General features: G+C 57.3%; 46 protein-coding genes (1 of these 46 only partly in view). 30 read left to right on the top strand and 16 right to left on the bottom strand.

Annotated elements, in window-relative coordinates:
* On the top strand, window positions 1–2,241 hold the 3' portion of the coding sequence (locus N909_RS0103455; RefSeq protein ID WP_084167412.1) for a glycogen/starch/alpha-glucan phosphorylase. It extends 318 nt beyond the left edge of the window; the window shows 2,241 of its 2,559 coding nt (coding positions 319–2,559); the start codon falls outside the window, past its left edge; it ends in the stop codon at window positions 2,239–2,241.
* A 21-nt stretch (window positions 2,242–2,262) separates the two neighbouring features.
* On the opposite strand, the gene N909_RS24350 is transcribed toward N909_RS0103455, so the two are convergent.
* Window positions 2,263–3,969, bottom strand: a complete 1,707-nt coding sequence (locus N909_RS24350; RefSeq protein WP_029911450.1) for a diguanylate cyclase — start codon at window positions 3,967–3,969, stop codon at window positions 2,263–2,265.
* Between the two features lie 460 nt (window positions 3,970–4,429).
* Here N909_RS24350 and N909_RS0103445 point away from each other — a divergent pair, with 460 nt between their 5' ends.
* A complete protein-coding gene (locus N909_RS0103445) occupies window positions 4,430–5,683 on the top strand; it encodes an HDOD domain-containing protein (RefSeq protein WP_029911447.1) in 1,254 nt (417 codons plus the stop codon).
* Between the two features lie 12 nt (window positions 5,684–5,695).
* Here N909_RS0103445 and N909_RS0103440 read toward each other — a convergent pair whose 3' ends face one another.
* On the bottom strand, window positions 5,696–7,216 hold the full coding sequence (locus N909_RS0103440) for an SDR family oxidoreductase (RefSeq protein WP_029911444.1): 1,521 nt from the start codon (window positions 7,214–7,216) through the stop codon (window positions 5,696–5,698).
* Window positions 7,217–7,449: 233 nt separating this feature from the next.
* Between N909_RS0103440 and N909_RS0103435 the strand changes: the two genes are divergently transcribed.
* The 5 genes from N909_RS0103435 (at window position 7,450) to N909_RS25165 (ending at window position 10,565) form a co-directional block, all read left to right on the top strand.
* The gene (locus tag N909_RS0103435) at window positions 7,450–8,403 is read left to right on the top strand and encodes a YbgA family protein (RefSeq protein ID WP_029911441.1); all 954 of its coding nucleotides are present in this window, start codon (window positions 7,450–7,452) and stop codon (window positions 8,401–8,403) included.
* Window positions 8,404–8,644: 241 nt separating this feature from the next.
* Entirely contained in the window at window positions 8,645–9,019 is a 375-nt protein-coding gene (locus tag N909_RS0103425) for a ferritin family protein (protein WP_029911436.1), read from the top strand.
* Between the two features lie 22 nt (window positions 9,020–9,041).
* A complete protein-coding gene (locus N909_RS0103420) occupies window positions 9,042–9,842 on the top strand; it encodes a family 1 encapsulin nanocompartment shell protein (protein WP_029911433.1) in 801 nt (266 codons plus the stop codon).
* A gap of 238 nt (window positions 9,843–10,080) precedes the next feature.
* Entirely contained in the window at window positions 10,081–10,362 is a 282-nt protein-coding gene (locus tag N909_RS25985) for a hypothetical protein (protein ID WP_051689491.1), read from the top strand.
* Window positions 10,363–10,400: 38 nt separating this feature from the next.
* On the top strand, window positions 10,401–10,565 hold the full coding sequence (locus N909_RS25165; protein ID WP_029911427.1) for a DUF1328 domain-containing protein: 165 nt from the start codon (window positions 10,401–10,403) through the stop codon (window positions 10,563–10,565).
* 85 nt (window positions 10,566–10,650) lie between these two features.
* Here N909_RS25165 and N909_RS0103400 read toward each other — a convergent pair whose 3' ends face one another.
* Complete coding sequence (locus N909_RS0103400) at window positions 10,651–10,872, bottom strand: GSU3473 family protein (RefSeq protein WP_029911424.1); 222 nt, start codon at window positions 10,870–10,872, stop codon at window positions 10,651–10,653.
* 486 nt (window positions 10,873–11,358) lie between these two features.
* Between N909_RS0103400 and N909_RS23585 the strand changes: the two genes are divergently transcribed.
* Both N909_RS23585 and N909_RS0103390 read left to right on the top strand, forming a co-directional pair.
* The gene (locus N909_RS23585) at window positions 11,359–13,341 is read left to right on the top strand and encodes a methyl-accepting chemotaxis protein (protein ID WP_051689490.1); all 1,983 of its coding nucleotides are present in this window, start codon (window positions 11,359–11,361) and stop codon (window positions 13,339–13,341) included.
* Between the two features lie 356 nt (window positions 13,342–13,697).
* Complete coding sequence (locus N909_RS0103390; protein WP_029911417.1) at window positions 13,698–15,851, top strand: EAL domain-containing protein; 2,154 nt, start codon at window positions 13,698–13,700, stop codon at window positions 15,849–15,851.
* Between the two features lie 33 nt (window positions 15,852–15,884).
* Here the strand turns inward: N909_RS0103390 and N909_RS0103385 are convergent, their stop codons facing one another.
* From N909_RS0103385 to N909_RS0103370, 4 genes are all read right to left on the bottom strand, one after another.
* The gene (locus N909_RS0103385; RefSeq protein WP_029911413.1) at window positions 15,885–17,690 is read right to left on the bottom strand and encodes an IlvD/Edd family dehydratase; all 1,806 of its coding nucleotides are present in this window, start codon (window positions 17,688–17,690) and stop codon (window positions 15,885–15,887) included.
* Between the two features lie 340 nt (window positions 17,691–18,030).
* Entirely contained in the window at window positions 18,031–18,285 is a 255-nt protein-coding gene (locus N909_RS0103380; protein WP_029911410.1) for a hypothetical protein, read from the bottom strand.
* 825 nt (window positions 18,286–19,110) lie between these two features.
* On the bottom strand, window positions 19,111–19,503 hold the full coding sequence (locus N909_RS0103375) for an OsmC family protein (RefSeq protein ID WP_029911407.1): 393 nt from the start codon (window positions 19,501–19,503) through the stop codon (window positions 19,111–19,113).
* A 108-nt stretch (window positions 19,504–19,611) separates the two neighbouring features.
* Entirely contained in the window at window positions 19,612–21,651 is a 2,040-nt protein-coding gene (locus N909_RS0103370; protein ID WP_029911403.1) for an ATP-dependent helicase, read from the bottom strand.
* 593 nt (window positions 21,652–22,244) lie between these two features.
* On the opposite strand from N909_RS0103370, the gene N909_RS0103365 reads away from it, so the two are divergent.
* Entirely contained in the window at window positions 22,245–22,649 is a 405-nt protein-coding gene (locus N909_RS0103365; protein WP_051689489.1) for a carboxymuconolactone decarboxylase family protein, read from the top strand.
* A gap of 62 nt (window positions 22,650–22,711) precedes the next feature.
* Here the strand turns inward: N909_RS0103365 and mnmL are convergent, their stop codons facing one another.
* A complete protein-coding gene (mnmL, locus tag N909_RS0103360; protein WP_036682844.1) occupies window positions 22,712–23,656 on the bottom strand; it encodes a tRNA modification radical SAM protein MnmL/YtqA in 945 nt (314 codons plus the stop codon).
* A 236-nt stretch (window positions 23,657–23,892) separates the two neighbouring features.
* On the opposite strand from mnmL, the gene N909_RS0103355 reads away from it, so the two are divergent.
* From N909_RS0103355 to N909_RS0103295, 13 genes are all read left to right on the top strand, one after another.
* Window positions 23,893–26,034, top strand: coding sequence for a glycoside hydrolase family 57 protein (locus tag N909_RS0103355; RefSeq protein WP_051689488.1), 2,142 nt, complete (start codon window positions 23,893–23,895; stop codon window positions 26,032–26,034).
* Window positions 26,035–26,059: 25 nt separating this feature from the next.
* Window positions 26,060–27,097: a galactose-1-phosphate uridylyltransferase gene (locus N909_RS0103350; RefSeq protein WP_029911390.1), complete on the top strand. Its 1,038-nt coding sequence runs from the start codon at window positions 26,060–26,062 to the stop codon at window positions 27,095–27,097.
* A gap of 5 nt (window positions 27,098–27,102) precedes the next feature.
* Window positions 27,103–31,725, top strand: coding sequence for a glycogen synthase GlgA (glgA, locus tag N909_RS24345; RefSeq protein ID WP_051689487.1), 4,623 nt, complete (start codon window positions 27,103–27,105; stop codon window positions 31,723–31,725).
* A gap of 24 nt (window positions 31,726–31,749) precedes the next feature.
* Complete coding sequence (locus N909_RS0103340) at window positions 31,750–33,285, top strand: FAD-dependent monooxygenase (protein WP_051689486.1); 1,536 nt, start codon at window positions 31,750–31,752, stop codon at window positions 33,283–33,285.
* A 15-nt stretch (window positions 33,286–33,300) separates the two neighbouring features.
* Window positions 33,301–34,575, top strand: coding sequence for a sensor histidine kinase (locus tag N909_RS24340; protein WP_051689485.1), 1,275 nt, complete (start codon window positions 33,301–33,303; stop codon window positions 34,573–34,575).
* 126 nt (window positions 34,576–34,701) lie between these two features.
* Window positions 34,702–36,072 carry a sigma-54-dependent transcriptional regulator gene (locus N909_RS0103330; RefSeq protein ID WP_029911379.1) on the top strand — a complete coding sequence of 457 codons (1,371 nt, stop codon included), beginning with the start codon at window positions 34,702–34,704 and terminating at the stop codon, window positions 36,070–36,072.
* 215 nt (window positions 36,073–36,287) lie between these two features.
* Entirely contained in the window at window positions 36,288–36,713 is a 426-nt protein-coding gene (locus N909_RS0103325; RefSeq protein WP_029911376.1) for a response regulator, read from the top strand.
* Between the two features lie 18 nt (window positions 36,714–36,731).
* On the top strand, window positions 36,732–37,343 hold the full coding sequence (locus tag N909_RS0103320) for a YceI family protein (protein ID WP_029911373.1): 612 nt from the start codon (window positions 36,732–36,734) through the stop codon (window positions 37,341–37,343).
* 55 nt (window positions 37,344–37,398) lie between these two features.
* Window positions 37,399–38,559, top strand: a complete 1,161-nt coding sequence (locus N909_RS0103315; protein WP_051689484.1) for a type III polyketide synthase — start codon at window positions 37,399–37,401, stop codon at window positions 38,557–38,559.
* A gap of 21 nt (window positions 38,560–38,580) precedes the next feature.
* A complete protein-coding gene (locus tag N909_RS23570; RefSeq protein WP_051689483.1) occupies window positions 38,581–40,869 on the top strand; it encodes an efflux RND transporter permease subunit in 2,289 nt (762 codons plus the stop codon).
* Window positions 40,866–41,471: a hypothetical protein gene (locus N909_RS0103305; protein ID WP_029911367.1), complete on the top strand. Its 606-nt coding sequence runs from the start codon at window positions 40,866–40,868 to the stop codon at window positions 41,469–41,471. Before N909_RS23570 ends, N909_RS0103305 begins: the two co-directional genes overlap by 4 nt.
* Window positions 41,472–41,479: 8 nt before the next feature.
* Complete coding sequence (locus N909_RS0103300; protein WP_155005853.1) at window positions 41,480–42,244, top strand: ubiquinone/menaquinone biosynthesis methyltransferase; 765 nt, start codon at window positions 41,480–41,482, stop codon at window positions 42,242–42,244.
* Between the two features lie 31 nt (window positions 42,245–42,275).
* Window positions 42,276–43,016, top strand: a complete 741-nt coding sequence (locus N909_RS0103295; protein ID WP_029911358.1) for a methyltransferase family protein — start codon at window positions 42,276–42,278, stop codon at window positions 43,014–43,016.
* Window positions 43,017–43,040: 24 nt separating this feature from the next.
* Here the strand turns inward: N909_RS0103295 and N909_RS0103290 are convergent, their stop codons facing one another.
* Window positions 43,041–43,895, bottom strand: coding sequence for a hypothetical protein (locus tag N909_RS0103290; RefSeq protein WP_029911349.1), 855 nt, complete (start codon window positions 43,893–43,895; stop codon window positions 43,041–43,043).
* A 436-nt stretch (window positions 43,896–44,331) separates the two neighbouring features.
* Between N909_RS0103290 and N909_RS24335 the strand changes: the two genes are divergently transcribed.
* The 4 genes from N909_RS24335 (at window position 44,332) to amrS (ending at window position 47,651) form a co-directional block, all read left to right on the top strand.
* Window positions 44,332–44,856, top strand: a complete 525-nt coding sequence (locus N909_RS24335) for a peptidoglycan-binding domain-containing protein (RefSeq protein ID WP_029911346.1) — start codon at window positions 44,332–44,334, stop codon at window positions 44,854–44,856.
* 174 nt (window positions 44,857–45,030) lie between these two features.
* A complete protein-coding gene (locus tag N909_RS0103280; protein ID WP_155005852.1) occupies window positions 45,031–45,354 on the top strand; it encodes a hypothetical protein in 324 nt (107 codons plus the stop codon).
* Between the two features lie 226 nt (window positions 45,355–45,580).
* The gene (locus N909_RS0103275) at window positions 45,581–46,615 is read left to right on the top strand and encodes a zinc-dependent alcohol dehydrogenase family protein (protein WP_029911335.1); all 1,035 of its coding nucleotides are present in this window, start codon (window positions 45,581–45,583) and stop codon (window positions 46,613–46,615) included.
* 13 nt (window positions 46,616–46,628) lie between these two features.
* Entirely contained in the window at window positions 46,629–47,651 is a 1,023-nt protein-coding gene (gene amrS / locus N909_RS0103270; RefSeq protein WP_029911328.1) for an AmmeMemoRadiSam system radical SAM enzyme, read from the top strand.
* A 49-nt stretch (window positions 47,652–47,700) separates the two neighbouring features.
* On the opposite strand, the gene N909_RS0103265 is transcribed toward amrS, so the two are convergent.
* Window positions 47,701–48,000: an HNH endonuclease gene (locus N909_RS0103265; RefSeq protein WP_029911326.1), complete on the bottom strand. Its 300-nt coding sequence runs from the start codon at window positions 47,998–48,000 to the stop codon at window positions 47,701–47,703.
* A 117-nt stretch (window positions 48,001–48,117) separates the two neighbouring features.
* Between N909_RS0103265 and trkA the strand changes: the two genes are divergently transcribed.
* A complete protein-coding gene (trkA, locus tag N909_RS0103260) occupies window positions 48,118–49,470 on the top strand; it encodes a Trk system potassium transporter TrkA (protein ID WP_029911321.1) in 1,353 nt (450 codons plus the stop codon).
* Entirely contained in the window at window positions 49,471–50,916 is a 1,446-nt protein-coding gene (locus N909_RS0103255) for a TrkH family potassium uptake protein (protein ID WP_029911298.1), read from the top strand.
* A gap of 634 nt (window positions 50,917–51,550) precedes the next feature.
* Here N909_RS0103255 and pgeF read toward each other — a convergent pair.
* From pgeF to N909_RS0103240, 3 genes are read right to left on the bottom strand one after another with little or no spacing between them, the layout of a single operon-like run.
* The gene (gene pgeF, locus N909_RS0103250) at window positions 51,551–52,351 is read right to left on the bottom strand and encodes a peptidoglycan editing factor PgeF (protein ID WP_029911296.1); all 801 of its coding nucleotides are present in this window, start codon (window positions 52,349–52,351) and stop codon (window positions 51,551–51,553) included.
* 40 nt (window positions 52,352–52,391) lie between these two features.
* The gene (locus N909_RS0103245; RefSeq protein ID WP_029911292.1) at window positions 52,392–53,360 is read right to left on the bottom strand and encodes an RluA family pseudouridine synthase; all 969 of its coding nucleotides are present in this window, start codon (window positions 53,358–53,360) and stop codon (window positions 52,392–52,394) included.
* Entirely contained in the window at window positions 53,361–53,630 is a 270-nt protein-coding gene (locus N909_RS0103240; protein WP_029911289.1) for a hypothetical protein, read from the bottom strand.
* A 256-nt stretch (window positions 53,631–53,886) separates the two neighbouring features.
* Between N909_RS0103240 and N909_RS0103235 the strand changes: the two genes are divergently transcribed.
* On the top strand, window positions 53,887–54,258 hold the full coding sequence (locus tag N909_RS0103235) for a response regulator (protein WP_029911286.1): 372 nt from the start codon (window positions 53,887–53,889) through the stop codon (window positions 54,256–54,258).
* A gap of 71 nt (window positions 54,259–54,329) precedes the next feature.
* Here the strand turns inward: N909_RS0103235 and N909_RS0103230 are convergent, their stop codons facing one another.
* The 3 genes from N909_RS0103230 to speE form a co-directional block, all read right to left on the bottom strand.
* Window positions 54,330–54,647, bottom strand: coding sequence for a cytochrome b5 domain-containing protein (locus tag N909_RS0103230; RefSeq protein WP_063336383.1), 318 nt, complete (start codon window positions 54,645–54,647; stop codon window positions 54,330–54,332).
* 105 nt (window positions 54,648–54,752) lie between these two features.
* The gene (speA, locus tag N909_RS0103225) at window positions 54,753–56,666 is read right to left on the bottom strand and encodes a biosynthetic arginine decarboxylase (protein WP_029911280.1); all 1,914 of its coding nucleotides are present in this window, start codon (window positions 56,664–56,666) and stop codon (window positions 54,753–54,755) included.
* Complete coding sequence (gene speE / locus N909_RS0103220; protein ID WP_029911277.1) at window positions 56,663–57,508, bottom strand: polyamine aminopropyltransferase; 846 nt, start codon at window positions 57,506–57,508, stop codon at window positions 56,663–56,665. Before speE ends, speA begins: the two co-directional genes overlap by 4 nt.
* Window positions 57,509–57,671: the final 163 nt, after the last annotated feature.

Raw genomic sequence — 57,671 nt, 5'->3', positions numbered from 1 at the left:
AAAGAGGTCGCTGACGCCTTGCACGAGGTCTATCTCGACATGGAGGAACTGGCGGATATCGAGCCGGACGCCGGGCTCGGTAACGGCGGCCTCGGCCGGCTGGCCGCATGCTTCCTCGATAGCTGCGCAACCCTGCAATTACCGGTGATGGGCTACGGCATCCGCTATGAATACGGCATGTTCCGCCAGCATATCAAAAACGGCTACCAGATCGAGGAGCCGGATCACTGGCTCGCCTCGTCCAACTGCTGGGAACTGGAACGCCCCGAATATCGGCAACGGATCAAATTCGGCGGGCGCAGCGAGTTCTACAACGATGCCTCGGGCAAGCTGCGGGTCCGCTGGGTCGACACCCGTGATGTTCTGGCCATGCCCTACGATGTGCCGATTCCCGGCTATCGCAATGAAACGGTCAATACCCTGCGGCTGTGGAAGGCCGTGGCCACCGAAGAATTCGACCTGGATGAATTTAACTCCGGCGATTATGCCGGCTCGGTCGCAGCCAAAAACGAGGCGGAAAAAATCACCATGGTCCTCTATCCCAACGATGCCAGCGAGAACGGCAAGGATCTGCGCCTGCGCCAGCAGTATTTTCTCGCTTCCGCCAGTTTGCAGGACGTTTTCGAACGCTGGGCCGGGGTGAAGGGGAAACATCTCAAGGAATTCGCCGAAAAGAACTGTTTTCAGCTCAACGACACCCATCCCAGTATTGCCGTCGCCGAACTGATGCGGCTGTTGCTGGACCGGCACGGGCTGGAGTGGAAGGACGCCTGGGATATCACCCAGCAGACCATGGCCTATACCAACCATACCCTGTTACCCGAAGCTTTGGAAAAGTGGCCGGTGCGCCTGTTTCAGACGGTGCTGCCCCGGCTGCTCGACATCATTTATGAAATCAACGCCCGCTTCTTAAGTCAGGTGGCGCAACGCTGGCCCGGCGATCAGGAGCGTCAGCGGCGCATGTCCCTGATCGAAGAAGGACCGGAACCGCAGGTGCGGATGGCCTATCTGGCGATTGTCGGCAGTTTTTCCGTGAACGGGGTTGCCGAACTCCATTCGCAGCTTTTGCGCGAAGGGCTGTTCCGTGATTTTTACGAGCTCTGGCCGGAGAAGTTCAACAACAAGACCAACGGGGTAACCCAGCGGCGCTGGCTGGCCTATGCTAATCCCGGCTTGAATCAGCTGATCAGCAGTAAGATCGGCAATGGCTGGGTGACCGAGCTCGACCAGCTCAGCCGGTTGAAGCCTTTAGCGGAGAACCCTGAGTTCAGGGACGAGTGGCAGCGGGTCAAGTACAACAACAAGCAGCGCCTGGCGCAACTGGTCAAGGACGAGTGTAAGGTGACCTTCAACCCTGAAGCGCTGTTTGATGTCCAGGTGAAGAGGATTCACGAATACAAGCGGCAGTTGCTCAATGTGCTGCACGTGATCCACCTGTATGACCGGATCAAACGGGATGATGTCGCAGACTGGACCCCGCGCTGCGTGCTGATCGGCGGCAAAGCAGCCCCTGGCTATCAGATGGCCAAGCTGATCATCAAGCTGATCAGTAATGTCTCGATCATGGTCAACAACGATCCCCAGGTCGGGGATTTGCTCAAGGTGGCCTTCTTCCCCAATTACCGGGTTTCGGCCATGGAGGTTATCGCTCCGGGCGCCGATCTGTCCGAGCAGATATCGACCGCCGGCAAAGAGGCTTCCGGGACCGGCAACATGAAATTCATGCTCAACGGCGCGCTGACCATCGGCACCCTGGACGGCGCCAATATCGAAATCCGCGAGGAGGTCGGAGCCGACAACTTTTTCCTCTTCGGGCTGACTGCTGCGGAAGTCGAGGCCCTGCGTCCGCACTATGATCCCAGCGGCATTATTGCGGGGAACGAGGACCTCCAGCGGGTCATGAACCTGCTCAAGCATGGCCATTTCAACCAGTTTGAAGCGGGGATTTTCGATCCGTTGATTGCGGCCATTGAAAGTCCTTACGACCCCTGGCTGACGGCGGCGGATTTTGCCTCCTATGTTACGGCGCAGCAACAGGTCGCCTCGGCCTATCGGGATCGGGCCGGCTGGACGCGGATGAGTATTCTCAACACGGCCAGCGGCGGCAAGTTTTCGACTGATCGGACCATGCGTGAGTATAATCGGGAGATCTGGCGTTTGCCGAAAATCGCCAACGGGGTCGATGCCGAGTTGGACAGGAAGTTCCATCCCGAATCGATCCTCGATGCGCCGGTTTCCTGATCAGCACCTCTCGGCAACCGGTCAGAGCAGCACGACCCGGTTGCGTCCGGCCTCTTTGGCCTGATACAGGGCATCATCCGCTCGTTTCAGGAGCGGATCGATGCTGATGTCTTCTGCGCTGCGCATGGTCAGGCCGATGCTGACGGTGACGTTGAAGGTTTGGTCCGCGGTGTTGATCTTCAATTTGGAGATCTGCTGCAGCAACCGGGTACAGGTTTCCAGCGCGGTGGTGCGGTCGGTTTCGATGAGCACGGCGGCAAACTCCTCGCCGCCGAAGCGGCCGAAAATATCCGTCGCGCGCAACTCCTGCAGACAGCAGTCGACCAGTTTTTTCAGAACTTCATCGCCGGTGGCGTGGCCGTAGCGATCGTTGATCTTTTTGAAATAGTCGATATCGAGCATGACCACCGCCAGCTGCGAGCCATAGCGGGAGCTGCGTTTCAGTTCCTGCTCCGCACATTGGATAAAATGCCTGCGATTGCCGGCCCCGGTCAGCGGGTCGGTGGCGGCCAGCCGTTGCAGTTTTTCCTCCATCTTCTTCCGCGTGGTGATGTCGCGCACCGCCGAATAGATCTTCTGCTGCTCCGAGTCCGGATAGGAACTCCAGGCCAGCCACTTCAATGAACCGTCTTTGCAGCGATAGCGGTTTTCAAAGCCGACGAGACTTTCGCCCCGGGCCAGCTTCTCCCCGGCGGCAAGGCTGGTGGCAAAGTCGTCAGGGTCGATGAAATCCAGCCAGGAGCGGCCCTGCAGCTCTTCTTCCGACCAGCCCAGGTTCTTCGTCCAGGCCGGGTTGAGTTCCCTGAAACGACCGTCGAAATCGCTGATGCAGAGCATGTCGAGGGACACTTCAAAGATCCTCCGGCGATTGTCTTCGGCCTGCTTCAGGTCGGTGATATCATGAACACTGACTACCACAAATTCAGGGGCCTGCGGCGGGTCCTGCAGCGGGTGGTAGGTGATGGCCATGAAGCGATGGCCATGGGCGGGGAGATCCATCCATGATTGAAACTGACAGGGTTCTCCGGCAAATGCTTTACGCAGGTTCGGCTCGGTGTATTCCTGATAATGGGCCGCGCTGATCAATTCGTTGATGTGGGTCCCGATCAGCTCGGAACGGTTTTTATTGAACGCGCGCAGATAAGCGTCGTTGGCCAGATGAAAGCGGGCGTCCCGATCGAGGACCGCGATCAGCGTGGGGGTGGAGGCGATAACCTGGCCGTAGCGGCGCAGCTCTTCTTCCAGGTGCCGGGTCTGGGTGACGTCGCGCGCGAAGGTCGACGCCCCGGTGATCTGGTGTCCATCTCTGACCGGCTGAATTGTCGCCGAGAAAATTCGCCCACCGGGGGTTTTGAATTCCGTCTGCTCGGTCTGGCCTTGCAGGACCCGTTCGAAAATGGTGTTGAAACGTTCTGCTTCTTGACCAGGGAACATCGCCGGGACCGGCTGCCCCGGACTGACCTCGGCTGCTCCAAAAGTCTGCAGCGCGGCGAGAGCGGTGCCGTTGGCCTGAACCAGTTTTTTATCACAATCCATCAGCCAGATCAGGTCCGCACTGCTGTCAATCAAGGCGTTGAGTTTGGAGAGATCCTGGCGACAGAGTTGGTACGGGGTCTGGTCCGGATTCTGGCGTTGTGCCTCGAGTTCAGTTTCCAGTTCAGAAATCCTGCGGATGGCTTGGAGCAGATCCGGGGATTGCTCAGGTGGGGGGGCTGCAGGTTTAATCATAGTGTGCCTCTTTGACAGGCTGCCGGTCAGACAGCTGGTGGCTGACATGATGATTTTTCAAACCGGTTTAAAGTCGATGCCGGGATGAACTTTTTCTCCACCTTGTGAGAAATATCCCTATAATAACACGGGCCTGGCTCAGGAAAGAACCAGTATGAGCAGAAAATTTCAGAATATTTCGTTGCCGGGTGTTTTTGTCTTATTGATATGACTTTGTCCTGATATCCAGGGGCAGGTTGGGACAGTCCAATAAGAATCTGTTCTTAATGTTCAGAATATTCTATGATTGAGTCAGCTTCTTTCCACCGCTGGCGTGTGCTAGGGGAAGCGGATTGCGTATCTCTTTAGCTGCTTTGCTGTGCAGCGCTTGCAATAGCAGGCGCTTGACTGCCGCTGGTAGGGGCCTTGTCCCGACCGGCCATCTGCGCGGCTGAACAGAAAATAGTGACAGGGTATTATTTTGGCACTTGTTTATGTTGATGATCTGACCGAAGGAATGGTTTTGGCTGCGGACCTGTTGACCCCGACAGGCCGGTTTGTGCTCGCGGCAGGTGCCTGCTTGCAGGCCGCCCATCTGCCGTTGTTGAAGGGCTGGGGGATTATTGAAGCCGATATCGCCGCGGACAGCCTGGATGAGAGCTACACCGAGCAGCAGGAGGCCAGCGTCGAGTTTCAGGAGCGTGCCGAAGCCTACCTCTGGCGGCGCTTCGTGCTGAATGATCTGGACCAGGAGCCCATCGCGACCCTCTACCGGCATGTCACCCATCGTGCGGCACTGAGCCTGCAAAGCGGCTGGGACCCGATCTCCTTCCGCAGCGACTCCCTGGTTGTCGATCCTGAGCAAGTACCGCCGCCGCTCAGCATCCCGCAGTTGTTGCGCGGAGATATCGAGCTGTTTTCCCTGCCGACGGTGTATGCGCATATCATCGAACTGCTGAAACAACCCGACGTCTCTTCCTACCGGATCGCCAATGCCATCGATAAGGATCCCAGCCTGACGGTGCGCCTGTTGCGCCTGGTCAACAGTCCTTTTTATGGGTTTGCCGGGAAAATCGATTCGGTCTCCAGGGCGGTTTCCCTGCTCGGCACCAACGAGTTGACCAACCTGACCCTGGGGATTACGGTGGTCAAACAGTTCGGCCAGGTTCCTTCCGACGTTCTCAACATGGACTCGTTCTGGCGGCATTCCATCCGCTGTGGACTCTTTGCCAGTTATTTTGCCGAAGCCCTCGGTGAAAAGGAACCGCAAGCCTATTTTACCGGCGGGCTCCTGCATGATATCGGCCGGCTGGTGATGCTGGAACGGATGCCGCAGCAGTATGCCGCCGCCGTGGTCAAGGCCAGGCAGGAACATCTGCCGATGTGCCGGGCGGAACAGGAATGCCTGAAAATGGATCACAGCTTGATCGGCAAATTTTTGGCGGAAAAATGGCGCTTGTCATCGGCCCTCACGCGGATGATCGGCGGTCATCATTCCCCCCGCCTGGCCCACTATTCCCGTGAGGCCTGCCTGGTGCATCTGGCCGATATCTTTGCTCATGCCTCCGGGCACCAGGCCCTGCTGGTCAACGAGATACCCGAACTGCAGCAGCGGGCCTGGACGGAAACCGGCTTGACTCCGGAAATGATTGCGCCGGCCCTGGTTAAGGTTGATCAGGAGTTCAAACAGATCGTGCGGGTCTTTTTTGCGGGTCCGGACGGCGCAGAGGGTTGAATCGAAGCAGCTTCAGCCCTGGTCGGCCGCGGGCTGCTTTTGCGCCGCGGCGAGAAGCTGCTTGCCCGAAGCCCGGGCAATCCCATTGAGCATACCGTTGAAGACAAAATGATGAAACGGCAGCACCGCATACCAGTAGAGCAGGCCCAGTAAGCCGCGCGGCAGGAAGCGGGCGATCTGTTGCAACTCCGTGCTGGTGGCGGACAGCGGCCTGAGCCTGAACAGCAGCACCGCCTTGCCCGGGACTTTCATCTCCGCGGATAGCATCAGGAACTCGGGCCTGGCAACGGCCACCACCCGCCAGAAATCGATAGCGTCTCCCGGGTACAGCTCTTTGGAGCTGCGGCGGCCGCGGCGCAGCCCGACCCCACCACAGAGTCGATCGATCGCACCGCGCAACCGCCACAGCCAATCGGCATAATAGTAGCCGACCTCACCGCCGATGGAACTGACCGCCGGCCAGATCTCCTCCGCGCTGCCGGCCAGAATAACCTTGCGGGCGTCTTCGAACAGGTTACCACCGGCCCAGCCCGGATCGCCGGGGATGCTCCACTCGGCCGGGGGAATGCGTCCGGAATCGGTCCAGGCGGTTTCCACCTGTTGTTGCCTGATCCGATCCAGAGCCAGGCGGATGGCTTTGCGGGCGTCGAACAGCTCCTGGGGGAGCAGTTCGATAACCCGTCGGTCACGGCAGACGACCGGGCTGCTCAACCCTTCCGCCAATGGTCGGGCAATGGCCGCGGGGACCGGCGTGACCAGATGGATCCAGTAGGAACTCAACCGGGGGGTGAGCACCGGAACGGGAATAATCCAGCGCTTCGCCAGCCCGGCTTCTTCTGCATAGATTTTCATTAATGCGCGATAGCTGGTGATCTCGGGCTGGCCGATATCAAAGGTGCCGCCGCGTAAAGCCGGGACTTGCAGGCAACCGACCAGGTAATGCAGTACGTTGCGGATACCGATGGGCTGGCAGGGGGTGTCGACCCAGCGCGGCGTGATCATGACCGGCAGGTGCTCGACCAGGTAGCGGAGGATTTCGAAGGAGGCACTGCCCGAGCCGATGATCATGGCCGCCCGCAAAATAGTCACTGGGACCGGCCCCTGGCGGAGCAGTTCGCCGACTTCGGTACGTGAGGCCAAGTGATGACTGAGCTGGCCGCTGGTCTCGCCGAGGCCGCCCAGATAGATGATTTGTTCCAGCCCAGCAGCGGCGGCTGCCTGCGCCATGTTGACGGCAGCCTGTCGGTCGGTGCGGGCGAAATCCCCGACCGCCGGGTTCATGGAGTGGACCAGGTAATAAGCGCTCTGGCAGCCGGCCAACGCCTGCTTAAGGGTTTCGCCATCAAGGACATCGCCTTTGACGATCTCCATGAGCTCATGCTCCCCCCAGGGACGGCTCTGCAGTTTTTCCGGGGCGCGGACCAGGGCACGCACCCGGTAGCCCGCATCGAGCAGGCGCGGCACCAGCCGGCCGCCGATATACCCGGTGGCGCCGGCGACAAAAACGGGCCGGCCGGTTTTTTCTGTCGTCATCAGCTAGCTCCCTGTTTTATGATCGGGTTATTGAACAAGTCCGTTGCGGGACTTTCTCAATCAGGCCGGGGCCATTGCCCTTTTGCCGACCTGACAAAAACAATACGTTCAGCATCTGACATTGCGTTTGAATGCCCATCCATGGGCCCAGTAGACTGTTTGCAGGCCGTCTGCAATGGAGTGTGGTTCGTTTCGCGTGGTTTTTTCCACAACCTGTTCAAGGAGACTATAGCATGGATGAAAAAATTCGCCTCGGCGTCAGCAGCTGTCTGCTCGGCGCTCAGGTCAGGTATGATGGCGGCCACAAGCTGGATCGTTATCTGCGCGATGTGCTGGGTGCCTATGTCGACTTTGTCCCGGTCTGTCCGGAAGTGGAGGTCGGTCTGCCGGTACCGCGCGATACCTTGCGGCTGGTTCGCCATGAGGGGGACGCGGTGCGGCTGGTCTTCGCCCGCAGTGGTGAAGACATCACCGAGCGGATGGAACATTGGGCGCGGCGGCGGGTCCATGAACTGGAAAAAGAACAGCTGGACGGCTTTGTTTTTAAATCGAAATCCCCCAGCAGCGGCATGGAGCGGGTCAAACTTTACGCCGCCGGCGGGGTCCCGAAAAAGGTCGGGGTCGGGGTTTTTGCGCGGATTTTCATGGAACATTTTCCGCTCCTGCCGGTTGAGGAAGAGGGGCGCCTGAACGATCCTAAGCTGAGGGAAAATTTTATTACCGCCATATTTACCCTGAAGCGTTGGCGGTTGCTGATGGGGAGTTCTCCGGACCTGGGCGCCCTGGTTGATTTCCATACCCGGCATAAACTGTTGATCTTTGCCCATAGCGAAACGATCTATCGCCAATTGGGGCGGCTGGTCGCCACCGGCAAACAGCAACCGCTGACCGATCTGCTGGCTGAATACCTGGTGCTGCTGAAGGAAGCGTTGCGGCTGCAAACCACCGTCAAAAAGCATATCAATGTGCTTTATCATATCCTCGGTTATTTTAAACGCCACCTCGAGCCTGACGAGAAACAGGAATTGATCGAGCTGATCGAAGATTATCGCAACGGCCTGCTGCCCTTGATTGTCCCGATCACCATGATCAATCATTTTGTGCGCAAATATGACCAGCCCTACCTGGCCGCCCAGATCTATCTCAAACCGCATCCCAAAGAGCTGAAATTGCTCAACCTGGTCTGACCACGATCCGGCTGTGGCCGGTTTTCGTCCAGCCCCTTTCCCGCCGTTGATGTTCCTGGACGACGAGGCCATATGTCCCGGCGGAGGCGTGGCTGGCGGTTTTTGCCTCTTGACTGAGGCCTGCCGGCGAACCATGAATTGTCCGGGCACGGCTGGACTCATCCGGATCATCGGCTATACTGATACACCGAAAAGAACACATGATCGTTCTGAAATCTTTCAGTCTACCAAGGAGGAAACAATGCCGGAATTTGGTCACCCTTTCAGTGTCCTGAAGCATGATCGTCAATTGACCCATCAAGAACTGGTCAGGGCCATCCGTTTTATGGTCGCCGCGGAATATGAAGCCATCCAGCTCTATCAGCAGCTCGCCGAATCGACGGACAATGTCCTGGCCCAGCAGGTGCTGATCGATATTGCTGATGAGGAAAAGGTTCATGCCGGGGAGTTTTTACGGTTACTCAAAGAACTTGATCCGGAAGAGGAAAAATTCTATCAGGAAGGTGCGCGGGAAGTCGAAGATGAGTTCCTGGGCGGAGCGGGCCAGGCCGAGGAAGCCCCGACGGCAAATGCTGGGTCCGGGGCGGGCCTGGGAATAGGAAGTTTGAAAAAATAATATCTCAAAAACAGGAGTCATTATGGATTTATTACGTCGAGAACTTGCTCCAATCAGCCCGGTCGGCTGGAGTGAAATTGATGCCATGGCCAAGGAAACCCTGGTTGCTAATCTATCAGGGCGGAAATTTGTCGATATCGACGGCCCCCATGGTATCGGCCATGCGTGCGTGACCCTGGGGCGGTTGGCCATGCCGGAAAAAAACAAGAACGGCGCGGTCGGCTACGGAATTCATCAGGTCCAGCCCCTGGTTGAGGCACGGGTTAATTTCAGTCTGCAGACCTGGGAGTTGGATAATGCCGAGCGCGGCGCCAAAGACATTCAACTTGATGCCTTGGTTGAAGCCTGCCGGGAAATCGCCCTGTTTGAAGAAAAAGCGATCTATGAAGGATTCAAGCCTGGCTCGGTGAAAGGCCTGATCGAGCATGTCAAAGGAGAACAGTTAGGGGTTACCCTGGACATGGATTCCATTGTTGATGCCGTTTCCGAAGGGCAGGCACGGATGTTAAAGGAAGGGGTCGAAGGACCCGCCAATTTCGTGGTTTCGCCGGGGATCTGGAAGTTCCTGGCGCGGAGCACCCCGGGGGGGACATTGCGGTCGATTCTGGAGCGCCAGATCGAAGGCAAGGTCATTTACTCGGAACTGGTCAAAGATGCCCTGCTGGTCTCCAGCCGTGGCGGTGACCTCGAACTCACGGTCGGCCAGGATTTTTCCATCGGCTATCACAGCCACACCGCAACTGAGATCAATCTGTTTGCCACCGAGTCCTTTACCTTCAGGGTTGTGGCCCCGGAGGCGCTGGTCGGGTTCAAGTTGAAATAACCGGCCTGCCGTAGAATTGGATCGACAAGCCCCGCGCTGGAGCAAGTGCGGGGCTTTTTTTGTCTGTTGCTGCGGCCTATATCTGTTTGAATATTTCCTTTTATATCATCTGGTTAGGGGATGATAGCAAAATGGCTATCGACCCGCAGCTTGAATATTACCAAAAAGGTGATATATTTAAAAATAAGGCCAGTAAGCAGATTGCTTACCGGCATTTTGCTTTTTAAGGAGTTGCTTTATGGTGAGATTGTCCAAGAAATTATTCTTTGTCGTTTTTTGCCTGGTTGCGTTGTTGGCGGTCGGTTGTGAATCCAACGACGGCGCAGCGGAAAAGGCCGGTGAAAAGCTCGATCAGTCTGCGGAAAAAGTCAAAGAGGACCTTTCCACGGCCGGTGAAAAAATCAAGGATGCCGCAGATAACGTGGGTGACAAGCTTGATAACGATGGCGTTGCCGAAAAAGCCGGTGAAAAAATCGATGAGGCTGTGGAAAAGGTCAAGAAAGCGACCAAGACTGAGTAACTTTAGTCCCTTTTCCAGCGAAAGGAGTTGATAATATTATGCTGTCCTGGGCTTTTCTTTTTCTGGTTATCGCCCTGATTGCCGGTGTGCTTGGTTTTGGCGGAATTGCCGGTACTGCCGCGGGCATAGCCAAAATCCTGTTTTTCATTTTCCTGGTTGTTTTTGTGGTCGCTTTGATCTTTGGTCGCAAGCCGAAGGTCTGAGTGGGCAACTGGCAGTCATAAGCGAACGAAACAGGGCTGGAACCGAGGAGTTCCAGCCCTGTTTCATGATATCGGTGAGCGGGAGCTAACCGTTGACCGGGACGGAAATGAATTCCGTCGGGGCATGTCGTCTGCGGTCCTGACCTGAAAACTCCTGGCGGTGGAACGAGCGAATCGGGTCTTCAGCGACATTTACCCAGTGGTCACTGCGCCGAAACTCCTGCACTTCGCCCAGATACAAGAGGATATCGAGAAACTTCTGATCAACAACATCCTCTCTGCCGTTTTTATAAACCACTTGAATCATCAAACCGTTCCTCCTTTTTCATTCATTCCGCCATTGAGAAAGAAAAGTCCAATGCTTTCCGGTAGCACACAATAAAACGCTATGTTATCAAAAAACAGCATAAAATGGGATGGTTTTGTTGCGGTGAGCAGGACATTGAAAAGTCGATGGAAATTGAAATCCCCCTGGCTGGCCGACGAGGGCTCCGACTGCCTCCATAGTGTGTTCCTGAAAATAAAAATATTCCAAAAAAATATCTTGTTAAAAGATAATAAATGAACTATCGTTAATTCATAGGATGTTTAAATTTCTGCTGTCTTATGATTGCGTTGCGGCGAAAGCCGAATGTTTTGGTCGGACCTATTTCCTCTTCATGACTTCTTCCTGCTGAAATTAGGTCCGGGTGATATCTTCCTGTGTGTTCTCCAAATGTAAATATCTAGAATTCCTTTGATTTTAAACCCCAGCTATTTAACACCATGAGAACAGAGAACAAAGGAGTCGTTTGTGAAAAACAGTTTGACATTCAAACAGAAAATGGTGCTGGTCCTGATCTTGGCTGTGTTTGGTTTTGCCGTGGTCACCACATTGGCCATCTCCGGTTTAACGGATATGAGCCAGTCCTTGAACAAGGCCGATTCCGTTGCCAGGGGAATCGGTGAAGCCTCGCAGATTCAACTGAGTTTGCTGAAAATTGCCGACAACAGTCGAAATTTACAGCTGAACGGGGTTGAAGGCTTTCTCAAGGACATGGATCAGGAGCTCGCTGAACACAAACGCGCTTTGGCGGCACAGCTCTCCTCCCTGCAAGGGTCAGCTTTGGCAGAGGATATCGTCTGGATGGAGTCCGCCAGTGAGGATTTCAGAAAGAACTTCCACCGTTTTGCCGAGTTGAAAACAACCATTGGTTTCAAAAAAGATGAAGGTTTGCAAAAAACTCTCATCGACTATGGTGATAAGGTTAAAAAGGAGATCTGGTTCGGTTCTTTCAGTGAGCAGATTTTAAAGCTCCAGGTTGACAGCAATGCCTACCTGGCCAATGGCGACCCCGAACAGGCCAAGCAGATCGCTAACTATCTGGGCGATTTGAAAAAACAGCTGGACGAAAAGAACATGGGTGGCCTGGAAACCAAGGATGGGATCACTTTTAAGGAACTGCTCGACCAGTATGGTACTTTGTTAAAATCTGTTGTCGAGCCGCGCACCGAGTTGCATACGGTTGAAACGACCATCAAGCAGCTGATGGAAGATATCAAGGCCCGCAGTACGGTAATGAAGGACAATGGTACTTTGCTGCTTGAACAAAGTGGCGCTGCGGCAGCCCGGTCCAAACATGCCGCGCTGATGCAGATGAGCATCGGGGCTGTTGCGACCGGACTTCTGCTTTGCTTGGTGTTGATCTGGATCAGCCGGGATTTCCTGAGGTCACTGAAGAAGGTGATCGGGGTCGTTGATCAGGTGGCTGATGGGGACCTGCACATTAGCCTCGAAGCTGGGCGCAAGGATGAAGTCGGCCGTCTGTTGTTCTCCTTGAGCAATATGGTGGATAAACTCAAGCAGGTTTGTGCAGCCTTGGACGCACTGGCCATGGGTGATCTTACCTTTGCCCTCGACGTTGAAGACGGCAAAAAGGATGAATTGAGAAGGGCTCTGCTCAAGGTGCGGGACGACCTGAGCGCCATGGTCAGTCAACAGCTGGTGTCCGGCCAGCAGATTTCTTCCGGCAGTGTGAATGTCAGTGATTTCTCCCAATCCCTGTCTCAGGGGGCAACCGAGTCAGCTGCATCTCTGGAAGAAATCTCAAGTTCTCTTAATGAAATGTCAAGCCAGACGAAATTCAACGCCGAGAACGCCAGCCAAGTCAACACGCTCTCCAGTGAGGCCAAGAAGGCTGCCGACGAAGGCAATTCGCAAATGGAGCGGATGGTGGCCGCTATGGCGGAAATCAATACCGCCGGCCAGAGCATTAACAAAATCATCAAGGTCATTGATGAAATCGCCTTCCAGACCAACCTGCTGGCTCTCAATGCCGCGGTCGAAGCCGCTCGGGCCGGGCAGCATGGCAAAGGCTTTGCCGTAGTTGCCGAAGAGGTGAGAAACCTGGCTGCGCGGAGCGCCAAAGCGGCCTCGGAAACCAGTGAACTGATCGCCGGGACCGTCGAAAAAACCCAGAATGGGGTGGAAATAGCCCATCAGACCGCCAAGTCACTGGAAAAAATCTATGGCGGGGTCTCAAAAGTCTCAGATCTGGCTGAAGAGATTGCCTCCGCTTCCACGGAACAGGCCAGCGGGATCGGTCAGATCAACCAGGGGCTCAACCAGATCGACCGGGTAATTCAGCAGAATACGGCCACGGCTGAAGAAAGCGCCTCCGCTGCCGAGGAATTGTCCAGCCAGGCTGCCGAATTGCTGAGCATGCTGAAACGCTTTAAGTTGAACGAACTGAACAATCAACTTGGCTATAAGCCGAAACAGAAACAGCTGGCCTGACCGGTTCCGGCCCCTCGGGATCGTTTGGAATCGAGACCGGCTCAGGATATGCTGTATTTTTGCCGGTCAGGTTTTGACCGGATAACATCGCCATGACGGGAAAAGCCCGGAATCAAAGCTGTTCTTGATTCCGGGCTTGCTTTTGGGAAATGTTGCAGCACTGGCTGATTGGGACGCATCTCTGGAAGAACCCTCAAAGCAGCCTTGTTTTGAGAGTGATTATCAATTGTTAATGAGGGGATAAAATAGTATCTATTCTAATTTGAATATGCTAATCAGTGGGTGGGGGCCAGTTTTTGCTGTTTTAAACCATGATACCCTCTTCTTTTATACAGCTGGAGCCGGAAAGGAATCTTATGGACGACGCAATTCCATCTGCACCGGAATGTGCCGCTCTCTATCAAACCGCTTTCGAAGAAAATCCGATCGCCTCGTTTATTCTGGATGCACAGGGACGCGTCCTGTTTTGGAATAAAGCCTGCGCACAGCTGACCGGTCTCGCCGCCGAGGAGGTCCTTGGAACCAGCGAGGTCTGGAAAGGTTTTTTTTCCCGTCCCCGACCGGTCTTGTCACAACAATTGCTCGAAGCTCATCAACCTACAGGCTGTAATTCCAACGCGGTCAACCTGTTCAGTCATACATCGGAAATCTCAAGAGAGGGCCTGTTCCGTTCCGTAAATGGGCAACAACGCTATTTGCTGGTGCAATGCCGGTTGCTCCGCGATGACGACGGGGCCGTTGTTGGTTGTATCGAGTCATTGACCGATTGTAGTGACAGTAAGATGTATCAGCGCCAGTTTGCTTTCAGCAAGACCCACGATACTCTGACCGGGCTGCCCAATCGGACCTTGCTGGAGGAAAACCTGTCCCAGGCTCTGCATTTGGCGCATCGAGCCGTCGATTTCGTCTCGGTTTTCTGGATTCAGCTGCAGGACTATGACAGTATCGACATCGCTTTTTCCGATGCCGACCTGGCCAGCCTGCTGGAAACAGTGTCCAGGCGGTTGTTGTCTGAGGTTCGGGCCATCGATACCCTGGCTTATTGCGGCAGGGGAGAATTTGTCGTTGCCGCCTCGAAGTTTCGTCATGAAGACTACATTCCCGATCTAGCCCATCGTTTGCGCGATGCTGCAACCTTCTCGGTCTCCCATTCCGGCAAATCGTTTAAGACCTCATGCCAGGTTGGGGTGAGTATTTTTCCCCGGAATGGACAAAATGCCGAGACCCTGCTGGCAAATGCCAGGAAGGCGGCCACCATGGTCAGTGGGGAGAAAGACGTCCTGATCCGTTTTGCCAGCGATGAGTTGAATGATAAATATCTGCTGCGGTTGAACCTTGAAGATCAGCTCAAGGGCGCTATCAAGTACAACGAACTGAGTCTGCATTTCCAACCCAAAGCATCGTTGAAAACCGGCCGCATGACCGGCATGGAGGCATTGTTACGTTGGCACAATCCAAAGCTCGGCGCGGTCAGCCCCGCGGTCTTTATCCCTCTGGCGGAAACCCTCGGGCTGATTGAGCCGATCGGGGAGTGGGTCTTTAAATCGGTCTGTGAACAATATCAGCAATGGCTGAATAAATGCCTTTCGCCTCCACCGATTTCCTTGAATCTGTCCGGAGGGCAGCTGCGTAGCCGGGATTTCGTGTTTTTTGCCGGGGAAATCCTCCATAAAACCGGGGTGCCGATCCGGATGCTGGAGCTTGAAGTGACCGAAACGGCCATGATGGGGAACCTTGATACGGCCCAGAAAATTCTCGGAGAGTTGAGGGGAATGGGGTTTTCGATTTCGCTGGATGATTTCGGCACCGGCTATTCAAGTCTCAGTTATCTCCGCCAATTGCCCATTGACAAGATAAAAATCGATCGCTCTTTTGTCATGGAAATCACTCATGATCCTAATAGTGCGGCGATTATCAAAGCGACCAGGGCCATGGCTGAAGCTCTTGGCCACGAGGTTATTGCCGAAGGGGTTGAAACCGAAGGGCAGTTGCGCTTTCTGGAAAAAATCGGCTGTGATGAAATTCAGGGTTATTTTTACTCAAAACCGCTGCCACCTGATGAATTGGAGCGGTTTTTGAGAGAGCGACCGGTCCTCCCCATTGCTGCAACGCAAGAAGCGACCAAGCGAATTTTGCTGCTGGATGACGATCCGGGTGTGCTGGCAACCTTGGGCGGACTGCTCGAAGACAACGGTTACGCGGTCGATACCGCCGGCAATGCCGAAGACGGTTTTTTCAAACTGGCCCAGCAAGATATTTCGGTGGTTATTACCGATCTGGTTATGGACGGGCTCGACGGAGCCAGTTTCCTGGCGCGAGTCAAACAGCTCTACCCGCAGACCGTGCGGATTGCATTTACCGGCCAGCAGGATGTGGCTATCCTGGTGAACGCGGTGAATAAGGGGGCGGTCTTCAAATTCTTTTTAAAACCCTGGTCCGAGAGTACGGTGATCGGCATTGTCGAAGAAGCCATCCAATATCATCGTTTTCTGGCCAAACTCAAGAATTAGCCACCGCTGACCGGTGTTAACCCGATTGCGCAATCAGTGACTATGGCGGGATTCGCCACGGCTGGCGATCACGTCCAGGTAGGAAACGGCATATTCCAGGCAACCACCGGTTTCCAATTGGCCGACTTCTCTGCGGTAAAATTCTTCCCATGGTGTCTGGTTGTTGAGCTGCGGAGGTGGCAGTTCCTTACGGCGCCGTTCCAGATCGGCGTCGCTGAGCAAGACATCGGCCCGGTTACGATTTAAATCAATCCGTACGGTATCACCGGTTTTGAGCAGCGCGATATTGCCGCCAACCGCAGCTTCGGGGGAAATGTTGAGGATGGACGGGCTGCCCGACGTACCGCTTTGTCGCCCGTCACCCATGGTGGGCAGGACTGAAATCCCCTTTTTGACCAGTGCTGCCGGCGGCAGCATGTTGACCACTTCTGCGGCGCCAGGGTAGCCGACCGGGCCGCAATTGCGAATGACCAGCATGCAGGTCTCGTCAATCTCCAGCGTTGGATCATCGATCCTGGCGTGATAATCCTCAGGCCCTTCAAAAACGATGATCCGGGCCTCCAGAACATTCGGATGTGCGGGGTGGCTTAAGAATTTGCGGCGAAAATCATCATCGATGACACTGGTTTTGATGACCGCGCTGTGAAAAATATTGCCGGTCAGCACCACATAGCCGGCTTTTTCTTTAAGCGGATTGCTGTAGGGGCGGATCACTTCATGATCGGTTTTTTGGTTGCAGGCCGCCAAGTCCTCAGCCAGGGTTTTCCCGCTGACCGTAATCACCTCGGTATTGAGTTTGCCCTGGCCGGCCAGTTCTTTCATGACCGCCGGTACCCCGCCGGCCCGGAAAAAGGCTTCGCCGAGAAAACGTCCGGCTGGCTGACAATCGACCAGTAGCGGGATCTCCGGCCCCAACCGGTGCCAGTCCTCCAGGCTGTGTTCCACCCCCATGTGCCGGGCGATGGCGACCATGTGTATGGGACAGTTCGATGACCCACCCAGGGCCGCAGCCGCGACCACGGCATTTTCAAAGGCGCCTTTGGTCATGATATCGCTTGGGCGCAGGTTCTCGTGGACCAGTTCGACGCTGCGTTTACCGGTCGCGTAGGCCATCCAGGCCCGTTCCCGGTACGGAGCGGGAATGGCCGCACAGCCCGGCAGGGACATGCCCAGCGCTTCGGCCAGGCAGTTCATCGATAAGGCCGTACCCATGGTATTGCAATGACCGACCGATGGCGCCGACGAGGAGACCATCTCCATAAATTCGTCGTAATTGATTTTCCCGGCGCTGTGTTCTTCGCGCGCCTGCCAGATGACCGTCCCTGAACCGGCCAGTCTTTTTTTCCACCACCCGTCCAGCATCGGCCCACCGGACAGAACAATCGCCGGAATATTGACCGTCGCCGCCGCCATCAGGCAAGCCGGCGTGGTTTTATCGCAGCCGGTGGTCAGGACCACCCCATCCAGGGGATAGCCATGGAGAATTTCCACCAGCCCGAGATAGGCCAGATTCCGGTCCAATGACGGTGTCGGCCGTTTGCCGGTCTCCTGAATCGGATGCACCGGGAATTCCAACGGAATGCCGCCGGCATCCCTGATCCCGTCCCTGACTCTTTGCGCCAGTTCCAGGTGGTGGCGGTTGCAAGGGGTCAGGTCCGAGCCGGTCTGAGCAATGCCGATAATCGGTCGATTGGATTGTAGTTCTTCCCGGGTGATGCCGTAGTTCATATAACGTTCAATGTAGATGGCGGTCATACCCGGATTGTCAGGGTCATCAAACCAGCGTCTGCTGCGTAGTTTGCTTGGTTGGTCATGCGTGTCCGTTTTAGAACTCATCATCTGACCTCATGCGGAATGGATTTGTGGTCATGTGTTTAAGGGCAATCCCTGGAAAATTTTTCGTCAGGTAAAGTTGAGCTGATAACTACAGAATGAGCTGAAAAGGGACCGCCGGTCAAGGCAGGGGTGAAAAAAACGGGGCTGAAGATAGGGCAGAAATGGCAATGCCCCCGCGAGTCAAACGGAGGCATTACCACACTAGTGAAGTGTTACAACAAATGGCACTATCAACCCTAGCAGAGCGAGGGAATTAAGCCAATAAAAATCTCGTAAAATAATGAGGATTAGCTCGACAGGTCAAAGAAATCTCACCACACGCGAACCGAAAAAAACAGCCGGTCTATCTGCGGGAGGATTTCCTGCGGTGCTTTTTGTTGTTACGGGAGGACTTGGGAACAGGTGCTGCGGGCACGCTTTTGCCCGCGGTGGATAATCGATAAAACAGGTAAAAACCGAGGGTGGTGAACAGTATCCCGGCCACAATCAAGCCCCAGCCAAAGCCAACCATCTCGCCTTGGTTAATGAACTGATAGCCGTTTGGCAGGCAGGGAATCCCGGTGAGAACGCATCCAATAGCCCAGGTGTTTTTTGACATGGTCTGTCCTCCGTCAAATGCTGGTGATGGCCGGATAATGAAGCGCTGAGGTGATGATTGGCGGTTATGATACGGGGTCGTGGGGATTATCTCAAGGAAATTGGGAAGGCAAAAGTCGGGCGGCTGTCGGGCCGAGACCTGCCGGTTTCATTGGTTGATTCGCTGGCGGGTTTGCTCTGGCAGCAAAATCCAAATCCCCCTTAATCCCCCTTTGCCAAAGGGGGAAATGAAACAGGCAAGCAAGTAGACAACCTTCCCCCCTTTGAAAAAGGGGGGCGGGGGGATTTATAAGGTCTCTCTGGTTGATCAACAGTGAGGTTTAGATCTGGCAGCCAAACCTCAAAATCAAAGTCAAATTCGCGGGGGTCGCGGCCCCGCCGCCGCCCTACTTTTTGTCCAGTCCGACTAAAAGTAGGCAAAAAACGACCTCTTGATTGCTCGGGAGGTCCGTTCTTTCTGGGGAAGATCCAGGGGTGCCCTAGACGCTGCTCATTCGGCAAGGTTGGTCATCGCTGCATTTAATCATGGAGCATGGCTGCTACTAGCCCGACCGTCGTCGAATGCGCCCGACGAAAAGCTTCGCTTCTCGTACTGGCGGAATGAAGGGCTGCTGAATTGGAAGAGTTGCTAGCTTGATGGAATTTCGTTCTATACACGCCTAAAACCCAACATCGCCAACTAACGAAGCTCATGACAGTGCTATGCTCCTTCCCCCTTTGATGGGGGAAGGTCGGGATGGGGGTGAGACAAACGAGCTGTCAGTGGTTGTCGGAACCTGCTCTCAATCCCCTTCCTGAAGGCGATTGAGGGCAGGATAGGCCAATTTTATTCCGTCACCATCTGGATCTCGGGTGGATTCTCCAGCGCCTTCTTGACTGCGCACTGTTCCGCAGCGCGGAGGATGGCTTTTTTGTATTTGTCCGGGAAGTCGGCGGGCAGCTGCAATTTCATGCGCACCTTTTTCAGCGCGTGGGTCTCTTCGTCACGCTCCGCATCCAGGGTCAGCCCCAGCCCGGTGGTCGGCAGGTCGCGCTGCTGGCAGAACCGCAGGGCGAAGAAGCCTGAGCAGGTCGCCAGGGAAGAAAGGAACAGGTAAAAAGGGTTGATCGCGGCATTGGTCCCGCCGTTGGCTTCAGGCTGGTCGGTGAGGATGTCGAAACCGGCGACGTTGGCATTGACCTGGACCCCTCCGGGAAAGCTGACATTGATTAAAGCCATGGTATTGCCTCCTTGTGGATATATTGGTTGTCTTGGTGCTACAAAAGACCGCAACTTTCCCAGCCGACGAATATCCTGATCCTTTCCAGCGCGGTGGTCAGGTTGCGCTCAATCTCCAAACATCTGACTGATGTTGCTAAAAAAATTACTGGCACTTTTGGCCTGCTCTTCGGGTGTCAGTTCGATGGGCTTGTCCGGAGCGGGCTGGTTGAGCTGCCCGGCGGGGATTTCGCTCAAAAACCGGCTCGGTTCGCGCTGCTCCAGTTTGCCGTACTTGCGGCGTTGGCGGGCGCCGAGCAGGACCAGGCGTTTTTCAGCCCGGGTGAAGCCGACATAACAGAGGCGACGCTCCTCGTCGATGTCGAAAGTTTCGAAAATCGACTTTTTGTGCGGCAGAAAGCCTTCTTCCATGCCGACCAGAAAAACGATGGGGAATTCCAGCCCCTTGCTCGAATGCAGGCTCATCAAGGTCACGGCGTCCTGCGCCAGCTTGCTCTCCTTGTCGTTACGGCCGATGCCATCATCATCCTGCAGGCTGATCCGTTCCAGGAACCCGGCCAGGCTCGGCTCGGGGGTGCGTTCGACATAGACCGCCATGCTGTTGATCAATTCTTCCTGATTCTCAACCCGGCGTTTGGCAATGGCCGGATCTTTCTCCTGACGATAGATCTCGTCGGCGAATTTAACCTCGCGGAACAGCTCCTGCAGGGTTTCGACCAAGCGGAGCGGGTTCTGGAAGCGTCGCCGGAAGCCGGTCAGCAGGTTGACAAAGCTGCTGATGGCGGCAGCAGTCCTTTCGTTGGTGTCGGGCACCTCAGCGGCCTGTTGGAGGACCTTCCAGAGGGACAGCCCCTGCTCCGCGGAATAGCGGATCAGCCGATCGATGCTGCTGTCGCCGATGCCCCGCTTGGGATAGTTGATGATTCGTAGCAGGTTGACCTCGTCGGTGGCATTGAGAATCACCCGCAGGTAGGCAACGACATCCTTGATCTCTTTGCGCTCGAAAAACTGCTGGCCGCCAATGAGGACATAGGGGATGTTTTCGTAACGCAGCTGCTCTTCGAAGGCTCGTGACTGGGTGTTGGTCCGATAAAGGATGGCGAAATCGCCGTAGTTCAGGTTCTTGTGGTATTTCTCCGCGTGGATCATCTCCATGACCTGGCGTGCTTCATCTTCGCTGTCGAGACAAAGGAGATAATCGACCTGTTCGCCGGCGCCGCCCGCGGTCCAGAGCTTTTTGTCCCGACGTTTGGTGTTGTTGGTGATCACCGCATTGGCCGCGGCCAAAATGTTGCCGGTGGAGCGGTAGTTCTGCTCCAGCTTGATCACCTTGGTGCCGGGGAAGTCTTTCTCAAAGTCGAGGATATTGCTGACATCGGCGCCACGAAAGGCGTAGATCGACTGGTCGTCGTCACCGACCACGCAGAGGTTGCCGTGACCTCCCGCCAGCAGCCTGAGCAGGCGGTACTGGACCGGGTTGGTGTCCTGGTATTCGTCGACCATCTGGTAACGGAAGCGGCGTTGGTAATACTCCAGCAGGTCCGGGTTCTGTTCCAGCAGGGTGACTCCGAACAGCAGCAGGTCGTCAAAGTCAACGGCGTTGTAGGCCTTGAGTTTCTTCTGGTAGCGAGGATAAACAGCGGCAACCAACGAGGTAAAGGGATCACGTGCGCTGGCCTGATAATCCTCGGCGCGGACCAGCTGGTTTTTGGCGGCCGAAATGCGGAACAGGACCTGATCGGCATCGGCGGAACTGGTTTCAGCGCCGATTTCGCGCACCAGATCGCGCACCAGGCGCTGCTGGTCGCTGGCCGGGTAGATGGAAAAATTCTTTTTATAGCCGAGCCGGTCGATATGGGCCTTGAGAATGCGAACGCAGAGGGAATGGAAGGTGGCGATCACCATCCCCTTGGCGGCTTCACGGCCGACCATGTCCTCGACCCGTTCCTTCATCTCCTTGGCCGCCTTGTTGGTAAAGGTGACCGCAAGGATCTCGTCGGCGGGAACGCCTTGCTCCAGCAGATAAGTGATTCGACAGGTGATGACACGGGTTTTTCCGGAACCGGCACCGGCCAGCAGCAGGAGCGGCCCGTCGCGGTGGACGACCGCTTCGCGCTGTTGTGGGTTGAGACTGTTGAGATCGAACATCTGTATCTAATAAACCATGAAAATAATTGTGTTTTTAACAAAAAGACCGAATTTTCAGGGGTTGTCCCGAAGGCTGGACAATATCATGGTTTCCCTATGTTCTGCAATCGCCATGAAAATCTCAGATGAAGGATATATTCTCCTATTGATTCTATTGTGAACTTTTGCTAAATTTCGCGCCATGTTCAGACTTGTTATCATATTTATCAGTATTCTTTGGGCTTCTTTGTTGTTGATTTCCTGGAGCGGTGCCACCCCGGCCTCGCAGATTCAGGCCCCTGTCACAACAACCAGCACTGCTTCTTAAGCGTCGTTTTGTTCCGACCGTATCCCGGTATCGGGCGTACGGGGTTCCTTACCTTTTTTCAGTCTGAAACTGTTTCTGCCCCTATCTTGGTCGTTTTCTTCCCTCTGCTTATCTCTTTAATGCTTTTGCATCCTGTCCGCTCCCGATTTTGACTCGGCAGGCGGTGTTGAATCGTTGGCCGAAAAAACAAAAGTACGAAAAAACGGGTAATCGTTGACAGCGAGCGGGCAAGGTTTTAGGTTCTTGTTTGTGAAATATGAATATAACAATTAAGAGGAGGATGAGAATGGTTGAAAATTTTCAGGAATTTCAGGCCAAGCTGCAACGGCAGATGGGGCAGCTCGGTAAAGAGAATCCCGCGATCATGAAGGGGATCGGGCAGCTGCACAAGGCGGCCTTGGCTGAAGGCGTGCTGTCCAGCCGGACCAAGGAGCTGGTTGCCCTGGGGATTGCTATCGCCGTCCGTTGTGAAGGCTGTATCTCCACCCACGTCAGGGATGCTCTCAAACTCGGGGTTACTCGCGCCGAGCTGCTCGAGACCATTGGTGTGGCCGTGCTGATGGGGGGCGGGCCATCGGTGGTGTACGGTTCGCAGGCCCTGGACGCCTTTGATCAGTTTGCCCCGGCGACTGAGGAGAGCCTTGGCGAAGGCTTGGTAGAGCAAGCCGAACTGAGTCTGGAAGGGGTCTGAGCAAGGCCGAGACCCGTGTTATCAGCAGAAAAGCCATGGCATTTTCGTAGCCATGGCTTTTTTTATGTCTGCTCCTGACGGCAGGCTTGCCCAGCGCTATAGCGGTCACCCTGACAGCTGCCGCGTTTTTCCAGCTCGTCGTCGATGGCGTTGAGGATCTCCCATTTGTTTATCGACCAGAGCGGCGCCAGCAGAATATCGCGCGGACCGTCGCCGGTCAGGCGCTGGATCAGGGTCTCGGGTGGGAGGAGTTCAATGAAGTCGACGGCCAGCTCCACATATTCCTGCATTTCGAACATGGGCACCTGCCCCTGCTTGTAGAGTTCTCCCAGGGGCGTTCCCTCCAGGATATGCAGCAGGTGCAGCTTGATTCCGTCGACCCTGAGCCGGGCCAGCTCGGCAGCGGTGGCGAGAATGTCGGCCCGGCTTTCACCCGGCAGCCCCAGAATAACGTGAACACAGACCTGCAAGCCGCGCTGTTTGGCGCGCTGGTAGGCATCCAGAAAACAGGCATAGTCGTGACCGCGACGGAGGTAATGCAGGGTTTTGTCGTGAATGCTCTGCAGTCCCAATTCCAGCCAGAAATAGCTGTCGCGATGATATTCACCAAGCAGGTCGAGGACCGGATCCGGCAAACAATCGGGGCGGGTCCCCACGGCCAGGCCGATGACATCCTCGACGGCCATGGCCTGGTCATAGCAGGAGCGCAGGTGCTCGACCGGGCCGAAGGTGTTGGAAAAGGGCTGGAAATAGGCGATGAACCACTTGGCGCGGTACTTTCGGCGCATCAGCTCCTTGGCTCGTTCCACCTGCACCGCAATCGGTTCATTGCGTTCGATGCCGACCGCGCCCGAGCCACCGGGATCGCAGAATAGACAGCCATGGGCGTTACGGCCGCCACCCCGGTTGGGGCAGCCAAAGCCAGCATCAATGGATATCTTATGGACCCGGCCGCCAAAGCGTTGCTTGAGGTGGGTCGAGTAGAGATTAAAGGCCTTTTTTCGCATGGCGGGCATCATGCCAGTTCAGCGGTGGAAGGGCAAGTTTCTTATCGTGGCGGAAATCTGTTAAACTTACAACTGGCCCACAGGGTTGTAACAACCGTCGAGAACCTGCGCAAGAAAGATGTTGTCCCGATGACTGACCTGAACATAACGCAAAGAACAGACGACCACAGGTTAGCCTCTCTGTCTCCCGCTTTTAAATTTACACGAATGCTTCGTTTTAAAGGTTGATAAAGATCATGCCCACAGCCAAACAAACAACCAAAACTGTTCCCCCGTTAAAAGTCTGCATCCTCTGGCATATGCACCAGCCCGATTATCGCGATCCGATCAGCGGGCAGACGCTGCTCCCCTGGACCTGGCTGCACGGGATCAAGGATTATGGCGAGATGCTCGCCACTGTCGCGGAAACCGGCGCCCGGGTGACGGTTAACCTGGTTCCGTCCCTGCTTGAACAGCTGGAACGCTATGTCGCCGGAGAGGATCGTGACCGCTGGCTGGAAATAGCGGCGCAATCCCCCCAGGCTCTCACGCCGGCCGAGCGGCAGTTCATGGTCCGGCAGTTTTTTTCCGTCAATGAAGATACCCAGATCCGGGCCAATCGCCGCTATCATCAGCTGTTTCTGCAGCGCGGCGCTATCCCCGAAGAAACCGCTGCCGACTTCAGTGATCAGGATTTGCTCGATTTGCAGGTCTGGTTTCTGCTTGCCTGGACCGGTTCGCACCTGCGCCGCAAGAGCAGGCTGGTTGCCGACCTGCTGCAGCAGGGGGAGAATTTCAGCGCCGAGCAGAAGCAGGAGCTGCTCAAACTCTGCAATCAGGAACTGAACAAGGTCCTCGAAACCCACCGGCAGCTGGAAGAACAGGGGCTGATCGAGATCTCCGTGACCCCCTATGCTCATCCGATTCTGCCGCTGTTGTGCAATCTGCAGACGGCCCAGGAACCGAGCCCAGGGCTGCCGTTGCCGGCCGCCGCGTTCCGCTTTCCGGAAGATGCCCGGTTGCAGATCCGCGAAGGATTCAAAACCGCTGCCCGGCTGTTCGGTGAGCGGCCGCGCGGGATGTGGCCTGCCGAGGGCGCGGTGAGTGTTGAGGCGGCACGTCTGCTGCGTGAGGAAGGCGCGCTGTGGGCGGCCACGGACGAGGAGATCCTGGCGCGCAGCCTGGACACCGGTCTCGGCAACCGCAGCCTGCTCTATCGAATTTACGATTTTGAAGGGCTGCCGCTGTTGTTCCGGGACCGCGAGCTGTCGGACCGGATCGGTTTTCTCTATGCCACCTGGCAGACCGAGGAAGCGGTCGCGGACCTGCTGCGCCGGTTGCGACAGATTGCTGACACGGCGCCGGGCGGAACCGTGGCCATCATCCTCGACGGGGAAAACTGCTGGGAGCGCTATCCCGATAACGGCTATCCGTTTTTGCGTGATTTTTACCAGGCGCTGCAGGCCGAGCCCCGACTGGAGCTGTTGCGGATCAAAGATGCCCTGGATCAGGTGGAGACCGTCCCCTTGGCGCGGCTGGCGGCGGGCTCCTGGATTCGGGCGGATTTTACCACCTGGATTGGCCATCCCGAGGAGAACCTGGCCTGGGAGCTGCTGGCCCAGACCCGTCGTGACATCATTGCCGATGAGGTGACCCGCGCCCTCGAAAAACCAGATCAACCCTTGAGCGATCTGGTTCGTGAACTGTTGCGGGCCGAAGGGAGCGATTGGTTCTGGTGGTACGGCGACGAGCATGTGACCGCCCAGGCCGATATCTTTGACCGGCTCTTCCGCCTCCACCTGGAAGGTCTGTATCAGCTGCGCCAACTGCCGGTGCCGGGGCGGTTGCAGCAGGCAATCAAGCCGGTGCTGAAGAAAGCGACCGGGTTTGAGCCGACCGCTTGCTTTACCCCGCAGATCGACGGGCGGGTTGGTGATTATTTCGAATGGCTGGCGGCCGGGCGCATCGATCTGGCCACCGGTGGAGCCATGTATTCGAGTCGGGCCAACCTGGAATCTCTGTATTTCGGCTATGATGACGATCACCTCTATTTCCGCATCAACGAACCTGAGCTGCTTAAGCGGCTCTGTCGTGACAACGGCTTTTTCGAGATACGCATTTCCTCCAAACAGCTGTATCATTTGCGCTATAGCTTTGCCGACAATAGCCTGACGATTCTTAACGAAAGCGAGGTGGTCGGGAGCGGCGAGGCGGCTTCCGGGCAGGTTCTGGAACTGGCGGCGCCCCTTGCGGCTCTGCAGATCAAGGTCGGCGAGAGTATCAATTTGACCTGCCATGCCGTGCGTGACGGGCGCGAAAACGGGCGCTGGCCGGCGGAAGGGCATGCCGGGCTCTGCTACCGGGGGCGGACCCTCGACGAAAACAACTGGTCGGTCTGAACCGACTGCTGAAAGGATAAAAATTTTGTCTGAATTACGCTGGGATCCACTGAGAGACAATTGGGTCATCATGACCCTGGGAAAGGGGCGCTGGCCACAGGATTTTATCTATCCGCGCGAAGTCCTGACCACCAAGGCCTGCCCGTTCTGCAGCGGTAACGAAAGTCGCACTCCGCCGGAAATTTATGCCTTTCGCCCCGGCGGCAGCGCCCCGAATCAGCCGGGCTGGTCGGTGCGGGTGATTCCGAACCGGTTTCCGGCCCTGCGCATCGAAGGGGAGTTGGAAAGCCGGGCCGAGGGGCTTTACGATTGCATGAACGGGATCGGCGCCCACGAAGTCATCATCGAAACCGCCGAACATGGCAAAACCCTGGCCGATTTGACGGAAGAGCAGATTACCGAAGTCCTCAAGATCTATCGTGGCCGCATGCTCGACCTGCGCAACGACAGCCGCTTCCGTTACCTGTTCATCTGCAAGAACGACGGCGTCGGTGCGGCGTCCCATATTCCTCACTCCCATTCCCAGGTGATTGCCGTGCCGGTCCTGCCGCCGCTGGTGGAGACAGAGCTGCGGACCAGCCGCGAGCACTACGAACGCAAGCAGCGTTGCCTGCTCTGCGACCTGATCAAACAGGAGCAGGCTGCGGGCACCCGGGTGGTCAGCGATGATGGCAACTTTATCGTCTATGCCCCCTATGCCGCGCAATTTCCCTTCGGGCTGATGATCGCCCCGGTCAAGCACAAACACGACTTCACCCAGCAGAGCGATCAGCAGTTGCGGTTGCTGGCCGGGACTCTGCGCGACACCCTGCGCCGGATCAAAGCGGTGCTGCGCGATCCGCCCTTTTCCTTCACCCTGCACAGTGTGCCGCCCATGCATTTGCGCTGGGGCCGACAGGATGAATGGGCGCGCCTGCCCGACCAGTTCCACTGGCATATCGAACTTGCCCCCAAGCTGACCCGGATGACCGGGTTTGAATGGGGCTCCGGTTTCAACATTAATCCGACTCCGCCGGAAGAGGCCGCCGAATTCCTCCGGCGTGCCGATTTCAGCTTTGATTGAGGACAATGAAAAATAAATTCAGCGACACCTGTTATCCGTTGCATGTTCAATGTGGCCGCGGTGCCTGGACCGGCACCCGCCTGACCGAACATTTTCAACGGTCGCCCCGTCCGCAACGCACCTTTTTTCGTCATCTGCTCGCCGATTATCTCCGCCCGGGCGCAGCGAAGCCGTTCACCGCGGCGGAGCTGGAGCTCTGGGCCACTCTGAACCTGGTCCTGCGCCGGGTGGCGGAGGTTTTCCTGGAGCGGCGCAACGGCCGGATCGGCAAGAACCGGGTCGAAGTGGCCGGGCAGGTCATCGAGATGCCCGAACTGGAACAGGTCTTCAGCCATTTTCTGCAGGTTTTTCCGGCCTTGCCCGTGGAACTGCGCGAAACCGATATCACGGCCCTGCTGACCCGACTGGAAAGCGGTCGGCAGAGCAAGGAGCTGTTGCTGGAGGTAATTCTGCTCTTTGTCCAGGCCCGCAACCCGGCCCTGGAACGGGCGCGCAACCTGTTCGCCAGTGAAGAACAGACCTTGCAGGAGCAGACCGGCTACCGGGGCCGGCTGGAACAGCTTGACGCCCTGATCCCCGCCGTCGATGACGGTTTCGCCGGGCAGCCGCAGTCGCTGCTGGCGCGGTTGCTGGAACCGCTGTTGCGGGCGACGACCCTGCCGGAGCAATTGCTGCTGCTGCGCCAACTCTGGGCCGAAATCCTCCCCGAGGACCTGCTGGCGCGCATCGCCACCGCCTTCGATCAGTTCGAAAAAGAGGGGATGCAGTTCGGCTTTCCCGGCGAACCGGAACTTGAGGTGTTCTCCCCGGCCGCCTTTGCCGATGAGGAATACGCCAACTTTACCGCGGATACCGACTGGATGCCGCGGACCGTGCTGCTGGCCAAATCGACATACGTCTGGCTGGCGCAGCTGTCCGCCAAATATCACCGCGAGGTACGCAGGCTCGACCAGATTCCCGATGCGGAACTGGATGAACTGGCTGGGCAGGGCTTCAGCAGCCTGTGGCTGATCGGACTCTGGAAACGGTCCAAAGCCTCCCTCAAGGTCAAACAGCTGTGCGGGCAGGTCCAGGTCGCGGCCTCGGCCTATGCCATCGACGAATACGTGGTGGCGGACGATCTCGGCGGCAACGGGGCTCTGGAAAACCTCAAGGAGCGCTGCCGTCGGCGCGGGATCGACCTGGCCTGCGATGTGGTCACCAACCATACCGGCATCGAATCGGTCTGGCTGCGCGAGCACCCTGACTGGTTTATTCAGCTGCCTTATCCGCCTTACCCCGGCTACCGCTTCAGCGGGCCGGACCTGAGTGAAGATCCGGAGTATCTGCTCCAGATCGAGGACGGCTACTTCGATCACTCAGAAGCGGCGGTGGTGTGTCGCTATCAGCATCGTCACAGCGGCCAGGTGCGCTATATCTACCACGGCAACGACGGTACCCATCTGCCCTGGAACGATACCGCGCAGTTGAATTACCTGCTGCCGCAGCTGCGGGAAGCGATGATCCAGCTGATCATCCGGGTGGCCCGGGATTTCCGCATTATCCGCTTCGATGCCGCCATGACCCTGGCCAAACGCCATTTTCAACGGCTCTGGTATCCGTTGCCGGGCGGCGGGGCCGGTGTCCCCTCGCGCAGCGACCATGCCATGAGCAAAGAGGATTTCGACCGGGCGTTTCCCATCGAGTTCTGGCGTGAACTGGTCGACCGGGTCCGCCGCGAGGCCCCGGACACCCTGCTCATCGCCGAAGCGTTCTGGCTCATGGAAGGTTACTTTGTCCGCACCCTGGGAATGCACCGGGTCTACAACAGCGCCTTCATGAACATGCTCAAACGTGAAGAAAATGGCAAATATCGGGAAACCCTGAAGAATATTCTTGAGTTCGACCCGGCTATTCTACAGCGTTTCGTCAACTTCATGAGCAATCCGGATGAGAAGCCGGCCATTGAACAGTTCGGCGACGGGGACAAATACTATTGTGTCGCCACCCTGCTGGCGACCATGCCCGGCCTGCCCATGTTCGGGCACGGCCAGATCGAAGGGTTGAAGGAAAAGTACGGCATGGAGTACTTGACTCCACGCTGGGAGGAACAGCCCGACCAGCAGATGGTCGAGCGCCATGGCCGCGAAATTTTCCCGCTGCTGCGGCGCCGGGCGCTGTTCAGTGGCGCCGGCAGCTTTCAGCTGTACGATTTCGAATCGGTCTTCGGGGTTGAGCAGGATGTCTTCGCGTACAGCAACCGCCTTGAAGAGCAGAGTGTTTTGATCCTCTGCAACAACTCCAATAAGCACATTGCCGGGCGCATCGGGCCGGCGGTTTACATGGCGGACAAGGACGGGATTCCCTTTCAGCGGGCCTGTTCCGTAGAGACTGGCCGCGACTTCGTGCTCATGTCCGATCTCGCCTCCGGGCACCAGTATCTGCAGCCGGGCTGGCAACTCGCCCAGGGAGGAGAGTTTCAGCTGGCGCCTTATGCCCACCGGGTGCTGACCGGGTTCACCCCCCTCATCGATCACGATGGCCGCTGGCAACAGCTCTGGCAGCGCTTTGGCGATCACGGGGTGCGTAACTATTACCTGGAGCGGGACGCATTGCTTTTGCAAGGCAGTGCCGAGGACCTGAGCGCCCTGTTCGCCCTGGAAAGACCGGACCGTTGCAAGCGCGCGGTCGAGACTCTGCTGGCCAGCGCCTGCCCGCGTTATCTGCAGAAAGAATTGCAGGGGATGTCCCGGGCTTACCTGCTGGAGCTGATGATCCATATCCGCTGGCCCGGGCTGGAACCGGGGCCGGACGCCTGCGCCGCGCTGGCCGGAATGCTGGAGCGCTGTTCCCCCCTTGACGAAAAGGGGCTGTACCTGCTGCTCGAGGGGATCCTCAATCACCGCCAGTTGCGTCGGTTGTGCGGGGCCCATTATTACGACTTTGTCGACTGGTTTGACCAGGCCGGTTTTGAGCAGTTGCTGCTGCTGGTGCTGGAAGCGGAACTGGCCCGGCTCAGCCCCCTCCATGCCCAGGAGCCGATCCTTGCCAGGGAACAGCTGATCAGGGTACTCAGGCAACTACAGCGGGCCGGGCGGCTCGCTGAACAGGCCGGCTTCCGTTGTGATCACCTGCTCCAGCGACTCGATCAGACCCGGCTCAGCGGCAAGCCGATCCCCGCCAAAAGTGGCGGGCTGAAGATTCTTTTTGTTGCCTCCGAGGCGACCCCCTTTGCCAAGTCGGGCGGGCTGGCCGATGTGGCCGGCTCTCTGCCGCGAGCTCTGCGCCAGCTGGGTCACGATGTGCTGGTGGTGATACCCTGCTATCGCACCACGGCGGAGAACCATCAACTGGTCAAGCTTCCCCACAGCGTGCAGATCAGCATGTCCGGGCAGACCTGGCGGGCGAGTCTGAAAGAAGCGGTTTATGACGGGGTCCCCTTTGTCTTTATCGATACCCCGGAATTTTTCGACCGCGACGAACTGTACGGCACCGCGGACGGTGATTTTGCCGACAACGGCCTGCGCTTCGGCTTTTTCTGCCGGGCTGTCCTGGAAACCGCCCGGGTCCTCGATTTCCAACCGGACCTGATCCATCATCACGACTGGCAGACCGGACTGCTGCCGGTTCTGCTGAAGACCGTCTACCGCGACCAGGACTTCTTTGCCGCCAGCAAAACCCTGCTGACCATCCATAATCTCGGCTATCAGGGCCGCTTCCCCCTGCCGCTGCTGGACCAGCTGGAGCTGCCCTGGGAACTGGGCCGCCCGGACGCCCTCGAATATTACGGCAGCCTGTCTTTCCTCAAAGGGGGGATTGTCTTTGCTGACCTGATCAACACCGTCTCGCCGACCTATTGCCAGGAGATCCAGCAACCGCAACAAGGGCATGGCTTTGACGGCATTCTGCGGAGCCGGAGCCTGAACCTCTACGGGATCATCAACGGCCTTGACGGCAGGGGCTGGGACCCGCAGATCGATGTGGCCTTGCCGCGCCATTATTCGGCCGCCAACCTGGCCGGGAAAGTGGCCTGCAAAAAGGCCCTGCAGCAGGAACTCGGCCTTGAGATTGCCGCGCAGACCCCACTGGTTGCGGTGATCAGCCGGCTGGACCGGCAAAAAGGGATCGATCTTATCGAAGCGATCTGGCCGCAACTGCTCGAACGCGATCTGCAGTTTGTCCTCCTCGGTTCCGGCAATCATCAGCAGATGGAGTTCTGGCGTCGCGAGCAGGGGCGGGATTCACAGCGGGTCGCCATCAATCTGACCTTTAACGAAGGGTTGTCGCGGCGCCTCTATGCGGCGGCCGATCTGCTGCTGGTGCCGAGCCTGTATGAACCCTGCGGTTTAACCCAGATGATTGCCCTTAAATACGGTGCGCTGCCGGTGGTCCGCCGCACCGGCGGCCTGGCCGATACGGTTGTTGATCTGAGTGACAATCCGCGTCAGGGCAACGGCTTCGTATTCCCGGATTCCGAGCCAGGGCAATTGCTGGCTGCGATTGATCGGGGCCTGCAGCTTTATGCCCGGCGCCGGGTTTGGAATGCGGTGGTCAAACGGGGCATGCAACAGGATTTCAGCTGGGAAAACTCCGCCCGTCAGTACGAGGAGCATTATCGCTCTCTGGTGGCGCCGTCCGCTGTGGAGTAGAGGGCTGGCAATGGTGACTGAGCCATGAGCAGCGCTGCGCAGGCCGGTGATAATGACATCATCATTGTTGGTGCCGGGCCGGTCGGCCTGACCCTCGCCAATCTGCTCGGCTCGACCGGGTTGCGGGTGCTGGTGTTGGAAAAGGAGCTGGCGTTGCCCGAACAACCGCGCGCGGTGGCCCTGGACGACGAAAGTCTGCGCATCTGGCAGCAGTGTGGCCTGGGCGCGGAGATTCTCCCCTTTGTCGCCCAAGGCGAGGAAGGGGATACGGTGTTCACCTACCGCAACGCTGGCGGGCGGCCGATCTTTTCCATGCAGCAGCAGGGACGCCCCTTCGGCTATGCCCGCGGGAACGTCTTTCTTTACCACCAGGTACTGGCCGTGCTGCGTAACGGACTGGAGCGTTTTAGCACCCTGACTTACCGTTCCGGTTGCGAGGTCGATGGTTTGCAGCAGGCGGCCGACCGGGTCGTCGTGAGCGCCCGCACGGCGGCTGGCAGGACCAGCTTTTCCGGCTCTTTCCTGGTCGCCTGCGATGGCGGGCGCAGTCCCATTCGGACGGCCCTGGGGCTGGCCCTGGAGGCCAGGGCGTATCAGGAGTCCTGGCTGATTGTCGATACTTTTGCCCCGGAGCTGGTGGGGCAGCCGTTGACGGAAGGGGTCGAAGTCTGGTGCGATGCGCGCTGTCCGACCGCGACCATCCCCCTGCCGGGCGGCTACCGGCGCTGGGAGTTTCTGCTGCGCAAGAAATATTACCCCGCTCCACAGACCTGCCTTGATGATGACCTGATCCGCCGGCTCATCGCGGCCCGCAAACCCCATGCCCCCACGACAGCGGTGCGCAAACTGGTCCATGTCTACAAGGCGGGGGTGGTGAACGAGTATCGGCGCGGGCGGGTTTTTCTGGCCGGTGACTCAGCCCATTTGTCGCCGCCGTTTGCCGGCCAGGGCCTGGCCACCGGGCTGCGCGATGCGGCCAATCTGGCCTGGAAGTTGGCCCAGGTGGTACAAGGGCAGAGCGCGGAGACCCTGCTCGACAGTTACCAGGCGGAACGCCGACCGCATCAGCAGCGGATGCTGCAACTGGCCTTGCGTATGGGGCGGCTGATGATGCCCAGAACGGCGCTGCAGGCTGGCTTGATCAGCCTCTTTTTCGGCCTGGCTGGAGGTATCCCGGCGCTCAGGCAGCTGCTGGAAATCCGCGGTCGGAATGTCACCCCGGTCTATGCCGGCGATCAGCGGCGAGCGCGGTCGCGGGTCGGGCAGTATCTGCCCCAGCCGCAGCTGAGCAACGGGGTGCTGCTGGATGAGCTGCTGGGGAGGGATTTTACCCTGCTCAGCTTTGCCCGGTCGCCGCAACAGGTGCTCTCCCCGCCGCAGCGGGAAAGCTGGGAGCGGCGCGGGCTCAGTTATCTGCAGCTGTCCGCAAGCGGACCGACCGCGCCGGTTTATCAGGCCTTCGACCGCTGGCTGGGTGGTTGCGCTGGGCGGGCCTTGATCGTCCGCCCGGATCGTTTTGTGGCCGCAGACCTGGTGGTTGACGACCGCAGCAGGAACTAAGGAAAGAGAGTACCGATGCACAACCAGCAGCATTTTTCAGCCTTGACCCTGGTCCAGAGCAGCTTGTTTTTGCTGCTGCTGGTGCTGTTGCTGTTTTTTGAGCACAGCGGGTGGTTTTTGTCCGGCGCCCTGGCTTTTGCGGCCCTGGTCGGCTGTCACTTCTTTATCGAATACCGACTCCGGGACGAACCCGCACCGAACCCGCATCGGCTGTTCATTCCGCTGCTCGCCTACCTGCTGTTGTGTACCCTGGTGGTCTGGCTGACCCGTGGGGAAGAGGAGAGCCCGCTGTGGATCGTCTATTTTCTGCCGATTATTTTCGTGGCCTCCTATGCCGATTTCAAGACGACCCTCTGGACCTGCACGGCCTCCCTGTTCTTGTTTGTCAGTCATCTGCCGCCGCACATGTATTTGCATCAGCAGGCCCAGAGCGAGGAGTTGCCGGAACTGCTCGGCTTCGGCATCATGTTTTTTCTGGTCGGCACCCTGGTCCAGAATTTCGCCCGGCGCAATCGGCTGCAGCTGGAAAAAACCCACCAGCTGAATGAGCAACTGCTGCGCAATCAGCAGCATCTGCAGGATTCCCTGACCCGTTTGGAAAGCGCCGAGAAGTCACTGCGGGCCAAGGAGCGACTGGCCTCGTTGGGGGAACTGTCGGCCGGTATTGCCCACGAAATCCGTAATCCGCTGGGGATTATTTCCTCTTCGGCGCAGCTGCTGGAACAGGAAGTGAACGATCCCGCAGCCGAGCAACTACTCGATATCATCCAGGAAGAGTCGACCCGTTTGAACAGCCTGATCACCGATTTCCTGTTTTTCGGTCGGCAGCTGGAACCAAACCTGGCCGACTGCGACCTGGGTGCCCTGATCAGCCGTGATGTCGATTCGCTGCGGAGCAGTGCCGAGCACAAAGGGGTCAGCATCAGCTTCAGCAATCTCTGCTCCCCCTGCCTGGTGCAGGTGGATGCCGCGATGATCCGGCAGGTTCTGCTCAACCTGGTGCTCAACGCCCTCGATGCGACGGACGCTGGCGGCAAGGTTACGGTCACCCTGCGGGAAAAGGACGCGCAGGCGCAGATCATGGTGGCGGATAACGGCTGTGGCATTCCGCCGGAGCACCGGGGGAAAGTCTTTGATCCGTTTTTTACCACCAAGGGGGGCGGAACCGGTCTCGGCTTGGCCAACTCCTTCAAGATCATTCAAAGCCACGGCGGCGAACTGGTGCTGGAATCCGTGGTCGGCACAGGGTCCTGCTTCACCGTGCAGCTGCCGCTTAAGGGGAGCGCTTGACCCATTCAGGCCGGTTTTGTTAATGGGTGGCTTCTGGCTGCTCGGTTCAGTCAAGCCTGACTCTGCTGTGGAGCGGCAAACCGGGCGCAAACTGAAGACCAACAACTCACCAAATGGAACACTTTGATGGCGCATATCCTGCTGGTTGATGATGAGAAGAATTACCGGATCATCCTGACCCGGCTGCTCGAAGCGGCCGGGCACCGGGTTTCGGCGGTGGAAAATCCCTTTGCCGCACTTGAGCTGCTGCAGCGTGAGGATGTGGCGTTGATCCTGTCTGACCTGCGCATGCCGAAGATGGACGGGATGGAATTTTTTCAGGCGGTGCGCGAACAGCACGAGCAGCTGCCGTTTATCATTCTGACCGCCTTTGCCACGGTGGAGACCGCGTTGCAGGCCATCAAGAGCGGAGCTTTCGATTATCTGACCAAACCATTCAAAAATGAGGAAATCCTGGTGGTGGTCGAAAAGGCCCTGGACTATTCGCGGCTGCGCACCGAGAACGATCTGCTGCGGCGCCAACTGGAGCTGGGGGCCGGGCGCGAACTGCTCGGCAGCAGTCCGGCGATCAGGGCGTTGCTGGATCATATTGCCCGGGTCGGCCCGGCGCCGACCTCGATCCTGATCTGTGGGGAGAGCGGCACCGGTAAGGAACTGGTGGCCAGGGCGCTGCATCGGGCCAGCGCCCGCCGGCAGGGTGCCCTGATCAGTGTCAATTGCGCGGTTTTCTCCGAAACCCTGCTCGAGAGTGAGCTGTTCGGCCATGAACGGGGGGCTTTTACCGGGGCGACAGAGCGCAAACGGGGCCTGTTGGAGATGGCCGATGGCGGCACCCTGTTCTTGGATGAAATCGGGGAAATGTCGTTGGGTCTGCAGCCGAAACTGTTGCGACTGCTGCAGGAAAAACGTTTCCGCCGGGTGGGCGGCAATGCCGAGATCGCCTGTGATGCGCGGATCGTCGCCGCCACCAACCGCAACCTGCAGGAGATGATTGCCGCGGGAAGCTTCCGTGAAGATCTCTACTATCGTTTGAACGTGGTCACCCTGACCCTGCCGCCGCTGCGCGAACGAGCGGAAGATATTGCCTTGCTGGCGCTGCATTTTCTGACCTTCTACGCCCGCAAACTGGGGCGGCCGGTCCAGGGGATTGCTGCTGAAACACTGCAGCTGCTGCAGCGTTACGACTGGCCCGGCAATGTGCGCGAGTTGCAGAATATCATCGAACGCGGGGTATTGTTCAGCCGCGCCGCCGAGCTGCTGCCGGAAGACCTGCCGTTGTCGCTCCGGGAGACCGACAGCGGGGGAGGCGCTTCACCTTGGCAAACGGCCGATTTCAGCCGGTCGTTGCCGGAACGACTTGAAGAGATCGAGGCTGATCTGGTCCGGCAGGCCATGGTCAAGGCGCGCGGGGTGCAGGCTGCTGCAGCCCGGCTGCTGGGGATCAGCCGCAGTAATCTGCAGTATAAATTGAAGAAATTCGGCCTTATGGAGAGCTGATTCAAAATTTGGGCAATTTGGCAATCGGTCCGGGGCGCTGTGTACAAAAATTTGTACGCAGCGCCCCGTTTTTTTTGCCCGATTCTTGTGATTCCAGCTGGTTAGCTAGTTGGCACGGCTGCTGCTTGTGGTTTGGTCATGGATTTGGCTGACTGTTCTTCCCAGCCCCGGGATGGTTTGGTGGACAGCCGGCGGATGGGACTCCGGAGGCGGTGATGGCTGGTCGGCAAAGCGCAGCAACCATTCTGGTTGTTGATGAAGAGAAAAATTATCGGATCATTCTGAGCAGCCTGCTGGAAAAGGCCGGCTATCGGGTGGTCGCGGTTGGCGGGGAGACCGCCTGCCTTGACCTGCTCAGTCAAGAGCGGTTCGATCTGGTGCTGACCGATCTGGAACTGAACGACTGCGGCGGGCTCGCTTTCTGTCGCCGCATCCACGCCCTGACCGGGGGCGGCCCTTGTATCCTGTTCAGCAGCTTCCTGTCGCCCCGGTGCCTGGCCGAGATGCGGGAAACTGGTATCATTGAGTATATCGCGAAACCTTTTGATAACTGTGAACTGCTGCAGCTGATTCGGCGGGTGCTGCGGGCTGCCGCCGCGACTGGTGGCGAGCGGGGTCGCCAAACGTCACCGGATCGTTAACCACCTAAAGGAGTTATCATGGTGATAAAATATTCTTTGCTCATTGTCCTGCTTCTGCTCCCGGCAACGCTGGTCTCTGCCGCGACCCTGAGCGGGACCTGTACGGTCAAGTTTTTTGTCGATTCCACCCTGCATAAAGTTGAAGGACAGGGTGCTTGCGAGCCGTTTACGTGGACGACGCAAACGACAGATGGGGGCAGGGAGGTTATCCGCGCTGCCGTGGTGAGGGTCCCGGTGACTGGGCTGGATACCGACAACGGCAGCCGCAATAAAAATATGTATGCCATGTTCGAGGCCGAGCAGTATCCGCAGATCAAAGGGCGTTTCGGCGAACTCGATCCGGCCGCACTGCTGCAACAGCTGGGCAGCGGCAACACGGCCGAACCGTTGCCGTTTGACCTGACCATCCGGAGCATCACCCGTCCGGTCGAGGCCACTATCAGCAGCTTTAAACAAACCCCCGGCCAGGTCGACATGGTGGCCGAGTTTCCCTTGTCACTGCAGGATTTTGAGCTGAAGCCGCCCTCGGTGCTGGGGATCATCCGGGTTGCCGACCAACTGCGGGTCAGGGTCGAGGTCACTCTGCAGGGGGATGCCCTGGCGTTGGCGGCAACGACTCCGGCCCAATAAGGTGCCGGCGGTCGCTACGGGAGAAGGGCCTCAACGTCGCTTAAAGGAGATTGCCATGTCTGTCTGGATTCATCATATCGAAACCATCACTCCGGAAAATGTTTACGCACAGGACTATGCCTCGGTCAAGATGCAGGAATGGGTCGAAGACGAGCGTCTGGCGCGGATGATACGGGTGCTCTACAAAAAATCGGGGATCGACACCAGGTACAGCGTTATTCGCAGTTTTGACGACAACCTGCAGGGCGATTTTCTGCCCCGGGACACCTCCGGTAAACGGCGTGAACTGACCACCGCCGAGCGCAATGCCATCTATACCCGTGAGTCGCGGCGGCTGGCCGTTGAGCTGGGACGACGGGCGCTGGCCGCTGTCCCCGGCATCGCGGGGCAGGAAATCACCCATGTGGTGACCGCGTCCTGTACCGGGTTCAGTAATCCCGGCATCGATTACCACCTGGTCAACGATCTCGGTCTGCCGGCCCAGGTGGAACGCTACAACCTTGGCTTCATGGGCTGCTACGCCGCGTTTCCGGCGTTGCGCATGGCTCGCCAGTTCTGCGCCGCCAATCCTGCCGCGGTGGTCCTGGTGCTCTGCTTGGAACTCTGTACCCTGCACCTGCAGTTGAACGACCGGGAAGACACCATGTTGGCCAATTCCCTGTTCAGTGACGGCGCGGCCGCAGCCATCGTCAGCGCCCGGGAGCCGGCTGCCGACTGTGCGAGTTATCGGTTCGGCGACTTCCGGTCCGCTCTGATCACCGACGGGATTGGTGATATGGCCTGGACGGTCGGCGATTTCGGTTTTGATATCGCCCTCTCCAGCTATGTGCCGAGCATCATCGGCGCCAATATCGAAAGCGCTGTTGCGCCGCTGTTGGCCGGGGCCGGGGTGAGCCGGGCCGATATCGGGCACTGGGCGGTCCACCCCGGGGGCAAGGCGATTGTCGATAAAGTGGCCGCGAGTCTGGATCTTGCCGCGCCCCAGGTCGTGCCGTCCCGGGAGGTGTTGCGCCGGTTCGGTAATATGAGCAGCGCCACGGTGCTGTTTGTGCTGCGGGATATTCTTCATTTAGCAAGCGCCCCACCGTCTGAGCAGGTCTGCGCCATGGCCTTTGGCCCCGGCCTGACCGTGGAAATGGGGCTGCTTGAGGCGCACCGTGCAGCCAGCGCTGCGCAACGCGACAGCAGGACTGTTTTGACCGCGACTGTAGAATAAGGGGGTCGAGCGAACCCGGTCATGACGAGACTTGAGGGCATAGTTCGTTGGGTTCTGGGGCGTGGTCGCTGGCCGCTGCTCGCAGCGGTGCTGCTGGTGACGCTAGGGCTTGCCGGGCCTTTGGCCGGGCTGCGAGTCGAAGGGGATACCAGCTCGATGACCGCGGTCAACCCTGAGCAGCAGGCTGCCCAGGAGCGGTTACGGCAGTTGTTCGGCAACGATGAAACCCTGCTGGTGAGTCTGACTTCGCCGCAATTGTTGTCCGTTGAGGGGATGGCCCTGGTCCGGGAGCTCACTCAGCGTATCGCAGAGCTGCCCGGGGTGGCGCGGGTACTCAGCCTGACAACGGCCAGCCAACTGGTGAGCGGCCGCTACGGGGCAGAGCCACGTCCCTTGGTCGCCAGCGGCCCCTTTGATCAGGCCGCGCAGCGCGAATTTTTAAGGGCGGTTAAAGCGAACCCACAATATCAAGGACTGTTGATCTCCGCCGATCTGCAGACTGCCGGTTTGGTGATCCAGCCGGTTGCCGCAGCCGGCCGGGACAATCCGGTGCCGGCGCTGATTGAGCGTTTACGTGGACTGCTGCGGGATTATCGCGAGCGCGGGGAGCTGCATCTGACCGGGGTTGGGGTGCAGAAGTATGATGTGGCCGAATATATCAGGCGTGATCAGCGGACCGTCCTGCCACTGGTGGTCATGGTGCTGGCGCTGCTGCTGGGATGGCTTTTCCGGAGACCCGCCGGGGTGCTGTTCCCGCTGCTGGTTACCGGGTTGAGCCTGCTCTGGACCATGGGGCTGTTTGCCTGGTGCGGTCTGGAGATGAATACCATCAGCGCGCTGTTGCCGCCGGTGGTGATGATTCTAAGTGTCTCCCACAGTGTGCATCTTTACCACGGCTGGCTGCAACTCGCTACTGCCGGAAACTCTGCTGAACAGGTCCGGGAGCTCTGGCCGGGCCGGGTCGCGGAGCTGGTGGTTCCCTGTAGCTTTACCGCCCTGACCACAGGTCTGGGGCTGTTGTCGCTTTGGGTCAGTCCCATCCCGGCGGTCCGGCAATTCGGCCTGTTCGGAGCCCTGGGGGTTGCTGTCTCGCTGTTGCTCAGCCTGCTCCTGGTGCCTGTCGGACTCTCCTTCTGCGCTGTTCCCAAGGGTCCCCTTGGCTTCGCTCATGGCCTGCTGGAGCGGCTGTTGGCGCGAATCGCCGCGTGCTCCCTGCAACGCCCGCGCAGCATCATGGGCGCTGCCCTGATGCTGCTACTATTGGCCGCGGCTATGTTGCCCCGCTTGCAGAACAATACCAGCCTGGTCGGTTTTTTCCGCGCTACAGCGCCGTTGGCGAAGGATACCGCTTTTATCGATGACCACCTTGGCGGGGTCAACGCGCTGGAATTCATGTTGAGCAGAACCGATCAGGGCGTTCTCGATCAGCTCGGTGATTATCAGCGCCTCGAGCGCTTCGAAAAGCGGGCCTTGCAGCATCCTGAAATCGCCAAGGCATTTTCCATCCTGCCGCTGTTGCGCCAGATACAGCGGGCGGAAACCGGCAGCGCTCAGCTGCAGCTGCCGACCACTGCGGACGATCTTCATTATGCCCTGGAGCTGTTGGCCACGGCTGACGGCCGTGACCAGGCCGGGCAATTTTTAACCCCGGACCGGAAAACCGCCAGGATGATGCTCCTGTTTCATGATGTCGGCAGTCATCCGGCGCTGCGGGTTGTCCGTGACCTGGAACGGACCGCCAGGGAGATTTTCGGGCCTGCTTACCGTCTGGTTCCCACCGGCAGTTATTACCGGGTGATTCTCGATTCCGCACAGCTGGTCAACACCATGCTGAAAAGCTTTGCCTTGTCATTGCTCACGGTCATGCTGGCGATCCTGCTGTTGCTGCGGTCAGTCCGGCTGACCCTGTTGGCGGTGATTCCGAACCTTATTCCCATTGTCTGGACCCTCGGCGTGATGGGAGTTTTGGGTATCGATCTGAGCAGCGGCACCGTGATGATCGGCGCGGTGGCTTTTGGCCTGGCCGTGGATGACACCATTCATTACCTGGTCTGCTACCGCCGCCTGCAGGGGCTGGGAGCGAGCAAGGCGGTGCAGTTGACGACCACCGGCATCGGCCGGGCGCTATTGATCACCACCCTGGTGCTGGTGCTCGGGTTCTGGACCGGTTGTCTTGGCAGCTTCAAGCCGACCATCTATTTCTCCTTTTTGGTCGGCGGGACCCTGCTCGGGGCCTTGGTCTGCGATCTGCTGGTTCTGCCGGCGTCCCTGGTGCTCTGGGCCCGGCCGCAGGGGGAGGGCTTATCATGACAAGAATGCTGCTGCTCATCATCCTCGTCTCCACTTGGGCCGCAGCCGGTTGGACTGCTCCGTTAAGCGCTGCCGATCCTGCTGAACAGGTGGTCAGGCGGGTAGTTGTCCCGGCCGTGGATCAGCCTCAGGCAGAAGTACAGATCGTCCGGCGCGGTCCGGAACTGCTGGTGAGAACGGTGATTTTCAGTCCGATCCTGCGCCGGGTGGTTGCGGCCATTGATGAGAAAGAAGCCAAACGCTGGCCTGAAGAGAGTGCGGGATTTGTCGAATCACAACGTTACCGGGAGCAGCTCTATGCCGCTACGGAAACAGTCCGGCAGCGCTTTGCCGAGCGCCCGGACCCTGCCCAAAGCCGTCAGGCCCTGGTCATTGAATTCATCCGCAGCAAGACCGAGAGGCGGATTTCCCTGCTCTTGCCGCAACTGGCAGGGGAATTCGGCAGCCTGCACATTCGTACTGCGGAAGTACTGCAAAACTGGCGTAGCAGAGGGGATTACGTTGACGAAAATATGCTTGAGATCGTCCATGATAGCTTCCATATGGACCGCTCTGCCGCCAGCGTACTGCTGGCCGCCATTGCCGGGGGAGAGATGAGGTGAGCAAGGCCATGCCGAGAAAATTTGCCCTGAAAAGCAAAGATTACATTCAGACCCCGGACGGGAAGAAGACCTACAACGAAGAACATTTCAACGAGGCCGCCCGACACTACGACTTCGCCACCAGGGCGATGTCCTTGGGGCGTGATCTTGCCTGGAAGAAACAGCTCATTGCCGCGTTGCCGGCGCTGTCCGAGCCCCATTGCGTCGACCTGGCCTGCGGCACTGGGGATGTCACCTGCCTGCTGGCAGAGCGTTATCCCCGCGGCCGCATAATCGGCATCGATCTCACTGCGGCCATGCTTGAATTGGCTCGGGCCAGGAGCCGGGCCAGCAATGTCGAATTCATTCAGGGCGACATGGCGCAGACCCAACTGGCAAGCAGCTCCGTGGATGTCGTCACCGGCAGCTATGCCATCCGCAATGCGCCGGAACTGGTCCCGGCCCTGGCGGAGATTCAGCGCATTCTCAAGCCGGGCGGCACCCTGGCCCTGCTCGATTTTTCCAAACCCACGGGGCGTATTTTTCAACGTTGCCAGTATCTGGTGTTGAAATACTGGTGCGGGTTGTGGGGGCTATTGCTGCACGGCAATCCGGAAGTTCATTCCTATATTGCCGCCAGCCTCAAGGAATATCCCGATCGCGAACGCTTGCAGGCCTTGCTGAACGCGGCCGGGTTTGCTGTTCAGAGGGAACGGCGCTTTTACTTGGGCACCCTGCAACTGCTGGTTTTGCAGAAGCAGAACGGGACCGTCCGGGCAACATTGAATAAGTAAATGAGTCAACATGCAAACAAAGGAAAGACAGATGGCGTTAAGAGAAGATTTTGAAAGTCAAGGCAACTGGTTATTCCGCTATCGCAGCTACCTGCCGCTGGTCATGCTGGTCCTGCTGCTGTACACGCTGAAAAATTATACCTACCCGGGCAACAGCGAGGCTCTGGATCACCTCTGGGAAGCGGCCTGTCTGCTGGTCAGCTTTTTCGGCCTGGGAATCCGGGTCATGACCATCGGCTACACTCCACGCGGCACTTCAGGGAGGAACACCAGGAAGCAGGTTGCGGCAACCCTCAATACCAGCGGGATCTATTCGGTGGTTCGCAATCCACTTTATCTGGGCAACTTTTTCATGGGCTTCGGAATCGTAATGTTTGCCCATCTCTGGTGGTTGCTGCTGATCTATATCCTGGTGTTCTGGCTTTATTACGAGCGGATCATTTTTGCGGAAGAGGCCTTCCTCAGGGACCGGTTCGGCGCGGTTTACCTGGCCTGGGCCGAGCAGACTCCGGCTTTTATCCCGAGCTTCAAACATTACCGGAAAGCGCAATTGAGCTTTTCGGTGCGCAATGTCCTCAGGCGCGAATACAATGGTTTCTTCGCGGTTATTCTGACCCTGCAACTGCTGGAGATTAGCGGCGATCTGGTGACGAAAGGGCGATTGAACATCGAGCCCGGCTGGCTGGTCCTGTTCGGGGGCGGATTTGCGGTCTGGTTTGTGTTGCGCTGGCTGAAAAAACATACCCTGGTTTTGAATGCTCCTGGCCGCTGAAGAACTGTTATTGAAGCGGATCGTTCACTGCCCCTGCGAACTGGCCAGGCGGGCGATCCGCTGACTGTCCAGCAGCGCGCGGGGAATAATGATGGTGACACCGTAATCCTCTGCCCAGGAACTGGCGGATTCCAGCGTCGCGATGATGTCCTTGATATGAGCCAGGCCGATGGTGAAAATGGCTTTTCGGCTGCTGATCTGCCCGGCGTGGAAGGCGTTCTCGACAGCGCGCGGAATATTCTGGAGGATTTTCAGGGTACGTTGTTCCTGCAGCCGGTTGAGATCGCAGAGGGTGGCAAAATTACGATCCTGCTGCAGCTTTGCGAGGACCTGGCCGATATCCCGATACAGGCTCTCATCCTCAATTTGACTCAGGCAAAGATTGTAATTGGAGCTGAGCAACAGGTCGGCGTTAACAAACTGCTCGGGATTGCCCAGTTGTTCCTTCAAAGCGGCGGTTGCCAGGGCGAACCGGGCAACCGGCTCGGTATTGCGCTGGGGCGCTTGTGCAGAGGAAGAACGCTTGAAAAAGCCTTCCGGCAACAGCAGCTCAACATTCTTCTGCTCAATCAACCACTCCCCGATGCGATAGATCTCAGCCTGGCTTTGGATGGTTTTCGGGCCGGATTTGCCGGTCAGGCTGCTGCGGTGACTTTGGCCAATGATGTAAATCCGCTGCTCTGAGAGAGGCTTGCTCTGATAAATAACTTGTCCGTATTCAGCTGGCAGCTCGGTCGCAAACAGCGCCTGGTTAGCGGTTGCTGGTGCAAGATCGCGGGCATCCGCCCCGGCCCGCGCCAGCCCGGGCATACTCATGATGAAGAGCAGGATAAAAACCAGGAGTCGGGTGCTATGGTTGCTGTCAGCCAAAATCGCCATACTCAATCCCCTGCCAAGCCAAACCGGTAACCGGGCCTGCCTCGGGGTGGAAAATTTCCAGATTGATGGAGTTGCTTGATATTGAAATCGTCTCTCGCTTGCCTCTTTTCCAGGTTGTCTCTCCAACTGAACAACATCAATGGAGTTTTCCGAAGGGGGTGGTGTTCTGTGGAAGAGTTGTGGCCGAAGAGGGGGAGCCTGAAAAAGTCAACACTGCGTAATATAGAAAGATTTTTTTGATAAATCAACCTGTTTTGCTTTACTTGGTTGAGCCGCAGCCCCTTTGACTTTGGTTTCGGTGCGGGTGTAAGTTAATGAAACGTGATCTGGTCATCATTTAGATCGACACAGCATGTGATGCACTTGCCGATATCAAGGTCATGATCTTTTAACGACAAGAACGATTGATAGATAAAGGGATTAGAGGAGCGATAAAATGAAAAAGATATTCATTATTTCTTTGACGGGGCTTGTAGCCGGGTTGTTTTTTGCCAGTTTGAGCATGGCTGGTGGGAATAATTCCATGGGCATGAAATCGACCCAAAATTCAGACTCACAGATGATGGACAATCAGCATAAAACGGTGGGAACGACCCACTTGAATAATACCCAGGTGCGTGAACTGCAGCGGCTGTTGACTGACAAAGGGTTTGATGCCGGTCCGGCCGATGGCGTCATTGGCACCAAGACCAAGCAGGCGCTCAGAGATTACCAGACCTCGCAGGGGCTCGCTGTGACCGGACAAGCCGATCGTGCAACCTTGCGGTCTTTGGCCACGGATACTGAAACCCAGGAATTTTTCGGGTTGTCTCCCGAGTTTGATGAGCTCCATATGCGGGATAAGGGAATGATGGATCAAGGGATGATGGATCAGGACCATATGGATGACGGGATGATGCATCAGGAGCGGATGGATGACAGCAACCGTGCGGTTGAGCGCAACGAGAGGGGGAGTTACTAAAAAGTTGCTGCGGGGATTTTTAGAACAGTGAGACCTTGATAGATAGGTTATCTTTGGATCAAGCCAGGAGAGTTTTCTCCTGGCTTTTTGTTGCTTGGGGGGGCTTTTGGTGACTTTTCTGACCTGGAGCAGAAAACTCACTCGTCTGGAGGGACGAGACCCGCCGGTTTTTCGTTGTCTATTGCAGTGTTTCTATTGGGCAGGGAAACCCAAAACCCTGAAATCAAAGTCAAGACCGCGGGGTTCGCGGCCCCGCCCGCCGCCTTCCTTTTTGTCCAGGCCGACAAAAAGGAAACAAAAAACGGCCTTTTAATTACTCGGGATTTTCGTTTGTTCTGGATGCGGTATAGCTATGCACTGGTCGTTGCGAATTCGGCAGGGTTGGTCACCGTTGCATTTAATCACGGAGCATGGCCGCTACCGGCCGTGACGTCGTCGAATGCGCCCGACGAGAAGCATGGCTTCTCGTACTGGCGGATTCAAAGGCTGCGGAATTGATAGAGTTGCTGGATTGATGGGATTGCCTATCTCCTTCCCCCTTGATGGGGGAAGGTTGGGATGGGGGTGAGACACACTCACCAGCCAATTACACCTCCGACGCAGCAAACGATCAATGACCCGTACCCTCTTTGCTGCGCTCTCCATTCTGCTTGGAACTCATGTTATATTGATACGTGAAATATTGACTTATTCCTTAGCCCTGCATAAACCACCGAGGAATCCCATGAAAGCCATGCTGTTGGAGAAAATCTGTGACTTGAGGACTGAGCGAGAACCCTTGCGGCTGGCGGATCTGCCCCTGCCCGAACCCGGTCCCGGTGAGGTCCGCTTGCGGGTGCTGGTGTGCGGGGTCTGCCATACCGAGCTTGATGAAATCGAGGGGCGGACGCCGCCGCCGGTTTATCCGGTGGTGCCGGGGCACCAGGTGGTTGGGATCATCGATAAGGTAGGGGATGCCGTACCCGCTGCACGGCTTGGTGAACGGGTCGGGGTGGCGTGGATTTTTTCCGCCTGCGGCAATTGCCGCTGGTGCCGGGAAGGGTTAGAGAATCTTTGCCCGGATTACCGGGCCACCGGCCGCGACGCGGATGGCGGCTATGCCGAATATATGCTGGTTCCGGCGGCATTTGCCGTGCCGTTACCGGCTTCCCTGGACGATGTCGCGACGGCTCCGCTGCTCTGTGCCGGGGCCGTCGGCTATCGCTCCTGGAAATTGGCCCGGGCTGCGGCGGATAACGGCCCCCTTGGTCTGACCGGGTTTGGTTCTTCGGGTCATCTGGTGCTGCAACTGGCGCGTTATCAAGATCCGGAACGGCCGGTCTATGTTTTTGCTCGGAATGAAAATGAGCGACGCTTCGCCCTGGACCTGGGAGCGACCTGGACCGGCGACACCGAAGAGAAGCCTCCAGCCCTGCTGGCTGCCATCATTGACACCACCCCGGTCTGGAAGCCGGTGCTGGCAGCTCTTAAATGTCTGGCGCCGGGCGGCCGACTGGTGATCAATGCCATCCGCAAGGAAGATCGGGATCGAGACTTGCTGGCCGAGTTGGATTACCCGTCCCAGTTGTGGCAGGAAAAAGAGCTCAAGAGCGTGGCCAATGTGACCCGGCAGGATGTGGTCGAGTTTCTGCGCCTGGCCGCGGCCATCCCGTTGCGGCCGACCTGCCGGGAGTACCCCCTTGCCGAGGCCAATCGCGCGCTGCTCGAGCTGAAAGAAGGCCATATCCGCGGTGCCAAAGTTCTGCGCATCAGCGAGTAATACGGAGGTGACGATGAAGAAAGCGCTGCTGTTCGAATCGCTGGACAACAACCGGGTGCGCTGTCGATTATGTGCTCATTACTGCGTTATTGCACCGGGCCGACGGGGAATCTGTCAGGTGCGGGAAAACCGGAACGGGGTCCTGTATACCCTGGTCTACGGACGGACTATCAGCCGCAATGTCGACCCTATCGAAAAAAAGCCTCTCTATCATTTTTTGCCGGGCAGCCGGGCTTTTTCCATTGCTGCACCGGGCTGCAATTTCCATTGTGACTGGTGCCAGAACTGGGAGATTTCCCAGCAGCCGCGCGAGGGGCAGATTATTGCCGGCCAGGAGCTGGCTCCAGAGGCAGTGGTCAAGGAGGCTCTGGCGGCGGGTTGTCGCTCCGTTGCCTATACCTATACCGAACCGACGGTCTTTTTCGAATATTGCCTTGATACCGCACGCTGCGCCCGGGACAACGGACTGCGGAACGTCTTTATCAGTAACGGCTACATGTCAGCGGAGATGCTGGCCCAGCTGCACCCCTGGCTCGATGCGGCCAACATCGATTTGAAGGCCTTTCGCGACACAACCTATCAGCGCTTTGCCGGTGGTCGCTTGCAACCGGTCCTCGATAACCTGAAACGGCTCCATGACTATGGGATCTGGACCGAGGTCACCACTCTGCTGATCCCCGGGCTGAACGACAGCGCGGCAGAGTTGCGCGAACTGGCCGAATTCATGGTTCGGGAACTGGGGCCGGAGACGCCCTGGCATGTCAGCCGATTCTTTCCCCAATACAAACAGAACGACCGCCCGCCGACTCCGCCGCAGACCATTCTGGAGGCGGTCGAAATCGGTCGCGCGGCCGGGCTGCAGTATATTTATCCGGGGAACCTGGCGCAGAAGACGCAAACCCGGTGCCCGGGTTGCGGGGCGGTGCTGATTGAACGAGATGGCTTCAGGGTTGGGCTGATGCGGGTGACGACAGCCAGCTGCTGTCCTGAATGTGGGGCTCAAGTCGGCGGCATCTGGGGTGATGCCGGACCCTAACCCGGAGGTGTTTGCGGTCGCCATACGGGACGCGAGTGACCTCCGTGACCTAGCTGTCTTGAGCTTTCAACCTCTGGAGATAGTCCTCCCACTCAATCGGCAGCATGCTCTGCTTCTGGCTGTTGCATTCCTTGCAGGCGGGCACACAGTTGCCTTTGCTGCTGCGGCCGCCGCGAACCAGGGGCACGATATGATCGAGGGTCAGCTCTTTGGGGGGAACGGCTTTCCCGCAATAATGACAGATCCCTTTGGCAATCTTGTTCTTCCACCAGTTCTGCTTGCGTAATTCACGTGCTTTGGCACGTTCCTGCCTGATCCGGCTTTCATCGATATCCAGAAAAAAGTCCACTCTTGCTCCCTTTGTTTATACTCTTCACCAGTGGGGGATTATTGCACAAAATGTGAATTTATGCGATCTTGACGAACTGTTGGGTGATGGCAAAAAGCGCTAGGGACGAGATAACTTATGAAAATTCTTATCGTCGGTTCCGGGCAGGTCGGTTACTTTCTGTGTGACCGGTTATCCCGTGAAGGGCATGAAGTGACCCTGGTTGATCAGAGCGAAGAGATCGTGCAGCGTGCTCAGGATCGCTTGAATGTCATGGGGGTGGTCGGTAACGGGGCCAGCGCCGAAATCCTTGAACAGGCCGGGATTAAGGAAGCGGAAATTTTTATCGCCGTCACCAATATCGATGAAGTTAATATCCTCGCCTGCCTGCTGGCCCGCGAATATCAGGTCGGGGTGCTGGTCGCCCGGACCAAGAATATCGAATACACCAGCCATAAGGCGGTTCTCTCCAAGGAAAAACTGGGGATCGATCTGCTCATCAACCCGGAAGACGCGGTCGCTGATGAGCTGACCAAACTCGCCTGCAACTCCAAGGCCTTTGACGTTGCCGAATTCGCCGAAGGGCAAATCCTCTTCCAGGGTTACCGGATTGGCCCGGAGAGTCCGCTCTGCGATCTGTCCCTGGCCGAACTCGGCGAACTGCGCGGCATGTACCGGTTTGTGGTGGTGGCCATCAGTCGCGGCAATACCACCATCATCCCCCGCGGTGACGATGTCATCCAGGACGGGGACCGCATTTATATCTTTGCGCCACAACCGGAGCTGCCCGCCATCAACTACCTGTTACAGGCCGAAGGGATCGATCAGCGTCGGGTGCGCAGGGCGTTTGTCCTCGGGGGCAGTCGGATCGGCCTGCAGGTGGCCCAGAACCTGGAAAAGCTCAATTTTCAGACCAAACTGGTCGAGAAAGATGAAGACCGCTGCTACAAGCTGGCCGAACAACTGCATAAGGCCGTGGTCATCAATGCGGAGGGGCTGGATGTCGAAACCTTGCTCGACGAAGGGTTGGCGGAGGCCGGAGTTTTTATTGCGGTCACCGACAATGACCAGACCAATATTCTGACCTGTCTGCTGGCCAAACAGCACAAGGCTCGGCGAACCCTGGCCTTGGTCAGCCAGCCGGAATTGATCGGCCTGGCCACCGAGCTCGGCATCGACGCTTGCATTTCGCCGCGCCTGGCCGCCGCCGGGGCGATCCTGAAATTCGTTCGGCGCGGCGACATCATCTCCCTGACCGCGGTGGAGGGGAGCAATTCCGAAGTTCTCGAGTTGGAGATCAAGAAAGACAGTGGCCTGCATGGCCGCACCCTGCAGGAGCTGCATTTCCCCAGGGGGGCCATTATCGGAGCGATCGTGCGGGGCGACAAGTATGATATCCCGACCGGCGACAGCACCCTGGAAGCAGGGGATCGGGTGGTGATTTTCACCTTGCCTGAGGCGCTGCAGAAAGTGGAAAGGTTTTTTGCCTGAATGAACCTGCTGCTGACCCTGCGCATCCTCGGTTCGCTGCTGCTTTTTCTGGGCGCAACCCTGTTTATCCCGCTGCCCTTCTCCCTCTACTATCAGGATGGTGTCTGGTCCGCGTTTGTTATTTCCGCCCTGATCTGCTGCGGGGTTGGCGGTTTGATTATGGCTGCCTGCCGGAGCCCTCAGGAACTGTCGGTCCGGGAAGGCTTTGCCGTGGTCACCTTCGGCTGGACGGTCTTTGCCGTATTCGGAGCTTTGCCCTATCTGCTGGCCGGGGCGATCCCTTCACCGCTGGATGCGATTTTCGAGACCATGAGCGGCTTTACCACCACCGGTTCGACCATCCTGCGCGAGATCGAACATCTGCCGCCGAGCCTGTTGTTCTGGCGGGCGCTGACCCACTGGCTGGGCGGAATGGGGATCATTGTGCTGTCCCTGGCCATTCTGCCGATGCTCGGGGTCGGCGGTATGCAGCTGTTCAAGGCCGAGGTCCCCGGACCGACGGCCGATCGGCTGAAACCGCGCATCCAGGACACCGCCAAGATGCTCTGGGGGGTCTATTTTCTGCTCACCTCGGTGGAGACCGTCCTGCTGATGTTTGGCGGGATGTCCTTCTTTGATGCCCTCTGTCATTCCTTTGCCACCCTCGCAACCGGCGGGTTTTCCACCCGCAACGCGTCGGTCGGGGCGTATAACAGCGGCTATATCGATGCGGTCGTTACCCTGTTCATGATTCTGGCCGGGGTCAACTTTGCCCTGCATTTCCAGGTGCTGCGCGGGCGGGTGCGGGATTTCTTCGGCAGCGAGGAATTGCGCGTCTATCTGGGCATCATTGTGGTTGCCACGGCGGTGGTCATGTACTTCAACTGGTCCGAAGATGTCTACCGCGGCCTGGTGGAAAACCTGCGTTATTCATCTTTCCAAGTGGCCTCGATTATCACCACCACCGGTTTCGGGACCGCTGATTTCGAACTCTGGCCGGTGGTGACCCAGTATATTCTGGTGCTGCTGATGTTTGTCGGCGGCTGCGCCGGCTCGACTGGTGGCGGTATGAAGGTCGCGCGGATTCTGCTGTTGTTCAAGCATGCCCAGGTCCAACTGTTCCGGCTGATTCATCCCCGTGCGATCCGCCTGGTCAAGCTCGGCAACCGGCCGGTTGATAAAGAGGTCATGCAGTCGATTCTGGGTTTCTTCGCGCTGTTTATCAGCGTGTTTGTCGGCGGTTCATTACTGGTAGCGGCCAGCGGCATGGATCTGGTTTCATCCGGGGCGGCAGTGATTGCCTGTCTCGGAAACATCGGTCCCGGCATCGGTACCGTTGGCCCCATTGATAATTTTGCCCATGTGCCGGCCTTGGGCAAAACCGTACTGATTGTCTGTATGCTGATGGGCCGTTTGGAATTGTTTACTGTGCTGGTTCTGTTCTTCCCGTCTTTCTGGCGTAAATAACGCCGCTTGAGACTGCGGGAAAAAGACCAGCCGGAGACGGGAGTTCTTCCGGGTGCTCACAGGTGAAGGCCCCCATCGTCGCTATGAACGATGGGGGCCTCCCCCCTCCGGAACTATTTATGAAGTCTAGCCGTGCAATCTTTATGACACGAGTATAGCGAATCTTTCTGACAAAATTCTGAACAAGCTCTGTCGTGTCCTGGAAAAAAACGAAAAATCCTGTTTGCCAGATTTTTCCCGGTTGCCGGAATGGGGGGGAGCACCTGTCGCGGTTAGCTAGTTATCATCCGGAAACGGCCCTTTTCCGCTGTGGTGGTGTCAATCTGCGGGTTTTCTTGTGCGGCGTAAAGTACTACGCCTCCGCGTAACCCCTTGATTTCCTTGCCACAACGAAAAATTGCTCGTTTCCAATCTGAAAACTTAGCCGTTGCCCTGCGGAGTTTCCGGATGGCATCTAGCTAGTTATTATCCAGAACGGCCCTTTTCCGCTGTGGCGGTGTCAATCTGCGGGCTTATTGTGCGGCGTAAAGAACTACGCCTCCGCATAAACTCTTGATTTCCTTGCTACAACGGAAAATTTCTCGTTTCCAATCTGAAAACTTATGCGTTGCCCTGCGGAGTTTCCGGATGCCAACTAGCTGTCTTGAGGGATCATGATGAAGCCGAGCTGCCTGCCGGTTACCCCCTGGTCACGCCGGTGAGAAAACAGCAGTTCCGGGTGACAGCAGGTGCATTCTGTGGCGACATCGATATGCTGAGGCGCAATGCCGAGCGCTTCCAGCTGAAGCTGACAGCTTAAGGGCAGGTTAAGCTGCCAGTGACCCAGGCTGGTTTCCGTGGAAATCTCTTTCCAGAAACCGCTGCCTTTGCGGAACATGTCTCGTACCGGGCGGTCCACCTCATAGTTGTGGGCGCCGATTCCCGGACCGACTGCCGCCCTGAGTTCGGAGGCGGGGCAATCGAAATGACTGGTGATGGTGTTGATGGTCTTGGCGATGATTCCGTTGGCCGCCCCGCGCCAGCCGGCATGAATGGCGGCGACCGCTTTGAGGTCCTTGTGCCAGATCAGGATCGGCAGGCAGTCGGCGGTGAGGATGCCGATCATAATCCCCGGCTGGTTGGTGACGATGGCATCGACTTCCACTTTCAGAAAATGGGACAGGTCCAGGTTCGGCTCATCGATGAGCAGCAGGTCTTTGCCATGAACCTGTTTGACGGTCAGCAATTGGTGCGGACTCAGCCCGAAACTGCGGGTGAAGGTTGAGCGGTTGCCTTCGACATGGGCAATTGCATCATCGGTTCCGAAGCCGAGGTTGAGAGAATTGTAGGGTGGACGACTGACCCCGCCATTGCGGGTACTGAACCCGGCGACGAGCTGTGCGGGGATGGTTTTTGGCTGCAGGAAAGAAATCTTTCCTTGACGGACAAGTTTCATGACAACTCCATTGCTGCAAAAATAGTAAAACGCGGGCAACTTATGCCAAGGCGTTTTTCAGGTCAAGGTAAGAAATAATCTCGTTGAGAGTGTCCGGTATTTCGCTCGAAAATTCCAGATATTTTCCTGTGGACGGGTGAATAAAGCCAAGAAGCCTTGCGTGCAGGGCCTGCCCCGGTAACTTCGCGACCAGTCGGCTCAGTTCCTGGTTGCGGGGGAATTCCTTACCCCGCCGACCGTAAAGGGGATCAGCAACCAGCGGAAAGCCGAGTTCAGAGAAATGAACCCGGATCTGATGGGTTCGGCCGGTTTCCAGGGTGAATTCGATCAGGCTCAGGCGGTCGTCCCGATAATCTTTCAACACCGACCAGTGGGTGACTGCGCGGCGGCCATTTCTGGCTTTGCTGCTCATTTTTTTGCGTTGAACCGGATGACGGCCGATGGGCTTGTCGACCTTTCCCGTAGTTGTCTCAGGACAACCATGAACCAGCGCCAGGTAGCGTCTGTTGATGGAGTGCTTTTTAAATTGGGCCGCCAGGTGCAGATGGCTGCGGTCATTTTTTGTGGCGACCATAACCCCGGAGGTGTCCTTGTCCAGTCGATGAACGATGCCGGGTCTTAATTCGCCGCCGATGCCGGCCAGATCCTGGCAGTGATGAAGCAGGGCGTTGACCAAGGTCCCGCCGGAATGCCCGGCGGCCGGGTGGACCACCATACCGGCAGGTTTGTCGATGACGATCAGGTCATGATCTTCGTAAAGGATATGCAGCGGGATGTCCTCGGCGCGAGCTTCGCTCGGTTCCGGTTCGGGCAGGATGACCAGAACCGACTCGCCGCCTTTGAGTTTCCTGCTGGCTTTGGCCGGGGTTCCGTCAAGGGAAACCAGTTCGGTGTCGATCAGCTTCTTGATCTGGGAGCGGCTGATCTCCGGAAAACACTCGGCCAGGAATGTGTCCAGTCTTTCCGGTGGACGGTCTTCAGTAAAGAACAGTTTTCGGGATGAACTCATTTACCAGATCTGGCTTTCAATCTTTCCCGCCTGCTTGATCATGACATCGACGATGGCACGTTCATAGAGATGATCGCGATTTTTCATTTCCGGAGAGACACGGGAAAAAAAATGCTCGCGACCTTCTTCGAGTTCCTCGTCCATCAGTTCGAAAATAGAATCACTCTTAATTCCTTCCGTGACCTTGTCGCGGTTGTAAAGGGCGATGTCGGACACAATGGCACGGGCTAAACGAAATGCGAGATCGGGGTTTTCCACCAGTCTTGCCATAAAAAGAATCCTCCGTCGATCAGTTCGGGCTGCAGCCTGAATGTTTATTTGATCTTATTAACTTTTATTCAAGATGGCAAGCTAAAATCTCATGAGAGCCCGGTTTTGAGAAAGTGTTAGCAATCAATAATAAGCTATGGTAAAGTTTTTTCCTCATAGCTGGCTGCCGTTAACTTGTTCTGGGTTTCGATGTTAAATCAATTTTTCTTGGATCGAGAATCTTGGCTGACGTGAGGGGGTAATGACAGGGAAGCGCATGAAGAAACACATTCTTTTTGTTGATGACGAACAAAGTCTGGCCCTGCTGGGGGCGGATCTGCTTGAAGATTATGGCTTCCAGGTGACCTGTGCCTATCATGGTCGGCAGGCGCTGGACGTCTTCACTGGTCAGAGCGACGCCTTTGATCTGGTGGTCACCGACGAATCGATGCCGGAAATGTCGGGTATTGAATTGGCTCAGGAGCTGTTCCGGATTTCTCCGCAGACGCCGGTTATCCTCTGCTCCGGGCATATGCTGACTATGCAGGAAGAGGGGATTGACCAAACCAATATCATCAATGTTCTTGCCAAGACCGATGTCTGCCTGAAACTGCCGGCATTTCTGGAACGGCTGTTTGCCGACAGTTAAGTAAACCTTTCCCCATGCCCGTGCCTGGTTCCGGCGTAGCGGATTACATTGCCCTGCGGCCAGGCTGCCGGTTAGCGGATGAAGGTGGCGATCAACAGAATCATTACCAAGATCATGATGATGATCGACAGCAGTGGCAGGCCCGACTTTTTTTCTTGCGGCGGGGCTTTTTCGAGGCGGCCGGCAACCGGGAACCTTTCCACGACAGCGCGTACATGAGGTGCGCTTTTGAGTTCTTCGGTCAGATCGCGTCCCGCCTGATGCAAATCTTCATGGCGACCGTTTTGCCAATACGGGCTGGTGCTGACATCGTAGACGGTTCCGCTCACTGCAATATAGGCCGCCCGACCGTTCTGGCCGTCATAGCGCGCCAACTCCTGTTCAGTCATGTGTCCCTCCCTGAAAAGTTTCTCTGGTAGGTTTTTTCCGCAAACGGCTCGTTTCCAATCTGAAAACTTGCCCGTTGCACTCTGCTGTTGCCGGAGGGCAACGGGTTATGATTTAAAATAGGTCTGGCGCTGCAGCTGGGATGAAAACTGTTTGAGAATCTGCTGTCTTTCAGCGACATTGATCTTGCCACCGCGAACCGCAAGTTCAATTTTCTCCCGGAAATTTTCGTAGAAGAACGCCGGATTGTATTCCAACATGGCGAGAACTTCGCTGATGGTATCCCCCGACTGCTCCTTCATGACATCGAAACTGCCTTCTTCATTGATGCGCACACTGATCACATTGGTGTCGCCGAACAGGTTGTGCAGGTCGCCAAGGGTTTCCTGATAGGCGCCCATCAGAAATACGCCGAGGATATAGTCTTCCCCTTCTTGCAGGGGATGAAGGGGCAGGGTCTGACTTTCTCCCGCGGAAAGAATGAAATGATCGAGCTTGCCGTCACAATCACAGGTCAGGTCGGAGATGGTGCCGACCCGCTCGGGATATTCGTCAAGGCGATGAATCGGTGCAACCGGAAAGATCTGATCGATGGCCCAGGAATCCGGCAACGACTGAAAGACACTGAAGTTGCCGTAATAAATGTCGGCCAGCAGGGTGGTCAGTGCGTCCAGGGCCGGGGAGGTCGCTGCTGCTGCGCGGCCACGTTCCGCCAGGTTGCGGGCAATGGCCAGGAAGAGGTTTTCCGCCAGGGAGCGCTCGCGCAGTCGAATTTCCCCCTCCCGGAACAGTTCGCGAATCCGGTCCCGGTTGGCCAGCGCTTCGCGATAGCCATTCTCCAGGTCGATGGCGGCAGCATCCTGGCTGAGCTGGTATTGACGGGCGGTCAAGGGGTGACACCCCTGCGGTGGCATGTCGGGCAGGGAGAGGGGCTCGTAGCGCATCACATCCAGGATGTTGAACAGGAGCATGGTATTGTGGGCAACCGTCGCCCGTCCGGACTCGGTCACAATGATCGGATGAGCGACTCCGGTCGGATCCAGCGTCTCCTGAATGGTGCGGACAATACAATTGCAGTAGTCGGCCAGATTGTAATTCCGGGAGTGACTGTGTTTGCTCTGATTGCCGATATAATCGACGGCCAGGCCGCCGCCCAGATCAAGGTAGCGTAACGGCACTCCTTCGCCGGCCAGGTCGGCATAAAAGCGGCTGGCTTCGCGCACCCCGTTGCGGATCTCTTCGATATCCGGAATCTGCGAGCCGAGGTGGCAGTGGAGCAGCTGCAGACAGTCGAGCATGTTCTCACGGCGCAGGGTGTCGACAGTGGCAATGAGCTGCGCGGTGCTGAGTCCGAAACTGCTGCGGTCGCCGCTGGTCTCGGTCCAGAGTCCGCCGACCTTGGCCGAGACCTTGATACGCAGGCCGATCAGCGGGCTGATGCCGAGAGCGCGGCTGCGGGCGATGATCAGCGGCAGCTCATTGGGGGATTCGATGACAAAGACGCAGCGATAGCCGAGTTTGTTGGCCCAGAGCCCCAGATCGATGAATTCCCGGTCTTTATAGCCGTTGCAGATCAACAGCCCGTTTTCGTAAAGACTGGCCAGGCAAAGCAGCAGCTCCGGTTTGCTGCCAGCTTCCAGACCATGGCCGTAGCGGGAACCGAAGCGGACAATTTCTTCAATAACCGCGCTCTGCTGATTGACCTTGACCGGGAAGACCCCATTATAATGATTCTGATAGCCGGCTTGGCTGATCGCGTCCCGGAACGTTTCATTGAGCAGGGCCAAGCGTGAATCGAGAAAATTTTCGATCCTGACCAGCAGCGGCAGGGCATGGCCGCGGTCATTGGCCCCCTGCAGAATATCGGTCAGCGGGACGGCCACCTCACCGGATGGAAACGGAACCCTGACGGTTATGCGGCCGTCTTCGGACACCGCAAAATGGTCCTGGCCCCAATGATCGATGCCGTAGACCCGGGCCGCGTCGGCAGGGGTCCAGCTCCGTTTGCTGGTGGCGTTCATTCGGCAATATTGTCCCGGGCGAAGGTGGGCAGCATGAAAGCTCCCAAGTGCAGGTCTTCGTTGTAATAGCGGGTGGTAAAGCCCCGCTCCGTAGCACGCTGGCGATCAAAATCCTTGACTGGGTGATATTTCTTGCTGGCAAAGGCAAAGCTCCAGAGTCCGCTCGGATAGGTGGGAATAAAGGCTTGGTACATTTCCACCACCGGGAATACCGCCCGCAGATTGCTGAACATGCTTTTCTGGATTTCGGCGTGGTAAAAGGGGGATTCGCTCTGGGCGACCATGATGCCGTCTTCTTTGAGCGCCGCATGGACCAGGCGATAAAAGTCCTCTTCAAACAACCCGACCGCGGGACCGATTGGATCGGTGGAGTCGACCAGAATAACGTCGAATTCATTCTGGTGGGCACGGATGTAGGCCAGCCCGTCGTCGACATGCAGCTTGACCCGCGGATTGGAACCATCGATTTCACAGGCCATTGAAGGCAGGTATTCGATGGACTTGTCGATGACCAGCCCGTCGATTTCGCAGAGGACGGCCAGTTCCACTTCCGGGTGCTTCATGATTTCGCGAATGCTGCCGCCATCGCCGCCGCCAATAACGAGGACTTTTTTAGGAGCCGGGTGGGTAAACAGGGCCGGATGGGTGATCATGTCGTGATAAACAAACTCATCCCGTTCGGTGACCATGACCAGGCCGTCCAAAAGCATCATCTTGCCGTATTCAAGGGTCTCGACGATATCAAGTTGTTGAAATTCGCTCTTGCCGGAAAACAGGGTCTTGGTGATCTTCATTGTAATGCCGACATTGTCACTGTGTTTTTCGGTATACCAAAGGTCCATATGCTTAAATCCTTGTTATTTTTCTGGAAACTGAATGCCTGTTCAAGGGGGTGGGGAAGCAGCCCCGCAACTGAATTATTCTCGCTGTTTCTAGTACCTGCGCAGGGGCGGGCTGTCAAGCCAAATCCCCCTGCCGGCTGTTTCTGCTGGTGAATTTTCGGCC

This window comes from Pelobacter seleniigenes DSM 18267 (assembly GCF_000711225.1).
Taxonomy (GTDB): Bacteria; Desulfobacterota; Desulfuromonadia; order Desulfuromonadales; family Geopsychrobacteraceae; genus Seleniibacterium; species Seleniibacterium seleniigenes.
The sequence above is the reverse complement of the archived record's forward strand: the minus strand, read 5'-3'. Positions and strand labels throughout refer to the sequence as shown.

Bases quoted from the DNA above. Each gene is read 5' to 3' on its own strand.
- N909_RS0103420 (WP_029911433.1), top strand. From the start codon at position 9,042: ATGGATTTATTACGTCGAGAACTTGCTCCAATCAGCCCGGTCGGCTGG.
- N909_RS24340 (WP_051689485.1), top strand. From the start codon at position 33,301: ATGCACAACCAGCAGCATTTTTCAGCCTTGACCCTGGTCCAGAGCAGC.
- N909_RS0103355 (WP_051689488.1), top strand. From the start codon at position 23,893: ATGCCCACAGCCAAACAAACAACCAAAACTGTTCCCCCGTTAAAAGTC.
- N909_RS25985 (WP_051689491.1), top strand. From the start codon at position 10,081: ATGGTGAGATTGTCCAAGAAATTATTCTTTGTCGTTTTTTGCCTGGTT.
- N909_RS25165 (WP_029911427.1), top strand. From the start codon at position 10,401: ATGCTGTCCTGGGCTTTTCTTTTTCTGGTTATCGCCCTGATTGCCGGT.
- N909_RS0103385 (WP_029911413.1), bottom strand. From the start codon at position 17,690: ATGATGAGTTCTAAAACGGACACGCATGACCAACCAAGCAAACTACGC.
- N909_RS0103340 (WP_051689486.1), top strand. From the start codon at position 31,750: ATGAGCAGCGCTGCGCAGGCCGGTGATAATGACATCATCATTGTTGGT.
- speA (WP_029911280.1), bottom strand. From the start codon at position 56,666: ATGAACGCCACCAGCAAACGGAGCTGGACCCCTGCCGACGCGGCCCGG.
- N909_RS0103275 (WP_029911335.1), top strand. From the start codon at position 45,581: ATGAAAGCCATGCTGTTGGAGAAAATCTGTGACTTGAGGACTGAGCGA.
- N909_RS24335 (WP_029911346.1), top strand. From the start codon at position 44,332: ATGAAAAAGATATTCATTATTTCTTTGACGGGGCTTGTAGCCGGGTTG.
- N909_RS0103435 (WP_029911441.1), top strand. From the start codon at position 7,450: ATGGATGAAAAAATTCGCCTCGGCGTCAGCAGCTGTCTGCTCGGCGCT.
- N909_RS24350 (WP_029911450.1), bottom strand. From the start codon at position 3,969: ATGATTAAACCTGCAGCCCCCCCACCTGAGCAATCCCCGGATCTGCTC.
- N909_RS0103235 (WP_029911286.1), top strand. From the start codon at position 53,887: ATGAAGAAACACATTCTTTTTGTTGATGACGAACAAAGTCTGGCCCTG.
- N909_RS0103400 (WP_029911424.1), bottom strand. From the start codon at position 10,872: ATGATTCAAGTGGTTTATAAAAACGGCAGAGAGGATGTTGTTGATCAG.
- N909_RS0103320 (WP_029911373.1), top strand. From the start codon at position 36,732: ATGGTGATAAAATATTCTTTGCTCATTGTCCTGCTTCTGCTCCCGGCA.
- N909_RS0103370 (WP_029911403.1), bottom strand. From the start codon at position 21,651: ATGTTCGATCTCAACAGTCTCAACCCACAACAGCGCGAAGCGGTCGTC.
- glgA (WP_051689487.1), top strand. From the start codon at position 27,103: ATGAAAAATAAATTCAGCGACACCTGTTATCCGTTGCATGTTCAATGT.
- N909_RS0103290 (WP_029911349.1), bottom strand. From the start codon at position 43,895: ATGGCGATTTTGGCTGACAGCAACCATAGCACCCGACTCCTGGTTTTT.
- N909_RS0103255 (WP_029911298.1), top strand. From the start codon at position 49,471: ATGAACCTGCTGCTGACCCTGCGCATCCTCGGTTCGCTGCTGCTTTTT.
- N909_RS0103375 (WP_029911407.1), bottom strand. From the start codon at position 19,503: ATGGCTTTAATCAATGTCAGCTTTCCCGGAGGGGTCCAGGTCAATGCC.
- N909_RS0103315 (WP_051689484.1), top strand. From the start codon at position 37,399: ATGTCTGTCTGGATTCATCATATCGAAACCATCACTCCGGAAAATGTT.
- mnmL (WP_036682844.1), bottom strand. From the start codon at position 23,656: ATGCGAAAAAAGGCCTTTAATCTCTACTCGACCCACCTCAAGCAACGC.
- N909_RS0103305 (WP_029911367.1), top strand. From the start codon at position 40,866: ATGACAAGAATGCTGCTGCTCATCATCCTCGTCTCCACTTGGGCCGCA.
- N909_RS0103295 (WP_029911358.1), top strand. From the start codon at position 42,276: ATGGCGTTAAGAGAAGATTTTGAAAGTCAAGGCAACTGGTTATTCCGC.
- N909_RS0103330 (WP_029911379.1), top strand. From the start codon at position 34,702: ATGGCGCATATCCTGCTGGTTGATGATGAGAAGAATTACCGGATCATC.
- N909_RS0103300 (WP_155005853.1), top strand. From the start codon at position 41,480: ATGCCGAGAAAATTTGCCCTGAAAAGCAAAGATTACATTCAGACCCCG.
- N909_RS0103365 (WP_051689489.1), top strand. From the start codon at position 22,245: ATGGTTGAAAATTTTCAGGAATTTCAGGCCAAGCTGCAACGGCAGATG.
- amrS (WP_029911328.1), top strand. From the start codon at position 46,629: ATGAAGAAAGCGCTGCTGTTCGAATCGCTGGACAACAACCGGGTGCGC.
- N909_RS23570 (WP_051689483.1), top strand. From the start codon at position 38,581: ATGACGAGACTTGAGGGCATAGTTCGTTGGGTTCTGGGGCGTGGTCGC.
- N909_RS0103440 (WP_029911444.1), bottom strand. From the start codon at position 7,216: ATGACGACAGAAAAAACCGGCCGGCCCGTTTTTGTCGCCGGCGCCACC.
- N909_RS0103245 (WP_029911292.1), bottom strand. From the start codon at position 53,360: ATGAGTTCATCCCGAAAACTGTTCTTTACTGAAGACCGTCCACCGGAA.
- N909_RS0103230 (WP_063336383.1), bottom strand. From the start codon at position 54,647: ATGACTGAACAGGAGTTGGCGCGCTATGACGGCCAGAACGGTCGGGCG.
- trkA (WP_029911321.1), top strand. From the start codon at position 48,118: ATGAAAATTCTTATCGTCGGTTCCGGGCAGGTCGGTTACTTTCTGTGT.
- N909_RS0103380 (WP_029911410.1), bottom strand. From the start codon at position 18,285: ATGTCAAAAAACACCTGGGCTATTGGATGCGTTCTCACCGGGATTCCC.
- N909_RS0103325 (WP_029911376.1), top strand. From the start codon at position 36,288: ATGGCTGGTCGGCAAAGCGCAGCAACCATTCTGGTTGTTGATGAAGAG.
- speE (WP_029911277.1), bottom strand. From the start codon at position 57,508: ATGGACCTTTGGTATACCGAAAAACACAGTGACAATGTCGGCATTACA.
- pgeF (WP_029911296.1), bottom strand. From the start codon at position 52,351: ATGAAACTTGTCCGTCAAGGAAAGATTTCTTTCCTGCAGCCAAAAACC.
- N909_RS0103390 (WP_029911417.1), top strand. From the start codon at position 13,698: ATGGACGACGCAATTCCATCTGCACCGGAATGTGCCGCTCTCTATCAA.
- N909_RS0103240 (WP_029911289.1), bottom strand. From the start codon at position 53,630: ATGGCAAGACTGGTGGAAAACCCCGATCTCGCATTTCGTTTAGCCCGT.
- N909_RS0103425 (WP_029911436.1), top strand. From the start codon at position 8,645: ATGCCGGAATTTGGTCACCCTTTCAGTGTCCTGAAGCATGATCGTCAA.